47 protein-coding genes and 1 tRNA gene (2 of these 48 only partly in view) are annotated in these 57,671 nt (G+C 41.2%); 27 read left to right on the top strand and 21 right to left on the bottom strand.

What is annotated here, in order from left to right; all coding sequences use genetic code 11:
- The 4 genes from U2718_RS30130 to U2718_RS30115 all read right to left on the bottom strand — a co-directional run.
- Window positions 1-1,508: the 5' portion of a TonB-dependent receptor gene (locus U2718_RS30130; protein WP_342001181.1), read on the bottom strand. 604 nt of this gene lie to the left of the window's left edge; the window shows 1,508 of its 2,112 coding nt (coding positions 1-1,508); it begins with the start codon at window positions 1,506-1,508; the stop codon falls past the left edge of the window.
- A 78-nt stretch (window positions 1,509-1,586) separates the two neighbouring features.
- Entirely contained in the window at window positions 1,587-2,528 is a 942-nt protein-coding gene (locus U2718_RS30125; protein ID WP_342001179.1) for a tetratricopeptide repeat protein, read from the bottom strand.
- 278 nt (window positions 2,529-2,806) lie between these two features.
- The gene (locus U2718_RS30120) at window positions 2,807-3,298 is read right to left on the bottom strand and encodes a GNAT family N-acetyltransferase (protein ID WP_342001177.1); all 492 of its coding nucleotides are present in this window, start codon (window positions 3,296-3,298) and stop codon (window positions 2,807-2,809) included.
- A 120-nt stretch (window positions 3,299-3,418) separates the two neighbouring features.
- Window positions 3,419-4,597 carry an RpoD/SigA family RNA polymerase sigma factor gene (locus U2718_RS30115; RefSeq protein WP_289792455.1) on the bottom strand — a complete coding sequence of 393 codons (1,179 nt, stop codon included), beginning with the start codon at window positions 4,595-4,597 and terminating at the stop codon, window positions 3,419-3,421.
- Between the two features lie 848 nt (window positions 4,598-5,445).
- On the opposite strand from U2718_RS30115, the gene priA reads away from it, so the two are divergent.
- The 10 genes from priA (at window position 5,446) to U2718_RS30065 (ending at window position 21,417) form a co-directional block, all read left to right on the top strand.
- The gene (priA, locus tag U2718_RS30110; protein ID WP_342001174.1) at window positions 5,446-8,055 is read left to right on the top strand and encodes a primosomal protein N'; all 2,610 of its coding nucleotides are present in this window, start codon (window positions 5,446-5,448) and stop codon (window positions 8,053-8,055) included.
- Window positions 8,056-8,096: 41 nt separating this feature from the next.
- Window positions 8,097-9,398: an NAD(P)/FAD-dependent oxidoreductase gene (locus tag U2718_RS30105; RefSeq protein WP_342001172.1), complete on the top strand. Its 1,302-nt coding sequence runs from the start codon at window positions 8,097-8,099 to the stop codon at window positions 9,396-9,398.
- A 1,643-nt stretch (window positions 9,399-11,041) separates the two neighbouring features.
- Entirely contained in the window at window positions 11,042-12,727 is a 1,686-nt protein-coding gene (kdpA, locus tag U2718_RS30100) for a potassium-transporting ATPase subunit KdpA (RefSeq protein ID WP_342001170.1), read from the top strand.
- A 138-nt stretch (window positions 12,728-12,865) separates the two neighbouring features.
- Window positions 12,866-14,974: a potassium-transporting ATPase subunit KdpB gene (gene kdpB / locus U2718_RS30095; protein ID WP_342001168.1), complete on the top strand. Its 2,109-nt coding sequence runs from the start codon at window positions 12,866-12,868 to the stop codon at window positions 14,972-14,974.
- A 297-nt stretch (window positions 14,975-15,271) separates the two neighbouring features.
- Window positions 15,272-15,541: a K(+)-transporting ATPase subunit F gene (gene kdpF, locus U2718_RS30090; RefSeq protein WP_342001166.1), complete on the top strand. Its 270-nt coding sequence runs from the start codon at window positions 15,272-15,274 to the stop codon at window positions 15,539-15,541.
- A 60-nt stretch (window positions 15,542-15,601) separates the two neighbouring features.
- Window positions 15,602-16,204, top strand: coding sequence for a K(+)-transporting ATPase subunit C (gene kdpC / locus U2718_RS30085; protein WP_342001164.1), 603 nt, complete (start codon window positions 15,602-15,604; stop codon window positions 16,202-16,204).
- 49 nt (window positions 16,205-16,253) lie between these two features.
- Entirely contained in the window at window positions 16,254-17,426 is a 1,173-nt protein-coding gene (locus U2718_RS30080) for a universal stress protein (protein WP_342001162.1), read from the top strand.
- A gap of 154 nt (window positions 17,427-17,580) precedes the next feature.
- Window positions 17,581-18,765 (top strand): anhydro-N-acetylmuramic acid kinase, encoded by a 1,185-nt coding sequence (locus U2718_RS30075; protein ID WP_342001160.1) that lies wholly within the window; start codon window positions 17,581-17,583, stop codon window positions 18,763-18,765.
- A 269-nt stretch (window positions 18,766-19,034) separates the two neighbouring features.
- A complete protein-coding gene (locus U2718_RS30070; RefSeq protein WP_342001158.1) occupies window positions 19,035-19,484 on the top strand; it encodes a hypothetical protein in 450 nt (149 codons plus the stop codon).
- A gap of 364 nt (window positions 19,485-19,848) precedes the next feature.
- Window positions 19,849-21,417 carry a serine/threonine-protein kinase gene (locus tag U2718_RS30065; protein WP_342001156.1) on the top strand — a complete coding sequence of 523 codons (1,569 nt, stop codon included), beginning with the start codon at window positions 19,849-19,851 and terminating at the stop codon, window positions 21,415-21,417.
- 462 nt (window positions 21,418-21,879) lie between these two features.
- Here the strand turns inward: U2718_RS30065 and U2718_RS30060 are convergent, their stop codons facing one another.
- The 4 genes from U2718_RS30060 to U2718_RS30045 form a co-directional block, all read right to left on the bottom strand.
- Window positions 21,880-22,080 (bottom strand): NblA/ycf18 family protein, encoded by a 201-nt coding sequence (locus U2718_RS30060; protein WP_289792443.1) that lies wholly within the window; start codon window positions 22,078-22,080, stop codon window positions 21,880-21,882.
- Window positions 22,081-22,671: 591 nt separating this feature from the next.
- Window positions 22,672-23,397, bottom strand: a complete 726-nt coding sequence (locus U2718_RS30055; RefSeq protein WP_342001152.1) for a Stp1/IreP family PP2C-type Ser/Thr phosphatase — start codon at window positions 23,395-23,397, stop codon at window positions 22,672-22,674.
- A gap of 15 nt (window positions 23,398-23,412) precedes the next feature.
- The gene (locus U2718_RS30050; protein WP_342001150.1) at window positions 23,413-25,098 is read right to left on the bottom strand and encodes an AarF/ABC1/UbiB kinase family protein; all 1,686 of its coding nucleotides are present in this window, start codon (window positions 25,096-25,098) and stop codon (window positions 23,413-23,415) included.
- 209 nt (window positions 25,099-25,307) lie between these two features.
- Complete coding sequence (locus U2718_RS30045) at window positions 25,308-25,634, bottom strand: DUF6825 family protein (RefSeq protein ID WP_342001148.1); 327 nt, start codon at window positions 25,632-25,634, stop codon at window positions 25,308-25,310.
- A 352-nt stretch (window positions 25,635-25,986) separates the two neighbouring features.
- Between U2718_RS30045 and U2718_RS30040 the strand changes: the two genes are divergently transcribed.
- The gene (locus U2718_RS30040; RefSeq protein ID WP_289792439.1) at window positions 25,987-26,937 is read left to right on the top strand and encodes a LysR family transcriptional regulator; all 951 of its coding nucleotides are present in this window, start codon (window positions 25,987-25,989) and stop codon (window positions 26,935-26,937) included.
- 228 nt (window positions 26,938-27,165) lie between these two features.
- On the opposite strand, the gene U2718_RS30035 is transcribed toward U2718_RS30040, so the two are convergent.
- Window positions 27,166-29,883 (bottom strand): CBS domain-containing protein, encoded by a 2,718-nt coding sequence (locus tag U2718_RS30035; RefSeq protein WP_342001144.1) that lies wholly within the window; start codon window positions 29,881-29,883, stop codon window positions 27,166-27,168.
- 166 nt (window positions 29,884-30,049) lie between these two features.
- Between U2718_RS30035 and psbZ the strand changes: the two genes are divergently transcribed.
- The 5 genes from psbZ to U2718_RS30010 all read left to right on the top strand — a co-directional run bounded on the left by psbZ (window position 30,050) and on the right by U2718_RS30010 (window position 33,519).
- The gene (gene psbZ / locus U2718_RS30030) at window positions 30,050-30,238 is read left to right on the top strand and encodes a photosystem II reaction center protein PsbZ (RefSeq protein WP_016872715.1); all 189 of its coding nucleotides are present in this window, start codon (window positions 30,050-30,052) and stop codon (window positions 30,236-30,238) included.
- 317 nt (window positions 30,239-30,555) lie between these two features.
- Entirely contained in the window at window positions 30,556-31,134 is a 579-nt protein-coding gene (ribH, locus tag U2718_RS30025) for a 6,7-dimethyl-8-ribityllumazine synthase (protein ID WP_016872714.1), read from the top strand.
- Between the two features lie 200 nt (window positions 31,135-31,334).
- Window positions 31,335-31,406 (top strand) — tRNA-Gly (locus U2718_RS30020).
- A 435-nt stretch (window positions 31,407-31,841) separates the two neighbouring features.
- On the top strand, window positions 31,842-32,249 hold the full coding sequence (locus U2718_RS30015) for a hypothetical protein (protein ID WP_342001140.1): 408 nt from the start codon (window positions 31,842-31,844) through the stop codon (window positions 32,247-32,249).
- A gap of 4 nt (window positions 32,250-32,253) precedes the next feature.
- A complete protein-coding gene (locus tag U2718_RS30010; protein ID WP_342001139.1) occupies window positions 32,254-33,519 on the top strand; it encodes a glutamate-5-semialdehyde dehydrogenase in 1,266 nt (421 codons plus the stop codon).
- Here U2718_RS30010 and U2718_RS30005 read toward each other — a convergent pair whose 3' ends face one another.
- From U2718_RS30005 to U2718_RS29995, 3 genes are all read right to left on the bottom strand, one after another.
- Window positions 33,520-34,599, bottom strand: coding sequence for a fatty acid desaturase (locus tag U2718_RS30005; RefSeq protein ID WP_342001137.1), 1,080 nt, complete (start codon window positions 34,597-34,599; stop codon window positions 33,520-33,522).
- 182 nt (window positions 34,600-34,781) lie between these two features.
- Window positions 34,782-35,855: a fatty acid desaturase gene (locus U2718_RS30000; protein WP_342001136.1), complete on the bottom strand. Its 1,074-nt coding sequence runs from the start codon at window positions 35,853-35,855 to the stop codon at window positions 34,782-34,784.
- 251 nt (window positions 35,856-36,106) lie between these two features.
- Window positions 36,107-36,925 (bottom strand): acyl-CoA desaturase, encoded by an 819-nt coding sequence (locus U2718_RS29995; RefSeq protein ID WP_342001134.1) that lies wholly within the window; start codon window positions 36,923-36,925, stop codon window positions 36,107-36,109.
- A gap of 86 nt (window positions 36,926-37,011) precedes the next feature.
- Between U2718_RS29995 and U2718_RS29990 the strand changes: the two genes are divergently transcribed.
- Both U2718_RS29990 and U2718_RS29985 read left to right on the top strand, forming a co-directional pair.
- Entirely contained in the window at window positions 37,012-38,241 is a 1,230-nt protein-coding gene (locus U2718_RS29990) for a methionine gamma-lyase family protein (protein WP_342001133.1), read from the top strand.
- A gap of 444 nt (window positions 38,242-38,685) precedes the next feature.
- Window positions 38,686-39,564 (top strand): glycosyltransferase family A protein, encoded by an 879-nt coding sequence (locus U2718_RS29985; RefSeq protein WP_342001131.1) that lies wholly within the window; start codon window positions 38,686-38,688, stop codon window positions 39,562-39,564.
- A gap of 7 nt (window positions 39,565-39,571) precedes the next feature.
- On the opposite strand, the gene U2718_RS29980 is transcribed toward U2718_RS29985, so the two are convergent.
- Window positions 39,572-40,771 carry a Coenzyme F420 hydrogenase/dehydrogenase, beta subunit C-terminal domain gene (locus tag U2718_RS29980; RefSeq protein ID WP_342001130.1) on the bottom strand — a complete coding sequence of 400 codons (1,200 nt, stop codon included), beginning with the start codon at window positions 40,769-40,771 and terminating at the stop codon, window positions 39,572-39,574.
- 58 nt (window positions 40,772-40,829) lie between these two features.
- Here U2718_RS29980 and U2718_RS29975 point away from each other — a divergent pair, with 58 nt between their 5' ends.
- The 5 genes from U2718_RS29975 to U2718_RS29955 all read left to right on the top strand — a co-directional run bounded on the left by U2718_RS29975 (window position 40,830) and on the right by U2718_RS29955 (window position 45,979).
- Window positions 40,830-41,009, top strand: coding sequence for a type II toxin-antitoxin system HicB family antitoxin (locus U2718_RS29975; protein ID WP_342001128.1), 180 nt, complete (start codon window positions 40,830-40,832; stop codon window positions 41,007-41,009).
- Window positions 41,006-41,221 carry a hypothetical protein gene (locus U2718_RS29970; protein ID WP_342001127.1) on the top strand — a complete coding sequence of 72 codons (216 nt, stop codon included), beginning with the start codon at window positions 41,006-41,008 and terminating at the stop codon, window positions 41,219-41,221. Before U2718_RS29975 ends, U2718_RS29970 begins: the two co-directional genes overlap by 4 nt.
- Before the next feature lie 772 nt (window positions 41,222-41,993).
- Complete coding sequence (locus U2718_RS29965; RefSeq protein ID WP_342001125.1) at window positions 41,994-43,430, top strand: glycoside hydrolase 100 family protein; 1,437 nt, start codon at window positions 41,994-41,996, stop codon at window positions 43,428-43,430.
- A gap of 244 nt (window positions 43,431-43,674) precedes the next feature.
- Window positions 43,675-45,051 (top strand): Rieske 2Fe-2S domain-containing protein, encoded by a 1,377-nt coding sequence (locus tag U2718_RS29960; protein ID WP_342001124.1) that lies wholly within the window; start codon window positions 43,675-43,677, stop codon window positions 45,049-45,051.
- Between the two features lie 193 nt (window positions 45,052-45,244).
- Window positions 45,245-45,979 carry a phosphoadenylyl-sulfate reductase gene (locus tag U2718_RS29955; protein ID WP_342001122.1) on the top strand — a complete coding sequence of 245 codons (735 nt, stop codon included), beginning with the start codon at window positions 45,245-45,247 and terminating at the stop codon, window positions 45,977-45,979.
- A gap of 240 nt (window positions 45,980-46,219) precedes the next feature.
- On the opposite strand, the gene U2718_RS29950 is transcribed toward U2718_RS29955, so the two are convergent.
- From U2718_RS29950 to U2718_RS29935, 4 genes are all read right to left on the bottom strand, one after another.
- Window positions 46,220-47,506 carry a DNA double-strand break repair nuclease NurA gene (locus U2718_RS29950; RefSeq protein ID WP_342001121.1) on the bottom strand — a complete coding sequence of 429 codons (1,287 nt, stop codon included), beginning with the start codon at window positions 47,504-47,506 and terminating at the stop codon, window positions 46,220-46,222.
- Window positions 47,507-47,680: 174 nt separating this feature from the next.
- On the bottom strand, window positions 47,681-48,499 hold the full coding sequence (locus U2718_RS29945) for an HAD family hydrolase (RefSeq protein WP_342001119.1): 819 nt from the start codon (window positions 48,497-48,499) through the stop codon (window positions 47,681-47,683).
- 215 nt (window positions 48,500-48,714) lie between these two features.
- Window positions 48,715-49,569 carry a metal ABC transporter permease gene (locus U2718_RS29940; RefSeq protein ID WP_342001118.1) on the bottom strand — a complete coding sequence of 285 codons (855 nt, stop codon included), beginning with the start codon at window positions 49,567-49,569 and terminating at the stop codon, window positions 48,715-48,717.
- Window positions 49,570-49,679: 110 nt separating this feature from the next.
- Complete coding sequence (locus U2718_RS29935; RefSeq protein WP_342001305.1) at window positions 49,680-50,447, bottom strand: metal ABC transporter ATP-binding protein; 768 nt, start codon at window positions 50,445-50,447, stop codon at window positions 49,680-49,682.
- Window positions 50,448-50,590: 143 nt separating this feature from the next.
- Here U2718_RS29935 and U2718_RS29930 point away from each other — a divergent pair, with 143 nt between their 5' ends.
- Window positions 50,591-51,601 (top strand): metal ABC transporter substrate-binding protein, encoded by a 1,011-nt coding sequence (locus U2718_RS29930; protein WP_342001117.1) that lies wholly within the window; start codon window positions 50,591-50,593, stop codon window positions 51,599-51,601.
- A gap of 282 nt (window positions 51,602-51,883) precedes the next feature.
- Here the strand turns inward: U2718_RS29930 and U2718_RS29925 are convergent, their stop codons facing one another.
- Window positions 51,884-52,267 (bottom strand): hypothetical protein, encoded by a 384-nt coding sequence (locus U2718_RS29925; protein WP_342001115.1) that lies wholly within the window; start codon window positions 52,265-52,267, stop codon window positions 51,884-51,886.
- 61 nt (window positions 52,268-52,328) lie between these two features.
- Here U2718_RS29925 and U2718_RS29920 point away from each other — a divergent pair, with 61 nt between their 5' ends.
- Entirely contained in the window at window positions 52,329-53,711 is a 1,383-nt protein-coding gene (locus tag U2718_RS29920) for a GTP-binding protein (protein WP_342001113.1), read from the top strand.
- Between the two features lie 26 nt (window positions 53,712-53,737).
- Here U2718_RS29920 and U2718_RS29915 read toward each other — a convergent pair whose 3' ends face one another.
- Window positions 53,738-53,947 carry a hypothetical protein gene (locus U2718_RS29915; protein WP_342001111.1) on the bottom strand — a complete coding sequence of 70 codons (210 nt, stop codon included), beginning with the start codon at window positions 53,945-53,947 and terminating at the stop codon, window positions 53,738-53,740.
- Window positions 53,948-54,617: 670 nt separating this feature from the next.
- Between U2718_RS29915 and U2718_RS29910 the strand changes: the two genes are divergently transcribed.
- On the top strand, window positions 54,618-54,878 hold the full coding sequence (locus U2718_RS29910; protein ID WP_342001303.1) for a Calvin cycle protein CP12: 261 nt from the start codon (window positions 54,618-54,620) through the stop codon (window positions 54,876-54,878).
- Here the strand turns inward: U2718_RS29910 and U2718_RS29905 are convergent.
- Window positions 54,875-55,708, bottom strand: a complete 834-nt coding sequence (locus U2718_RS29905) for a TlyA family RNA methyltransferase (RefSeq protein ID WP_342001109.1) — start codon at window positions 55,706-55,708, stop codon at window positions 54,875-54,877. The two genes, U2718_RS29910 and U2718_RS29905, sit on opposite strands and share 4 nt — an antisense overlap.
- Window positions 55,709-56,118: 410 nt before the next feature.
- The gene (gene apcB / locus U2718_RS29900; protein WP_342001108.1) at window positions 56,119-56,628 is read right to left on the bottom strand and encodes an allophycocyanin subunit beta; all 510 of its coding nucleotides are present in this window, start codon (window positions 56,626-56,628) and stop codon (window positions 56,119-56,121) included.
- Window positions 56,629-57,004: 376 nt separating this feature from the next.
- On the opposite strand from apcB, the gene glnA reads away from it, so the two are divergent.
- On the top strand, window positions 57,005-57,671 hold the beginning of the coding sequence (gene glnA, locus U2718_RS29895) for a type I glutamate--ammonia ligase (RefSeq protein ID WP_342001106.1). Its footprint extends 749 nt past the window's final position; only the first 667 of its 1,416 coding nucleotides appear in the window; the start codon lies at window positions 57,005-57,007; its stop codon lies beyond the right edge, outside the window.

Raw genomic sequence — 57,671 nt, 5'->3', positions numbered from 1 at the left:
TAAACATATAATTGATCTAATCCTGGATTGCGCTGTCCTCCCGTCCAACTTCCGCGCACTGCAAGGCTTGGTGTCACAGCATAACGCAATCCTGCACTGGGATTCAAATAATTTCCAAACTGACTATCGAAGCTTTGCCTCAAGCCAAAATCTAGCTGAAAAGCATTAGTAATATTCCAAGTATTAACAGCAAATAATCCTGTATTGAATACGTTCCTATCTTCTATTTCATTTAAAGCAATGCGATCAGGGCGTGTACTATCAGTCTCACTATTTAAATCAGTATTTTTTAAATCTAATCCCCAGCGCAACTTATTATTCGGGGTGAGTTGCCACTCGTGATCAATCCTTGCTGTCAATTGTTGTGTATCTAAAACACCTGTACGGTAATATTCTATGCCTCGCAAAACTGTGGGGCCATAAGTACTAAAGTAATCTTGATTGTAACCAAGCGTAGTTGTCAGAACAGAATTCTCACCATTGCCGAGCAAAGTTTTCCAAGATAAACCCAGATTTAATCCATCATGATCTAATCTGTCTTTTTGTAGCGGGAAACCAAAATAAACTAAACCCCGGCGACTGCTGAGTTTAGTTACATCTAAACTGAGAGTATTTTTGGCATTTAAATCAAGAATTAAGTTACCAAAGTAGGTACTAGTAGCAGTATCTGCATTGAATAAATAACCATCAGCATCACGATTTGCTGCTCCTTCTGGAACTCGGTAACGGTTATCAGTAAAAAACCTTTCAAAACTGAAATTATATCTAACAGAACCAAAGGCACCAGCATAACTAGCTTGTTGATTATTTAAATTTAAGGAGCCAAATTCAGCAGTAGCATTCAATTTAGGAATACTGCTGCCTTCTTTAGTGATAATATTAACAACTCCACCAAAACTCGATGAACCATATAGAATCGAAGCTGCACCACTATATAGTTCCACTCGTTCTATAGCTTCTGTGGGAATACTATTTAAATCAGTCGCACCATGATAGGTATTAATATTAGTATTAATTGGTCTACCATTAATGAGGAATATAGATTGATTTATTGAAGCTCCCCGGTAGTATGTACCAGTGTGAATATCTGCTCCTGGCCCTACATCATTGATAGCAAAACCTGGCATTCTTTTTAAAATATCAGCAACACTTGTAGAACCTTGCTTTTCAATTTCTTCTTTCTCAATCACGTAAGTGGGAGTAGATAAAGGCAGAGTGTCTTTTTCGCCTGTTACTTCTATTTCTATGTCTCCCTCATTCGTGGAATCTTCGTTGATGGGCGGTTCTGTTTCTGTTGGCGTCGCTGACTCGTCTGATTCAGACTCTTGAGTTAATAATTTAGCTTCAGTAGCAGGTAATTCTATTTCACTTAAATCGGGAATTTGTAAAATATTTTGGGGCAATTTGTGAGTGTGTTGTTGATTTTTTTCAATATCAACAGCTAATGCAGGAGATGCTATCAACAGACTCGGTACAGCAAATGAAAGCAGAAACAGGCAAATTTTCACTTTTAATTGATCACTGCTCGTAAAAATACTCAGTGATATTTTTAGGGTTTATGCAATTTGCTGTCAAAAGACAAGCTGTCATACTTTTACTTTTACGAGAGCAATTTCTACTATCGATGGAATTTGCTGTTGCACAGTCTTAATTAAAGACAAGGTTTTTTCGTAGGCAAGTCTTTGTCCCTGGTATCCAAAGTATTTAGCTGCCTTATGTAAGTCAGCTAGTGCAGATTGTTCATAACCGAGGCGGTGAAAGGCTATTCCTCGGTTAATATAGGCATGACCATCACTAGGATTTAGTTGTATTGCCTCAGTAAAATTACGCACTGCGCTGGCATAATCTTGATTTTTAGCACAAGCACAACCTCGATTGAAAAAAGCTCTATCATCGGCCGCATTCAGACGAATTGCCATGTTGAAGTCATGCATAGCCGCTTGTAGGTTTGTTAACTGCAAGCGCGCTAGTCCTCGATCATTGTAAATATCAGCAACTAAAGGATTAGGTAGCTGGGGGGTTTGACTTAAGGCGAGATTGTAGTCGGCAACTGCTTGCTGGTAATTTTCTAGAGAGGCTTGGGCTACCCCTCGGTTATAATAAGCTCGAAAATCATACGGTTTAAGTGCGATCGCTTTCTCATCATCAGCGATCGCTGCTTGATAATTTCCTTGTCTGTAGTAGGCAAGCCCCCGGTTAAGGTAAGCATCTGCCTTGTTGGGTGCTAAACTTATTGTTTTTGTGCAGTCGGCGATCGCATTGTGATAATCTTCTATTTTCAGGTTCGCAAGACAGCGATTACTATAAGCTGCGACAAAATCTTTTTTCTCCTCAATCGCCTGTTGGAAGTCTTGAATCGCTTCATGATAATTACCATGCAGCATATTCTCTACCCCCAATTGAAAGAAGTCCTTTGCTGCGATTTGGGTAAAAGATGTAGCTAGTGAATGGGCAGGTGGAGCAAGAAAAAAACAGGTAAATGTAAGGGCAATAATTAAATTACCAATTAATCGATAGCAGTAATTCATAAAAATTAATGAGATTGGTATAAATAAGAAAAGTAATTTTTTGTAGTAGGGGGTGGATTTACATAGAAGATATTTAAACTATTTAGAGAGATTAAGGCGTATTTGGTGCAATACCATCCTTAATTTTTAGGTTCACAATCTTTTCTCGTCAAAAGACAAGTTGTCAAAGTTAGTCATTTGTCAGTGGTTAGTGGTTAGTAGGGGCGGGTTTAGAAGAAAATTATCAACAAAACCAGCCCGGCAGTCGCTCCCCCTCTCCCACTCTCCCCCTCTCCCTCTTACCCATTCCCTAACTCAGCAAGCGCCTCTCCTGTGACGCGGCAAATCCGCCACTCATCCAAAATCCCTGCTCCCATGCGGCGATAAAATTTAATAGCTGGCTCGTTCCAATCTAGAACACTCCACTCTAACCTTCCACAATTTCTCTCTACAGCAACTTGAGCAACTTTAGTTAAAAGAGCTTTGCCAACGCCTTGGCGGCGGTACTCTGGAAGAACGAAAATATCTTCCAAATATATTCCTGGTTTCGTCAAAAAAGTTGAATAATTATGAAAAAACAGAGCAAACCCAATCGCTTGCCCTGTATATTCTGCTAATATTGCTTCAACGTATTTTGCTGAACCAAATAAGTGTTCCTTAAGTGCTAAAGGGCTCCCAGTAACAGCATCAGATAACTTTTCGTATTCTGCTAGGGCTTTAATTAATTCAAATAAGGTGTTGCAGTCTTCTGGTTCAGCAAAACGCAATGCTAAATTGCTATGCAATATCATTAATAATTTCATCCTTGGTCAAGAGTCATTAGTTATTAGCCCATAGTTCATGATTCGTAGTCAATATTTCAAGATTTTTAACCCTTGAAAAATAACAAATGACAAATGACAAATGACTAATTACACTAACCAACCCTTCAAGCGTTTGGCTATGTGAGGGCGGCGCAGTTTCCGCATCGCTTTACTTTGAATCTGGCGTACACGCTCGCGAGACAGATTAAACATATTGCCAACCTCTTCCAATGTGCAGGGTTCGCTGGTTGTTAACCCATATCGCAGCGAAATCACGTCTTTCTCCCGTGGGGTTAGTACGTCACCTAATACTTCCCAAATCTCCTGTCGCATCATACTTTCGTTCATTTTTGCTTCTGGAGATTGGTTATCTTCGTCTTCTAGCAAATCCATCAATTCCGTATCTTCTTCTTTACCAACACGGTGGTTGAGGGAAAGTGCTTGACGACGTAGTTGCTGCAATTGGCGTAATTGTTGCGCCGGAATTTCCAATGCTTCAGCCATTTCTGCTTCACTGGGATTCCGCCCTAATCTTTGTTTAAGCTCTCGTTGAGCTTTTTTCAATTTATTAAGTTTTTCAACTATGTGAATCGGCAAGCGAATGGTTCGCGCATCGTTAGCGATCGCCCTCGTGATTGCTTGTCTGATCCACCAATAAGCATACGTAGAAAACTTATATCCTTTATCTGGATCAAATTTTTCAGTAGCACGATTCAAACCCATTGCTCCTTCCTGAATTAAATCCAAAAAAGGCACTCCCCGATTTAAATATCGTTTGGCAATTGATACAACAAGGCGTAAGTTAGAACGAATCATTTTCCGTTTCGCTACTCGCCCTTGATACAAACGATGTTCTAACTGCTTTTCTGTTATCTCTAAATGTGTTGCTATATTTTCCTTGGTAGGCTGCTGTCCCAGTTTTTTTTCTAAGGAAGTATATAGTTCGTTTACTTCTTCTAGAAATCGCACTCGCCGCGCTAGTTCAACTTCTTCATCAGGTTTGAGTAATGGATAACGCGCCATCTCTTTAAAGAAAGCGCCTACAGCGTCGTCGTACTCGGTTTTGTTATATCCCGAAGGACGTGCTGCCGCCATCTCATCCCCAACGCGATCATCTATTTCCAGATTTTCTAAGTTTTCGATAATAGGGGATTCTTCATCTGCCACTGCTTCTAAATTATCAAGAGTTGGTTCTTCATTATCAGCAGCATTTTCTATCATTGTCATTGTTCCCAATTCAGCAATATTCATAGCTTCCTTCAGGGATTGTTGCTTGGTTTGGTACATAAGTTAGTGACAGCTGCTCTAAGATACTTTCTAGTTTTTATATGTGACAAATGCACCTGTCTCTTAGCAAAACTTTTTTCTGCTAATTCAGAATTGATCCCGAACTTAAATTTTCATATATCATGGCTAAAGTTCACCAGAGATGATGAGTTTTCGATACTGCTGGCGACTTTAACAGTTGGTTACACCTGGATACACTTCCTCACAAACACGATACTCTTACTATTCCAACTTTCATGATTTAGTTCGGCAATCCATATATTTTTCATCTTTTTTTTAATTACAAAATATGTCAAACCCCCTCAAATAAAATTGCTTAAACTTAACAAATATAAAACTTTTCCTTAAAATTTGCCAATTTCTTAAATCTTCACATATATTTAACAACTTTATAGTTTCTATGCATTGCAATCCTCGAAACTAATCAGCAAAACGCTGATTAAGTTATACATAACTTAAAAATTTACAATCAATGATATAAACTTGACAGCACAACGTGTAGCAACCTATTGCCTGGTAAAAAGGATCTCATATACTGACAGTAATTAATATCTATCAATAGGGAGAAAAGCTCTATTACCTAGTTAGTATGCAGAGAAAACTTACGCAAAACGGCAGATTGATTAGTTGTATCGAGTCTAAATTTAAAGATGCATTACCTCACATAGATAATCTTGATTCCGGTGTTGGAATTACATAAGAGGAAACTTATCAAGTATTATGTCTGGTGACAGTATTGCGAACTACATTTTTAGTAGGGCAAGACAGGCGGTTATAGTTGAATGAGCAAGGTTAGATTTCAGCAACTAGCAGAGGAAAATATTTATCTATAAATATATTGAGGAACTATGTATATTAATGATGTAAGTTTGACTCCTTTAGCTGTTGCTGAACCAGGTAGCTCCTACAACTCAAGCAGAAATGAAAATCGGTGGGTTCAAGTTCTGGTAGACTGTCCGGGAATTGGAAAAGAAGCCGCAACACAACTAGAGGAAGGACACAAAGAAGAAAAACTATATACCTATCGATTACCAGTAGGTTTAGAAGTAAAACCAGGGGATATTTTAAGTGTGCCATTTAAATGGCAACAGGTAGGAGGGATAGCTGTTCGTTTACTGGCTCAACCTCCTGCTCACCTTATAGCCGCAGAAATTAGAGATGTGGAAGATGTTATCCACCCAAAATTTTTTAGAGAAACGTATTGGCAGTTACTAGAAAGGGTGTCACAGTACTATTACACCCCCCTAATTCAAGTCATACGCACTGCTTTACCACCAGGATTGCTAGGGCGATCGCAGGCTCGTCTTCGCCTCAAACCAGAAAATATTCCCAATGGTGCAAATGAATTTGTCAGTTTGGCAGCCCGTGAAATCCTCAAAATTCTTCAATCCCAAGTTGATGGGGACTATAGCTTCAAATTCCTCAAACGTCAGGTAAAAGGATTTTATCAGGCAAAAAAACAACTACTCCAACGCGGATGGGTAGAAACTTATGTACAAATGCCTAGATACTCTCGACCTCAGACGAAACCAGTAGTCACCTTGACTGTTAGTGTACCGCCTATTGACCTCAACAAGCGTCAAAGAGAAATTTTAGAAGTCTTGAAGCGGCACGGAGGTGAGTTGTGGCTTTCAGAGTTTCTACAAATTTGCAATACAACTACCCCTACTTTGAAGAAGCTAGAGGAGAAGGGCTGTATTGTGATTGCAGAAAGGGAAATATTACGAAGCGAAACCGCTTTTACAGTCACAGCAGATCAACCCAAATCTTTAAATCCTGCTCAGTCTCAGGCATTATCTACCATCAGAGGAGTGGAAGGCTATGGAACTGTACTGCTGCATGGGGTGACTGGCTCCGGAAAGACAGAAGTTTATTTGCAAGCGATCGCTCCTTTATTAACCCAAGGCAAATCCGCCCTTGTTTTAGTACCAGAAATTGGACTCACACCCCAGCTAACTGATCGTTTCCGAGCTAGATTTGGCAACAAAATCAGCGTCTATCACAGCGCCCTCTCCGACGGAGAACGTTACGACACTTGGCGACAAATGCTGACAGGAGAACCCCAAGTAGTTATTGGTACGCGCAGTGCAATTTTCGCTCCTCTGCCCAATTTGGGTTTAATTATCTTAGACGAAGAACACGACAGCAGCTTTAAACAAGACTCCCCCATCCCCACCTACAACGCCCGTAATGTTGCTCAGTGGCGCGCCCAATTAGAAAATTGCCCCTTAGTTTTGGGTTCAGCAACACCCTCATTGGAAAGTTGGATCAGCGTGAGGACTAGTGAAGACGCAAAGACGCGGAGACTGGCAGACGCGGAGAAGCTATCAAAAACATTCCCCCCCTCTCCCCCTACCCCCCTCCCCTTGTCCTCCTACTACCTCTCCCTCCCCGAACGCATCAACTCTCGCCCTTTGCCGCCTGTAGAAGTAGTAGATATGCGGCAAGAATTCCATCAGGGTAATCGCTCCATATTTAGCAAATCCCTACAAGAAGCCTTACAACAACTCAAACAACGGCATCAGCAGGGAATTTTATTTATCCATCGACGTGGACATAGTACATTTGTATCTTGCCGTAGCTGTGGATATGTGCTGGAGTGTCCCCACTGTGATGTCTCTTTGTCATATCATCACACCGAGGAAGGAGCGCCACAAATTTTGCGCTGTCATTACTGTAATTATGGGCGATCGCATCCGCGTCAGTGTCCTGAATGCGGTTCCCCTTACCTTAAATTCTTTGGTAGTGGTACGCAACGAGTCGCCCAGGAATTAGCAAGACAATTTCCCGAACTGCGTTTGATCCGTTTTGATAGCGATACTACCCGCACTAAGGGAGCGCATCGAACGTTACTTACCAGATTTGCTAGTGGTGAAGCAGATTTATTAGTAGGTACGCAAATGCTCACCAAAGGATTGGATCTACCACAGGTAACATTGGTGGGAGTTGTCGCCGCTGATGGACTTTTACATTTATCTGATTATCGTGCCAGTGAACGAGCGTTTCAAACCTTAACTCAGGTAGCTGGGCGTGCTGGCAGAGGTGAAGATTCAGGTAGAGTGATCGTGCAAACTTACACCCCAGAGCATCCGGTGATTGAGGCGGTGCGAAATCATGATTATCCGTCCTTTATTCATGCTGAATTAGAACAACGCCAGGCACTGAATTATCCTCCCTATGGCAGGTTGATACTATTGCGCTTAAGTAGCAATGATCCCACAGAAGTGCAGAACACTGCCCAATTGATAGTAACTGCTTTGCCGCAACAAGAAGGTTTAGACATCATGGGGCCAGCACCAGCTAATATATTACGGGTAGCAAATCGTTATCGTTGGCAAATACTGTTGAAGTTTACCCCTGATGCGCTGCCACAATTGCCAGATTGGGAGGAAGTGCGTAAACTTTGTCCGGCATCTGTAAGTTTAACAATAGATGTTGATCCCTTAAATATGATGTGATAATTCAATTGGCTACCCAAAAGTGCTTGTGGGTGAAAGTTATGGCCAAGAAAGTTATTATTATTGGTGCAGGGCCTAGTGGAGTTCTGCTTGCTCACTACTTGCTACGTCGTGGAGAGAATTACCAAGTAGATATTTATGAACGTCGCAGCGATCCACGAGTTATACCTTTCTCCAAATCTAGAACCTTCCCCATTACTTTGAGCCAAAGAGGTATAAAGGCTTTACGTAAAATAGAAGGGCTAGAGGAAGCAGTAAAAGCCATCAGCCTAGAAGTTACCGGAACAATCATTCATCAAAAAAACGGTAAGACAAGCTTAATAGCCAGACAAAAACCTTTAGTGAGTCTTGATCGCACTAGGTTAGCGATCGCCTTACTAGAAAATTTAACCCAAAAGTATGACGACAGCAGGCTTAACATTCACTTCAATTGTGAATGCACTCAGGTTGATTTCGCTGAAAAACAGGTGAAGTTTCAAAACACAGAAACCAAAGTAGATTTCACCGTTGATTATGACTTGTTAGTCGGTGCCGATGGAGCGCGTTCTGCGGTTCGAGAAAGTTTTTTATCTATAGAAAACTTTGAGTGCCAGCAGAAATACGTTCCCTCTGCCTACAAATCGATTTTTCTTCCTTCTGGCAACAACTCAGAAATAAACTTACAACCCGGTAAAATCCACTCTTGGAGGCTAGATGACACTACATCAGTACTATTGCTTTATCAACCAGATGAAACGATAAGTGGTGTAGTCACCTTTCCTTACAAGCAAAATCAGGTAGTAAGTCTTTCTAATGCCCAAGAGGTACTCAAATTTTTTCATCAAAATTTCCCTGAGGTTGGTTATCTGATGCCAACATCAGAAGCAGAAGCTTTTGTCACCAGAACTGTATCTAGGATTTTAACAATTCGCTGTAACCGTTTTCACCAAGGTGATAGTACGCTGTTGATAGGAGATGCAGCTCACGCAGTATCGCCTTCTCTCGGACAAGGCTGCAATGCTGCCTTGGAAGACGTTGTTATTTTTGACCAAATTTTAGATGAGAATTCTGACAGTTTGGCTGAGGCTGTTGAACAATTTAGTGTACGTAGATTTCCTGATGTTCACGCCTTAGTGGAAATGAGCGATTATGCTTTTCCATTATCTAAAAGATTGTTTATTGAGTTTGTATTGCGGCAGAGGATTGCTAAAGTTTTACACCGCTTGTTTCCAAAACACTTCCTGCCTTCGTTGTTTGAGGTGATTTCTGAAGACACAAATTCCTATTCTCAGGTGTTGAATTACTACAAAGACTGGATAGCGAAAGTGAAAGAATCAAACAAAAAGCTCACAGCTAGCACCTAAGCAATTTTCATTAGCTAATTATCAAAGCTCCTAATAGAGGTGTTTTTAAGTCGTGGGTGAGTGTCGAAACAAAATCTTCCTGCATCTGCGTCAGTTGTTTGTGACAGTATAGCTGTGCTTGCGTATAAACTATAGTTTCTTTCTGGAGGTGATGGCAATTGCTTAACCACTCCGTTACCACTAATACCGATACCGCATTGAACGATTGGCGATCGTAGGCATATTAATCGGTTCTGTTCCAGGTATCAACATCACAAGCTGCTAGTGTCACAGCCAAGACAGCAGTACGATTCAATTGGAAATATGCTAACAAACTTGTGCCAGTGTACAAATAGTCGAGCACATACTCTGGCGATGTTAAGTATTCCAGCGCTATAACTACAGTAAAGAGAAAAGCTATTAATTAGCAAGCGCTTTTTCTTTTATCAAAATTAATTTGTACTGATGTTTGGAAAATTTTTATCTATTTCATCTATGTAGAACTAATTTCATCAATACTATTAAATGAATAATTTGAGGTATTCATAATCTTAGTTTGACTAACATAAGTGATTAGGCAAAATTAAAGTTATGGGTGGAGTCAAGGGAACTCTTAACAGGGAACGGAGAGAACTCTGTAGACGCGTTCGCCGTCAGGCGTTGCGTTAGCTCCACTCTACGAGAAGCCGCTCTGCGTCTACCGGGCGTCTACGCGGAGCGAGGCTCAGAAGTTTGGAGGAACAACAAAAAAATGTGTAATTAATTTTGTTTAGGTACTTATCTACAAATAGATTAGCTAGATGTTTTCTGATATATTTTACTTACAGCTGATGGATTGAATCATATATAGATACAAAAAATAAATAATTTAGATAAATTTATCACTCAAGCTGAATGAAATTAGCAGAGATTTAATGTAAAACATATTGATGGGTTTTTAAAAGTTAATAAGTTTTGATAATCTGCGCATCTATCTAAAAAGTAATGACAATTCCCTTGTTTGATTGACTAACTTACATGATTGGCAAAAAACATAACTTGAATTATTCAAAAAATCTTATAGATGCAATATAATCTTGTCTACACTTCTTTCACTTTTGAGCAGCTACTAATTCCTAATTAAAAGCCTAACTTCTCAACTATCCAAATCTCATAGTTTCGATGAATTTAAAATGTATCTACTGAACAATTTGTATCTTGACTTATGTATAAAGCTATACTTACATTTTAGTGCTTTTGGTAGGATAATCTGTAAGGAGAGATTCTGATACTAGTTAAGTATAAACAATATATAAATTGCAAGTAAAAATTATGATTCTAAAATTCAGGAGAAATGAATGAAAGATAAATAGAATTACATTCGTTAGAAAGTTTTAAGTAGATAGGTTCAAATAGAATAATTGTTATAGTTCAATAGTAATAGCTCCAGCTAGTTTGATATTTATTGATGCACTTTGCTTTTATTTATAACCTACTTACTGACTATAACTATCTGGAATTTATACAAAAAAAATAAAGAGTTCAGATTGAGAAAATGAAGCAAGACGAAATATTGTCAAGTTGCAGAAGATTAACCTACTTAGAAATAGTCTTTTATTTCTAGAGCAGTCAAATTTTAGCAATTAAGCTAAATAAAAGAAAAATCTATAATTCAGCTAAAATTCATGGGACAAGGCTTTTTGCAAATTGGTTTAACGCTTTGTATTTTAATAGCGATCGCTCCGTTTTTCGGTAGATACATAGCGCGTATTTTCTTAGGTGAAAGAACCTTGCTCGATCCAATCATGAATCCGATTGAGCGAATGATCTACGTAGTATCAGGTGTACGTGGCAAGCAAGAAATGACAGGTTGGCAGTATGCGCGAGCTGTTCTTTTCAGCAATCTAATTATGGGCGGTGCTGTCTACTTGATTTTTGAGTTTCAGGGAATTCTGCCTCTCAATCCTAATAACTTTAATGCCCTCAGTTGGGATTTAGCACTACACACAACAATTTCATTTCTCACGAATACTGATCAACAACACTACGTTCCCGAAACAACTCTCAGTTATTTCAGCCAAACAGCAGCTTTAGGTTTTTTGATGTTCACCTCAGCGGCGACAGGCTTGGCAGTAGGTATCGCCTTTCTTCGTGGTTTGACAGGTAGGGCGCTGGGAAACTTTTACGTAGATCTTACCCGTGCCATTACACGAATCTTGCTACCTATCTCTATAATTGGGGCGATCGCCTTAATTATCTTAGGTGTACCACAAACATTTCTAGGTACTGGAGTTGTCACAACAATCGAAGGATATACACAGTATATTCCCAGAGGGCCAGTAGCTTCTTTTGAAATAATTAAGCAATTGGGCGAAAACGGCGGTGGCTTTTTTGCAACTAACTCTGCCCACCCCTTTGAAAATCCCAATGGTGCTTCTAATTTGCTCGAAATGCTCGCCATGATTTCGATTCCAGTGGCATTGATTCACACCTACGGTATTTTTGCCAAAAATACAAAACAAGCATGGCTGTTGTTCTGGATGGTATTTGTAATTTTTGTGGTTTTAGTAGGCATTACAGCAAACGGAGAATATCAAGGCAATCTTCTCATTAATAGTGCTTTAGGTATTGAACAGCCAAATTTAGAGGGTAAAGAAGTCCGCTTTGGCTCTGTACTAACTGCGTTTTGGGCAGTCATGACTACTAGCACTATGACTGGCGCTGTCAACGGTATGCACGATTCCCTGATGCCGACAGGAGGTTTTTCTACCTTATTAAGTATGTTTTTGCAGATCATCTGGGGTGGGCAAGGAACAGGAACCGCATACCTATTAATTTATGTAATTCTGACTGTATTTTTAACTGGTTTGATGGTGGGACGTACTCCAGAGTTTATGGGGCGGAAAATTGAGAAGCGAGAAATAGTTCTCGCCAGTGTTGTGCTATTGATTCATCCAATCGCAGTTTTAATTCCCAGTGCCATTACTCTTTATCTTCCAGAAGCGATCGCTGGAATTACTAATCCTACCTTTCACAGCATTTCTCAAGTAGTTTATGAATATACTTCAGCCAGTGCCAACAATGGCTCTGGCTTTGAGGGTTTAGTAGATAACACCCTCTGGTGGAACTTAAGTACAATCCCCAGCTTACTGCTAGGACGTTACGTTCCCATTATTGCCATCTTGCTATTAGCTGATAGCATGGCTAACAAACAAACAGTTCCAGAAACTCCAGCCACTCTCAAAACTGATACTCTCCTATTTACCAGTATTACAGCTGGAGTCATTCTGATTTTAGGAGTACTAACTTTCTTCCCTGTTTTAGCATTAGGCCCGATCGCCGAAGGTTTTAAAATTGCCACTGGCAGTTAAGGGGATAGGGGATAGGTGACAGGGGACAGGGGATAGGGGACACTCTGACACAGAGAAGGATTCATACTACTGTTCCCCACTCTCCCACTCCCCCACTCCCCCACTCCCCGTTCCCCCAACCCTGTTCCCTTGCATAATATGAATCCAGTTGCAACTACCCCCAAACCACCTAAACCCCAACGTTTTCGCCCATATGATCGCCGTCATGCCCGTAAACAAGCAAAGGTAAATACTAAAGGAATTTATCAAAGAGCTATTAAGGATGCCTTTGTCAAGCTCAACCCTAAAGATGCAGTGAAAAACCCAGTCATGTTTTTAGTCTGGGTTGGTACGCTTGTCACCCTTGCAGCCACAATTGATCCCGAATTATTTGGTTCTGTTCCCGGTAATAACCCACGCTTGATCAACGGCTTGATTACGGTAATTTTATTCTTCACTGTTTGGTTTGCCAATTTTGCCGAAGCAGTAGCAGAAGGACGTGGTAAAGCCCAAGCCGACGCCTTACGCTCAACCAAGTCAGAAACCATTGCGAAAAAACTTTCTCCTGATGGCACGATTACGGAAGTTCCTTCCACCAGTCTGCAACGAGGTGATACCGTCTACGTAGTTGCTGGTGATATTCTTCCCGCCGATGGGGAAGTAATTATGGGTGCCGCTAGCGTTGATGAATCGGCAATTACAGGAGAATCAGCACCAGTATTAAAAGAAACAGGCTCCGATGTTGCTAGCTCCGTGACAGGCGGGACGCGGATTATTTCTGACGAGTTAATTGTTCGCATCACCGCCGATCCCGGCAAAGGCTTTATTGATCGGATGATTGCTCTGGTAGAAGGAGCAGATCGCAGCAAAACACCAAATGAAATTGCTCTGACAGTATTATTGGCGGTTCTCAGCTTAGTGTTTTTATTTGTCGTTGTTACCATACCACCTATTGCCAACACAGTTGGCAGTCCAGTTAGTGTATCAATTTTGGTAGCTCTATTAGTAGCACTGATTCCTACAACTATTGGCGGCTTATTGAGTGCTATTGGTATCGCTGGTATGGATCGGGTTGCCCAATTTAACGTTATTGCTACCTCAGGGCGAGCAGTAGAAGCTTGTGGTGATGTTAACACTTTAGTTCTCGACAAAACCGGTACTATCACTTTGGGTAACCGTTTGGCTGAGGGATTTATTCCAATCAACGGACACTCAATGGAGCAAGTTGCTTATGTCGCTCTGGCAGCGAGTGTGTTTGATGAGACGCCAGAGGGAAAATCGATTGTCCGATTGGCAGAAAAATTAGGAGCAAGGATTAATTTTGACGTTGATAGATCTGAAGGAATCGAGTTCTCAGCTAAAACTCGCATGAGCGGGACAAACTTACCTAATGGGCAACAGGCGCGTAAGGGAGCAGTAGATGCAATTAAGGGATTTGTGCGTTCCCGCAACGGCAACACCTCACCGGAATTAGATAGCGCCTACGAAATGGTTTCCCAACAGGGAGGTACACCTTTAGCAGTCTCCTTTGAGAACGAAATTTACGGCGTGATTTATCTCAAGGATATTGTCAAGCCAGGAATACGCGATCGCTTCGAGCAACTGCGACGCATGGGAGTACGTACCATCATGTTGACTGGTGACAACCGCATCACCGCTTCTGTCATCGCTAAAGAAGCTGGAGTAGACGATTTCATTGCTGAAGCCAATCCAGAAGACAAAATAGCTGTAATTCAAAAAGAACAGCGAGAAGGCAAAATAGTGGCAATGACTGGAGATGGTACTAATGATGCTCCCGCCTTAGCACAGGCGAATGTGGGAGTAGCAATGAATACTGGTACTCAAGCTGCGAAAGAAGCAGCCAACATGGTGGATTTAGACTCAGATCCTACAAAACTAATCGATATCGTTAGTATTGGCAAACAATTACTGATTACTCGCGGAGCATTAACAACATTTTCGATTGCCAATGATATCGCTAAATACTTTGCGATTATTCCAGTCTTATTTGCTTCTGCTAACCTGCAAGGTTTAAATATTATGAGGCTAACCAGCACCAATTCTGCTGTGCTGTCAGCACTCATTTATAATGCTTTGATTATTCCAGCTTTAATTCCCTTAGCACTTAAGGGTGTAAAGTTTAGACCACTGACATCTAATCAACTACTACAACGCAATATTTTAATTTATGGCTTAGGTGGTGTAATAGCACCATTTATTGCAATTAAATTGATTGATTTAATTATTACGGTAGTGGGGTTGGCATAAGAAGGCAGAGGGCAGAGGGCAGTCCCGATGAAAAAATTTCACCGCCAGGTATGAAAATGTTTTTTCCTACACCCCTATACCCTTACACCCCCACACCCACTTTCAAGTCAGAAGGCAGTAGACGCGGTAGACGCGTTCGCCGTAAGGCGTTGCGTTAGCTAGCGGCTTCCGTTCAGCGAAGCTGTTCCCGTTCCCCGAAAGGGGTTCCCGCAGGGTAGGGTAGGTACGGCTTCCGTAGGTAGGCAGAAGGAATAAATAAGCAATTAAGGGTATAAGCACAAGAGAGGGTAAAAAGTTATGAAACAAGTTAATTTAGCGCGCAAATTTTTATTAGCAGATGTTATTGAGGCAATTTCCTTTATTTGGTTGCAATGGCGCAAGCAAAAATTGCCATTGATTCTTTTTATTGCATTATGTCTGAATTTGATTATTGCCCCAGTTGTTTATGCTACTGCTGAAGGTACACTAGAACGTCGTTCTGCTTGGGCGATCGGGATTTTAGGATTGGTAACACTGGCACTGATAATTTACTTATTTTTTGTTGTTTTTCAGCCAGAACGCTTCTAAAGAAATTAATTAAAAAATAAACACCTTTATCGGTAACCCAGGCAACTAAGGACAGTTTTTATGTCTATTATTCAAGAAATAGCCAGAACTATTCGCATTACTATAATTCTTTGGTTAGTCACCGCAATTATTTATCCTGTCATTATCTGGGGAGTAGGTCAAACTGCCTTTAAATTCCACGCGAATGGCAGCATTATGCAAAATATTCAAGGAGAAGCAATTGGTTCGGCTTTGATTGGGCAACAGTTCCGCTCCGATCGCTATTTCCAAGGACGCCCTAGTACTGTTAGATATAGCCAAGGAAAAATAGGCAAACCATACGGAATATCAGGTGCCAGCAACCTTGCTCCCAGTAGTCCAGATTTACTCAATCGAATTGTAGAACGAGCCAACGAATTCACAGACGAGAATATTCAACCCTTTGCCGACCTTATTTATACCTCTGGTTCTGGCTTAGATCCTCATATTACAGTGAGAACAGCCCAGGAGCAGCTAGAGAGAGTTGCTCGTGCGCGTGGTATTAACCGAGAAGAAATATTACCGTTACTAAGACAGTACACAGATGGCAAATTTTTAGGAGTTTTTGGAGAGGCTGGCGTGAATATTTTGAAATTAAATTATGCACTTGATCTTCAAGAAATTAACCGTAGAGAAAATCAGTAATTTGGAATAGATATCAACTCACTTTTAAGATGATATTACCAAAGGTGAAATGTTGGGCAAAGATAACCTCAATTCAGTAAATACTACACCATTAATTACTGCTAATCTCCCTATTCATCCACCACGGCGGGGTAAACATAAAATATTTATCGGTATGGCTCCAGGAGTTGGCAAAACCTACCGAATGCTAGAAGAAGCCCATTTGCTCAAAGAAGAAGGTATTGATGTTGTGATTGGGTTGTTGGAAACCCACGGACGCAAAGAAACAGCAGAAATGGCTGAAGGTTTAGAAATAGTACCTCGTCAAAAAATTCCACGCGGTAATTTGATACTGATGGAAATGGATACGGACGCAATTGTAGCGCGATCGCCTCAGCTAGTCTTAGTCGATGAACTAGCACATACCAATGCCCCCGGTTTACCCCACGAAAAACGCTACCAAGATGTAGAAGTTATTTTGCAAAACGGCATTGATGTCTACTCCACTATGAATATTCAGCATTTGGAGAGTCTTAATGACTTAGTAGCAAGAATTACTGGAGTGGTAGTACGAGAGCGCATACCCGACCGTATTCTCGATGAAGCAGATGAAGTTGTAGTAGTAGATGTTACACCTGAGACACTGCAAGAAAGGTTACTGGAGGGTAAAATCTACGCCCAGCCAAAAATTCACCAAGCACTCAATAACTTTTTCCAGCGCCGTAACTTGATTGCTTTGCGAGAGTTAGCCTTGCGAGAGATAGCAGACAACGTTGAAGAAGACGCAAGAGAACTTAGTGCCAGTCTTCCTAACGGCAACCTCAATGGTGAAGTATGTAATATACACGAACGAGTAATGGTATGTGTTTCCACTTATCCAAATTCCTTACAATTATTGCGTCGAGGAGCGAGGTTGGCTAACTACATGAATGCTCCTCTTTTTGCTTTATTTGTAGCCGATCTAGACCGTTTTCTCACAAAAGAAGAAAGCCTACACATAGATATGTGTGAGAAGCTTTGTCAAGAATTTGAAGGTACTTTTATTCGTGTAACCAACAGTAATATCGCTAAAGCGATCGCCGAGGTTGCTCATCAATACCACATTACCCAGATTATCATCGGTGAAAGTCAGCGATCACGCTGGCAAATACTCCTCAAAGGCTCTTTAACTCAAAAATTAGTGAGGTTGCTCAAAAACGTTGATTTGCATATAATCGCTACCGAGAAACAGAGAGAGGAGTGAGGGACATGGGACATGGAGAGGGGGAGACATGGAGACACGGAGAAGGGGAGTTGTAGCGACTGCCGGGCGGGTTTTGTTGATAATCTTTGGGGTTCAAACTGATAATTTATCTTCTAAACCCGCCCCTACTAACCACTAACCACTAACCAAAAAAATGACTCGTGTGATCGGTTTAATGAGCGGTACATCTGTAGATGGCATAGACGCCGCTTTAGTAGACATTTCCGGTACAGATTTTGATTTAAAAGTGGAATTGATAGCTGGGGCAACCTATCCCTACTCAAAGGAACTCAGAGAACGCATCTTAGCTGTTTGTAGTGGAAAAGCCATCTCTATACAAGAATTTGCAGAATTAGATGATGCGATCGCTCAAGCTTTTGCCCAAGCCGCACAAAAGATTCAAATCGGTAACGAAACTGCTAGTTTGATTGGCTCCCATGGTCAAACAGTTTACCATCGACCGCCAAGTAGGGGACAGGGAACAGGGGACAGGGGACAGGGTGAGACTTTTCCTAATCCCCGATTCCTTGGTTACAGCCTTCAACTTGGCCGTGGTGCTGTAATTGCTAACATAACAGGTATCACGACAGTCAGTAACTTCCGTGTAGCAGATATTGCTGCTGGTGGACACGGTGCGCCCCTTGTACCTCGTGTAGATGCGGCTTTACTTAGTCATCCTCAAGAGGCGCGTTGTATTCAAAATATTGGTGGAATTGGTAATGTTACTTATATACCAGCGCGTCAAGACAACTGGCTAGAAAAGATTCGCGGTTGGGATACCGGGCCGGGCAATAGCCTGTTGGATCTGGCAGTACAATATTTAACAAATAATGCTAAAACTTACGATGAAAACGGTGCTTGGGCAGCAAGTGGTACTCCCTGCCATGCACTGGTAGAACAGTGGCTGGAGCAAGATTATTTTCATCTGCCACCACCCAAATCTACTGGACGGGAATTATTCGGTGTTAGTTATCTGCAACAGTGTATCAAAGACACCGAAACTTACCAACTAAGCCCTGCTGACTTGCTCGCGACTCTTACAGAACTTACAGCAGTTTCGATTGTTCACAGTTACCGCACTTTTTTACCGCAAATGCCACAAGGGGTATTGCTATGTGGTGGTGGCAGTCGTAATCTCTATTTAAAACATCGCCTTCAAGAACTTCTAGCACCTGCACCAGTTTTAACCACAGATGAAGCAGGATTAAGCGCAGATTTTAAAGAAGCGATCGCTTTTGCAGTCTTAGCTTACTGGCGAAAATTAGGTACTCCAGGTAACCTTCCATCAGTCACCGGAGCACATCAAGAAGTACTTTTAGGAGAAGTTCACGAACCATAATTAGTCATTAGCCATTGGTCATTTGTCATTGGTAGGGGCGAGTTTTGTTGATAATCTTTGGGTTCAAACAGATAATTTATCTTCTAAACCCACCCGTACAGTAGTTAGTAGTTAGTGTTTTATTACTCCCTCTCTCCCTCTCTCCCTCTCTCCCTCTCTCCCTCCCGGTGTCCCCGCATCCCCGTGTCACCGTGTCACCTGTCCCCTGTTCCCCTCCCCAGCTAAGGGCTATACTGTTGGCGATACTCGATTAATAGCAGGGTGACAAGGTGGATCATACATTTTTACTGGAACCAGGACGCTGGACGTTGCAAGGAAGTTGGCTAGAACGTAATGGTATTCTAATCAGCGTTAAGGGTATGACCTTGGTGGCTTGGAATCGAGATAATTGGTTTACGATGGCAACAAAATTAATATTTCCAGGCAGTGATCTTGCGGACATTGCTTTGCAATACAAAGGACGTATGGATCGGGGAAATAGACAGTATAATTTCTTACTTCAGCATAATCTTTTAGGACAGATTGAAGGAGAAGGTTGGATTGGTATAGATACTATTGTGCAGCGTTACTGGGTATTAAGCGATCGCGAACGTCGTAGTGGTTTTGAGACTTTGCACCGCATCAATCATGATACTTATTACCTCACTAGTGGCATCATGGTTGGTCACTACTTAAGTAGCACAATGGAAGCCAATATAGAGCGTCAACGCGTTAACTAACTACTTGTACGGGCGGTTTTTGCCAATAATTTCTCTGTCAAACCGACAATTTATCTTTTAATTCCGCACGCCAGTTGCTACAACAAAAGAGCCAGTGCTACTTCACCTGTGCACTAGCTCCCCTACTAATGACAAATGACTAACTACTAACCATTTCCTTTTTGAAAGTTAATTAAACGTGGCAAAAATGGGCAAAATAAATCAGACACAAAGTTAGGAATACTACAAGCTATCAAAGTAAATTAGCCATTCCTATCTATGAGGGGCCAACTTTCCCATTCACACAATTATCACCACCCTATTTCTTGAGGCTGGTGAAATTCGCTCTTTTTAAATATTAAATTAAATTGGAGTCGAAGTTTCTATGTCAGACCCCAATGTTGGTCGCTTACTCAGCAATCGCTATCAGCTTCAAGATTTAATTGGTACAGGAGCAATGGGACGAGTCTATCGTGCCAAGGATCTATTATTGGGAGGCGTACCCGTTGCCGTTAAATTTCTTGCTTTATCTGTCCAAAATAACAAAATGCGATTACAGGAGCGTTTTGAGCGAGAAGCGAAAACCTGTGCGTTATTAGGACAAAAAAGCATTCATGTTGTCCGAGTTATGGATTATGGCGTAGATGAAAATAATACCCCATTCTACGTTATGGAATATTTACAAGGAATTAGTCTCAGTGATGTTATTCGTAAGCAGCACCTATCTTTACCAAGATTCTTGAGTTTTGTACGTCAAATCAGCTTAGGATTACAGGCTGCTCACAATGGCATTATGGTAGAAGGCAAAATCTGTCCGATTATCCATCGCGATATCAAGCCCAGCAATATGCTGGTAATTCAAGATGCCAGTTTTGGAGAATTAGTCAAAGTTTTAGATTTTGGGATCGCTAAATTATTACAAGCAGATAACAATTATACAAACTACTATTTAGGTACGCTGGCTTATTCTTCACCTGAACAAATGGATGGTAAGGAATTAGACAACCGTTCTGATATTTATAGTTTAGGTGTAATGATGTTTGAAATGCTCACGGGAAAAATGCCCTTAGTGGCGCCAACACACTCGTTTGGAGCATGGTATAAAACACATCATCAAAAGTCACCACGTTCTTTTGCAGAAGCTGCCCCGACTCTGCAACTACCAAATGAAGTAAAAAATTTGGTTATGAGTTGTCTTGCGAAAGTACCAGGCGATCGCCCTCAAACTGTTGGTGAAATTCTTAAGGTTCTAACATCCCTAGAGCAAATCGAGGTTGCCCATACTCAACAGCCAGGCATTAGCACATCGGCTTCTGGATCGCTTTTTGTACCCCCAACCATAAAAGCGGACTTTGAGCACAAACCCAAGCTAGATTCTACAATCACGCCATCCAATAGTGAAATTACTCAACAATTCTCCTGGCCTCAAAATAAACCCATCGCTAATATTGTTTTTCCTCATCCCATCCGCATCCAAGCAGAACTAATTCCAGCTTTGTGGATTATGCTTCCCCAAGAAGAAATTCAAAAGCGCTTAGTTTGTATCCGTTACAATCAATTTCTTTTCATCGCTACTCCTCATCCCATGTTGCTATGGATTACTGTTATCTATAACCGCAAACATGGCCCTAAATGGTTGCCTTACTATCTTGATCTCAAAACAAATATCGGCCAAGAAATAGCTCGCCTCTTGGCAGAAAAAGGTTTCTACCGCTTACTTTTTTTTGCTAGAGAAACACCAAATAGATGTAGTAAGGTGCTACTTTCTACTATTGCTCCTGTTCAACGTCAACATTTGCAACAGTGGGTAACGACAAGTAATACATCGGCGTCTCCTTGTGAACCCCAACTTAGCAAAAGTTTACTCAAGGTCGAATACGAAAACTTAAAACCTCAGATTCTAGCAAAGTTAGAAGGACTTGATACTGATTTACCCTTCGACCTTTCTGCCTAATATGCAAAAAACATCACCTTATAGAACGCCAGTACTAAAACTTTATTTAGATATTAAGTATTGTTAAGGGAGTCTATCTAAAGTTACAAAATAAAGTTATAAAAAATATAAATGACTCCTTACAAGAGTATCGAAGGTTGAGTTAAATTCATACTGTACAGATAGGTTTCTGTGCAGTTTTGCATTGTGACAAAACGTGGACAAGCTTGAGTAAGTTTGGCTTCTATGAGGTATTTTGCTATCACAAGCGCAAGATGAATTCTCAACGCCAAAATTTAGATTGAGACTTTGTTTGTTTACCAAACTTGCGAATAGACAAGTTTTTGTAGTCTAGGTCTCGTTTTTGAGAGCGTGATGTCTTTTGAAGAGTAACTCATTAAAGTTGACGCCCCGGCATCCCCAGCTCCTTTCCTCGTTGGAACCGAGCAAGAGAAGGAGGTCGCCCACTGCGACACAAGGCTTCTACGCTGCCCAAGAAGAGCCGGCATCTAATCCCCACTGGTGCTTAAGAAGTTCTTTGTAAGTAGCTTCTCGTACGACCATTTGTTCATAAAGTTTAACCAAGAAGTCTTTAGCTTGGTCGTGACTCATGTTTTGTACTTGAGTAGCGAAAGAGCGGATGCTAAATTGCTGTTCCAAAGTTAGTTCGATTGGCTTGTCCATGATTAACTCCTAAAAAATTAAGTAAATGTGATCTTAGTCACTAAAGCCCCAAAAGACGATTTATTTAGGGGTAGTACTTTGTCATATATTTGTTCCTCCTATTTTAAGAAAGATAACAAAGGTTTGACAAATTTGCCCATAATCTTTTGGAGTGTTTTTTGCTGGGTGACGTTTTGTTTTTTCAGCCTACTGATATAAACCTCAAGTCTACCGTTGCCAATTTCGGTGATTTTAAGGGTTTTTTAAGCCCTTGAGGTTGGGTTTCTTTCTCCCCATAACAGGTAGGTTAGTCTCCTACTTTATCAAAGCAAGTCAGATATTTTTGTGTTGTTGTTATCTGCCGTTTAATTTTACAGATAGCAACAGTCTTGCTGGAACTGGAAAAAGAGGGAGAAGTGTAAGCGTGAATTATATTGCCATACTTTATTAATTGCAAGATGTCAACCTGTCAAATAATGTAAATTCAACCTCCGTAGATGGCTGACTGCGGAGGTTAAATGTATTTTTATCAAGTTGTAAAAGGGAAAAATGCTCAATCTGAACAAAACGATGAGTATATTTACCGCAAAAATAGATAAGACTTATTTGAGATTAATCAGCAGCGACAATGACGACAGTAATATTATCGTGTCCACCATGGTGCTTTGCGGCTTCAACTAAGGAAATAGCGGCTTTTGCTACCGAAGGGCTTTCTTGGAGGTAGCAAGCAATATTTTCATCGACAAGTTCTTCTGTTAAACCATCACTGCACAACAGCAAGCGATCGCCCACTTTGATATCTAGTTGCTGGACTTCAACCTGATTTAGATCTTCACGTCCCAAACAACGAGACAAGACGTGACGAAAAGGATGAATTCGTGCTTCGTCTAGAGAGATATCACCCATCTTCAGAGCACGTGCTACCCAGGTGTGATCTTCGGTAATCTGTTCTAATTGAGAATCTCGAAAACGATACAATCTAGAGTCACCAACATGAGCGCACCAAGGTGGCTCTCCGGGGCGAAAAATTACCACCACAACTGTTGTCCCCATATCAGCACGTTCGGGATGATTGTGCTGATCTTGCAAAATCGCTTCATTTGCCTTAAATAAAGCTTCCTCCAAAAGCTGGGAAGAAGATTTAGAAGCATTCCAATTCTCAGTTAAATATTTGTGAATTTCCTGCGTAGCGATATGGCTTGCCTGCTCACCTCCTGCATGACCACCCATACCATCAGCAACAATGAAAAAGCGTCCTTCTGGATCGGTATAGTAAGCATCTTGATTATTAGAACGAATAAGTCCCGAATCACTAAGACCGGTAAAATGAAGTTTCATATATTCTTGCATCAATTAATACATACGGTCATAACGGTCGAGGCGCATCACCAGCCTAATCAGCAGCCAGGATATAACCGCTGCGATTAAAGCGATAAATATTGCCAGCCATAGATAATGGTTAACGAATAAAATCGTTGCTGAAACTGTAAAAGCACTGACTAACAGGGCATAGGTTGTCCCTAACTGAATATTACTCTGTCTACGCAACAGACGCTCTGTTTCTATAGACCGGAAGCGAACACGTACATCTCCGCGCTCTAATTTTTCTAACGTATCTTCCAGTCTACGTGGTAGTCCCAGCGCTGTGCTACTTACTTGAACAGCTTGCTTGCCTAATTCATTGAAAAAGCTGTTCGTATCAGAACCATTCATATTAGTCATAAGCTGCATTGCATACGGTTTAGCAACTTCCATAAAGTTAAATTCAGGATCTAAGCCTTTGCCCACGCCTTCTAGAGTCGAGAAGGCTCGCATCACGAAAGTGAACGTCGCTGGAAATCTAAAAGGCTGATTATAAGCTATCTCGTACAAATCGTCACTAATAGCAGCTACGGACTGATTTTCAAAAGGCTTATCCATGAAATGATCCAGCATATACTGGACAGAACGTCGCACTGGCCCCATATCTTCTGCTGGTGCTAATGCGCCCAAATCAATTAAGGATTTGACAACGCGATCGCCATCTTTAGAAGCGATACCAAATAGCGTTTCCATTAGCCCTTCGCGGATATTAGATTTAATCCGCCCCATCATGCCGAAATCGTAGAATATTAAAGCACCTTCGGGGTCAACAGCAATATTACCAGGATGGGGATCAGCGTGGAAAAAGCCATCATTTAATAGCTGAAGCAGGTAAGCTTGAGCGCCCTGACGGGCGATTTGTTTACGATCCAAGCCCGCAGCCTCTAAAGCTTCGTATTGGCTAATTTTAATACCAGGAAGATATTCGAGTGTTAGCACTCGTGAGGAGGTGTAGCGCCAATAAATACGTGGCACTTTCACCCAATCGAAAGCACGAAAATTGCGACGAAAAGTATCAGCATTACGTCCTTCGTTAAGATAATCTATCTCTTCCCAAAGAATGCGGCAACACTCTTCATAGATACCAATCCAATCTCGTCCTCGTCCCCATTCGGGATGATTTTGAAAATAGCGGGCAATACCTCTGAGAATTTTTAAATCTATTTCAAATAGCTTTTTTAGCCCAGGGCGTTGCACCTTAACAACAACTGCTTCCCCCGAATGCAGCACTGCTTTGTGTACTTGCCCTAAACTAGCAGCAGCTAAAGGAATCGGTTCAAAACTCTCAAAGAGTTCGGGAATTTTTTTGCCCAGTTCTTGTGCAACGATCGCTTCTACCTGCTCATAGCTAAAAGCAGGTACTTTATCTTGTAGCTTGGCAAGTTCTTCAACATATTCACTGGGGAATATATCGGCACGGGTAGAAAAAAGTTGCCCAACTTTAATGAAAGTTGGCCCCAGGTCTAGTAGAGTATTACGAATCCAGACTGCTTGTGTTTTACGTCTAGCAGTTTGCTTTACTTCGGTAACTCCACTTGGGTAACTCCAAGACTTTTTATAAAGCCAAAGCTTGAACAATAAGGTCAATACAAATGACCAAATGTCCACAAAACGCCGTTTACTGGAATAGTTTTCGCGATTCCAACGGTATGCTTTATCTGTATAACCTTGTTCCATAAGTTTTGCGTACCGCTGGTTTTTAACCGAATCACTGGGGATGGAAGACACTCTTAACCCTAATTGGTTGTTGGTTGTTATTTGTTGTTGTTAGGTGTGGGTTATTTACAACTCATCACTGTACGGGCGGGTTTTAGGGACAACTCTCTAAACTTTATGAAATATTTTCTACATCAACCCGCCTCTAAATCAATATGGGTTTATTTTTATCAGCCTTTACTACTGCGATAACGTTGTAATTCTGTTCGCAGGAGGGCGATTTCTGCTCGCAGTTCATCAATCATTGCTTGCAAATCAATAGGTTCGGAACCAGTTTGCCTAACTACTGTAGTATTAACACCACTAGCAGTTGCATCAGCAGCTCGATTTGCGCGCTCCATGACTTCTTCTGTAAACTGGCGCATTTCTTCTCTGAGTTCAGCATCAAGTTTGCCTAGTTCACTCAAAGCATCGGTAAAGGCATTTTCTAAACGTTCAGAAAGAACTTCAGCTACTGCTCTGCCTACAAAAAATGCTTGTACAAGGGGGTTACTCATAAATTTTTGTTACGCCTATCCGCAAAAAAATTATAACTTGCCCGTCTGCTTTGCTGCTTCTGCTTTTGTGTTGGCAATAGAAATATATAGACTTGCAATTTGGTGATTTTATTGCAGGTCGCTCTATAGCTATATATTCATCCTTATTAATAGCCAACTGCCGACAGTACTAACTTTGAGAGATTGCATAGGAACCAGCATTATGACTTGAGGTATTATACTGTTCGACTTAAACAACATAAATGTTGTTAAACTACTGTATATTAAGATTAAGCAACCCTCATGTTGTTAAACTTCTCTACGCAGAGAGCTAGAAAGCGCTGGTAAGTTATCTATTAGTAAACGTGTTTCCATGAAAAGTTCTTTAGGGGAAATCAGACAAAAGGATATGTTCCTGAAGTCTATTACGCTCGATCAGTTACAGGCTTTTGAAGCAGCAGCAAGGCACAGTAGCTTCACCCGTGCGGCAGAAGAGTTGTTCGTAACTCAGCCTACAGTGTCTATGCAAGTTAAGCATTTAACACAGGCTATTGGCATGCCCCTATTTGAACAAGTAGGTAAGCGTGTCTTCCTTACAGAAGCAGGAAAAGAAGTTTTAAGTACCTGTCAAGAAATATTTCAGTGCTTAGGACGGTTAGAAACAACTATAGATGACTTGAAGGGGATGAAACAGGGGCGACTGCGGCTAGCGGCAGTGACTACGACTAAGTATTTCATTCCTAAATTACTAAAACCATTTTGCGAACTTTATCCTGGTGTTAGTGTTTCTCTGGAGGTTACCAATCATGAAGCACTATTAGCAAGGCTAAATGACAACCTTGACGATTTATATATTCTCAGTTGTCCACCAGAGAGAGACGATATAGAGGCAAAGCAATTTTTAGATAATCCACTAGTTGCGATCGCTCCTGCCAATCATCCTTTAGCAAAGCAGCGTAACTTACCTCTGGAGTGTTTAGCAGAGGAACCCCTTATTGTGCGGGAAGAGGGTTCAGGAACCCGCAAGGTGATACAAAAGTTTTTTGAGCGGCATGGAATCTCACCCCGAATCAACCTAGAACTCGGCAGTAATGAAGCTATTCACCAAGCTGTAATTGACGGTTTAGGTCTTTCAGTTATATCTTTGCACACCTTAAAGTTTACAGAAGTCAAAAATCAACTCGCAATTTTGGATATAGAGGGATTGCCAATTCGTTGCCAATGGCAGGTAATATATCCCAAGAAAAAGCAGCTTTCGATTACTGCTAATACTTTCTTAGAATATTTACTCGCGACAAGTCAGCAATTTTCTGTTGAAAAATAAAATTAACACCATTGGGGAGAACTTAGAATATCCCCAAGGATAAATTTTGAGGGAACAGGGAACAGAATATCTTCCACATAATTTATACTGAGTTATAAGTTATGAGTTCTGAATTATTGAGTAATTCTTGATAGTATTGTTCAGATTCCTCTGGTAAATATGTTGTCATTGTGTAGTACTTTTTTGGTGTTTGTGTTTGCATAAAAATTTCATCTACTTAAATATCAATTACTTAGGATAATGCTGTATCAAAAAATTCTCTGCTTCTGCTCTATTTTTAATCTCTCCATCCAAGGTAGCTGCTAGTAAATCATCCAGCATTTGGCGATATTGTGGCCCCGGTTTATAACCTAATTTCTTCAAGTCATTGCCATTGAGAATTGGCTGAACGTTAGCCCAAACTGTTAAGTAATGCCATATCTGCTGTCTAATGACTCGTGAACTGTGTAGGGCAATTAAAATTAACATCGGTAAGTCATACTGGCGCAGTAACTTCACCACTTGGCTGGGGTGCTGGCAGGTAGGCAAAGATTCCTTTACCTCAGCTTCTGTCTGAGCTAAATTCTCCAAGCATTCGATACTATCTTCTTGCATTTGCAGATTTTTTGCGACTTTGGCACGATATTCTGGTGCTAAATGAGCGACGATCGCTTCTAGACGCATTTGCCAGTGAACAATCAAAGTTTGTTGGGGATCGAATCTTCGCAAACAACGTTCTAACAACCGTAATAACCGTAACAAATCCTCATCTAGCTTTAGGGTGGGATGAATGCACTGTAATGCCCCCAAGTCTCCCAGTAGCTGTAACGCCCTTTTCCAATAAGGCGCTTCTAAAATGTGTTTTAATTCTGCTTTTAGTCGTGTTTGTAGTGCAGGTGCGCGATTATTTTCTCTGGCAGTGCGATCATAAACGCCACTGTTAATGGCATAGCGAATATATTCTTCAGTTTGCGGTTCAATTTTAAATCCGAAGCGTACAGCAAAACGCACACCACGATAAATGCGGGTAGGATCTTCGATAAAGCTGTTAGCGTGTAAAACGCGAATTTGCTTCGCTTGTAAATCCAATAAACCACCAAAGAAATCAAGTAATTTACCAGCATGAGGAGGTGTGAGTCGCAGCGCTAAGGCATTAATCGTAAAATCCCGCCGATACAAATCTTGACGAATCGAACTAGCTTCAACTTCCGGATTAGCAGCGGGGTAAGGATAAAATTCAGTTCTGGCAGTGGCAATATCTACCCATAGAGAATCTAATTCTGGATCTTTGTGCCACAGTAAGGCAGCAGTTTGAAAAGCACCGTGAATTTCTAACCGTGCTGCCGGATAAATTTGTTGAAGTGCTTTTGCTAACTCCACCCCAGCACCAACATCCGCAGCTTTGTGGAAACCATCGACAACTAAATCGATATCTTGAATCATCAAGGTGCCAGAAGCTTCTTTCGCTAGCAGCAAGTCGCGTACTGCTCCGCCCACCAAATATAAATGCCAACCTCGCTGTTTGGCTTGTACAGATGCTTTGGTAAGTAATTCCCAAAGTTTAGGATCGAGGCGATCGCGTAACTCTGCCAAGTTAGGAACCTCAACATCTTCTTTGTCTCTCTCCTTCTCCCGCTCTCCCCCTGTTTTATTCCCCTCTCTTTCTTGATGCAGTTCCCGCAACACATCGGTGCGAGTAACAATCCCTACTAATTGCCTATTATCTAATACGGGTAAGCGCCCGATATCATAAGTCACCATCAATGACTCAATTTCTGGCAGTGTGGTATCTGGAGTAATTGTTTTGGGATTGTTTGTCATGTAACCTTTAACAGGCGCGTGACTAAAACCGTGGTGCAAGGCAATGTCAATATCTCGACGGGAAATAATACCTAATAACTTTCCTTGGGCATCCACTACAGATAAACCTGAATGTCCGTAGCGCAACAAAATTCGCTGTGCTTCTTCAATAGTTGTATCTGGGCGAATGGTACGAACTGGAGAAGACATTAAATCTCGTGCCGTTGGTGGATGGGGAACTTGAGCTTTTAAACCTTCTAGCAGTTGATTTAAAACTTCCTCATAGCTTGCTCCCCTTAAATTTAAAGATGTGGCTTGAGAATGCCCCCCACCACCGAGTGGTTGAAATATTTTGTTGAGATTGACACCGGGAATTTGCGATCGCCCAATGATAGTTAAACGCGAATCACCATCTCCCAAAGGATATTCATCAGCTAGCAATAAGGCATTAATTTCTGTCAGTTCCATCAACTCGGAAGCAAGGCTTGATAGCCCCGGCACAAAAGCACTGGTTTGCAACCTTACCCAAGCTAAGGTATATCCTCTTACGCATAGATACTGTAAATTGTCAAGAGCTTCCGATAATAACCGCTGCAATTGTGGAGATAAACCTGGTTCAACATACTCTGCTACTACCGATAAACTTGCTCCTTGCTGCATTAACCAAGCCAACGCCAGAGCATCTCGTGGTGTGGCGTTGTCATAAGTAAGGGAACCAGTATCAACGTGGATTCCTAAAGCCATCGCCGTTGCTTCTGCTGGAGACAGAGAAATGTGTTGTTTTTGCAATTCCTCGACAATGAGAGTTGTAATTGCTCCTACAGGCGAAATATAGACTTGTGTAGCGGGGATATCGCCATTTTGTTCGAGGTGATGATCGTAAACTACGATTTTCTTCAGGTGGGGTAAATCTATCCATTCAGCAGCTTTACCCAGGCGATCGCGATGTTGCGTATCCACCACAGTCAAAGAACGAATTTTTTTTGAATTCACTGAACGCCGTTCAATCAGCGCATACTCATCTCGATGCAATGCCAAAAAATCTCGCACAGGTGGGTGAGCACCGCCAGTCAGCACAATCTTACTGCCAGGCAGCAACCGTGTTAGTCCTATCGCTGCTCCCAGGGCGTCAAAATCAGCTGTCGTATGGCACAAAATTAAATCCATAGTTATTTAGTCATGAGTCATTAGTCAATTGGTATTCAGACAGAGGACACATGACTAATGACTAAAGTGTTGCAAATTCTGCTAGCTTAACAATAAGGAAAAACTATCTGTTTTGCCCTGTAAATATTCTATCTTTAGTATTTTCGCTGTCTTGGGAGAAGGGAAAATGAGTATCATATTCCAATTTGCTTTGCTCGCTTTAGTCCTCCTATCTTTTGTGATGGTGATTGGCGTTCCCGTTGCCTATGCCACCCCACAAAACTGGAATGACTCTAAAAGATTGCTGTGGCTCGGTTCTGGAGCTTGGATTGCCTTAGTACTTGTAGTCGCGGCATTGAGCTTTTTCGTAGTTTAGATAAAAACTGCAATCTAGAGCAGGTTAATAGCATAGCAGAACGCGCAACTGACGCGGGGACAAACCAGACACGGGGACGTGAGGACGTGGGGACACGGAGACTCTGGGAGTTAGAGACACGGGGAATGCAAATGAAAATTTCTTTCCTCCTCTAGGGCAGGCACAAGGCACTGTCTCTACTCTCACTCTTCCATTCTCTCCCACTTTCTGCGTCACCGCGTCTCTCTTTCTCCGCGTCTATTTATCTTTGCTGCTCCTGTTGTCTTTAAAGAAGAAATGTATATATTTGCAAGAGTATAGTTGATTTAGAGGCGGTCATGGCAGTTTTCGAGGGAACTTTTACGCAGACAGAGCCTTTGCGGTTTGCACTGGTGATAGGTCGTTTCAATGACTTAGTTACCACCAAGTTGTTAGAGGGTTGTCAAGATTGCTTGAAACGCCACGGCGTCGATGTCGATCCTCACGGCTCTCAAGTCGATTACATTTGGGTACCGGGAAGTTTTGAAGTTCCGGTGGTAGCTCGCCAACTTGCACTTTCAGGTCGCTACGATGCCATAATTTGCCTGGGCGCTGTAATTAGAGGACAAACGCCTCATTTTGATTATGTTTCATCTGAGGTAGCAAAAGGTATTGCTGCTGCTTCCTTTCAAACTGGCGTACCCGTGATTTTTGGCATTTTAACTACCGACAGTATGCAGCAAGCCCTAGAACGAGCCGGCATTAAAAGTAATCACGGTTGGGATTATGCCATGAATGCTCTGGAAATGGGCAGCTTGATGCGGAAATTGCGTTCTAACCTTAATCAGCCCTATTCTGGTGATTCACAATCTCTACCACCTTCACTCAAAAGTGCCAGCGTAGGCGATTTCTCGACAGCTGGAGAAGAACTGGCTTAAGGGACTAGGGCAAGGGGCATGGAGCAAAGGGCATAGGAAAAATACAATCTCCCCAATGCCCTATCCCCGCCTCCTCGCGTCTGTTGTCCTCTTGTCCCCCTATCACCTATCCCCAATCCCCTGTCCCTTGTTCCCTCAAAATTTATTACCACCCCTTGACAATCAGCGATGATTCTGACATATTTATATATGTGGCGTTTGCGGGTATAGCTCAGTGGTAGAGCGTCACCTTGCCAAGGTGAATGTCGCGCGTTCGAATCGCGTTACCCGCTTTGAAAATTCAAACTATAATATAGTTAAATTTACTAGTATAGAAGCCTAGTTGTTGCATTTAGAACATCTAAGTTTAGTACTCCTAGTATTGACATATAGTTTTTTTAATTCTCAGGCTAACAGTAAAAATAAAAAAGTCTTTTTTCAAGAAAAAGGCAATTTTGTAAAGTGTTGAGAAAGTAGAAGTATTCCTTAGATGCAACTTAGATGCAACAAACAAGATTTATGTAGGATTAGCTACATGGCTAGATGCTCTAGTGCAGATTCTATTCGATGCTGAATTGAGCCAAAATATATCTGTAATGAACAGACACATAAACTGACTGAAATTGCTATAAAAAGAGTGCATAGGAGAGTAACTAGCCCCAAAAACATTACAAGGGGATAGTGTTGTCCCTGCTTTTGATAAACACGCTCAAGTTATAAGACCGCTTGTGCAATCCCAAAAACCAGAAAAACTTGATTTCAATAGCGATTATCCCTGTCCCTGTCGCCGTCGGGGACGGTTAGTTCCGATTACCCTGACAGAAGCATTTGGATGCGATCGCTGTCAGCAAATATTTGTAGTTGAAGATAATGGTTATGTGCTGGAGCAGCTTTCCACTACCTATCCTTACAAACGCGCTTGGCGTTGGAATGGTTCTAGCTGGCAGGTTGTTCATCCTCGTTTAGGAGAAAGCTATCTACCAGTAGCGCTCGGTATTATTTTCGTGTTAGTGATTATATGGTTGCCACTAGCACTGCGATTGGCAAGTGGATCGAGCATCATAGCTTGGGCAATGGTAGCGGTGCTGCTGGCGATTCTACCCGCACTAATGGTCTGGCTTACCTACAGACGTTAATTCAATGATAGTGGATGTTTTGGATGATAACCTCGAACCTATTGCTAGCGCTAGACGTGCATATGGCGCTTCCCTAAAGCTGGGAATTACTAAAGGCGCAGATCGCAGTCGTGCTGTCTTGGCAATGGCAGAGGCATTAAGGCACTCTTTTGACGATATTCTGGAAGCTAATACCTTAGATTTAGAAGCCAGCAGGGAAATGGCTGTACCAGATTTAATTTTGGATTGGCTGAAGCTGACGCCAAAACGACTGGAAGAGGCTGTCGAAACTTTACAAAGGTTAGGAGAGTTATCAGATCCGCTGCGACGGGTACGGAGTGCTGATTACCAACTCGAAGACTCTCAAACTTATACACAGTTAATGCCTTTGGGAGTGATAGCTTTTATTTACGAAGCCTTCCCAGAATTAGCTGTGATCGCGGCTGGTTTGTGTATCAAAACTGGCAACTCTCTAATTCTCAAAGGCAGCACGGAAGCTAGCCACTCTAACGAAGCGATCGCCAATGCCTTGCAAAATGGGATTATGGATGCAGGGTTGCCTTCTGGTTGTATCGAACTAATCAAAGCAGAACATGGCGCTTCCATCCGTGATTTGGTTACCCAAGATCAGTACCTGAATTTAGTTATTCCCTACGGACGTTCTAGTTTAATTCAGCAGGTAGTACGGCAGTCCACAGCACCAGTATTAAAGTCAGCGATGGGTAATTGTTACCTTTATTGGTCGTTGAGTGGCAGTTTAGAAATGGTGCGCTGGATGATTGTTGATAGCCACTGTAGCGAACCAGATCCTGTCAACGCCATTGAAAAAGTACTAATTCATCGCCAAGCGATGCCATCATCCTTAATCACCTTGTGGAACAGCTTACAGGAAAAAGGCTTTGAAATCAAAGCAGATGCGGAACTTGTAGAAGCTTTTCCGCAACTGCACTTAGCAAAGGATGGAGAATGGGGAAACGCTTATTTAAACAACACAGTAGCTTTCAAACTTGTAGATAGCCTAGAAGCAGCGATCGCCTGGATTAATCATTACAGTAGCGGTCATGCCGACTGTATTGTTACAGAATCTTACCAAGAAAGTCGGCAATTTGCCCTGGGAGTTAACAGTGCTTCCAGCTACATCAATGCTTCCCCGCGCTTTACTCGCAACCCTGCGCGGGGAGATGGGGTATTTCTAGGTATGTCTAATCAAAGAGGTCATCGACGCGGTTTAATTAGCTTAGAAAGTCTAACTACTGTTAAGCACATTGTACAAGGCAATGGTAGGTTTTAATCAGCTCAAATCCACCTGCCTGGGGCTAGTGTAGTAAACTTTTCTGCCAGTATCCGGTACAAAATGACAACTTGTACAGGAACGCCATAAAGCACGCAAAATAGGTTCTTCAGATTTACGAAAGTAATCACCCAAAACAGGTTTAATTGCCTCGGTTGCCTGCTGCAAATTGTAGTGAGGGATATTCAGGAAAATATGGTGGGCAACATGAGTACCAATATTGTGATGGATGTGATTGATAAAACCATAATCCCGGTCAACAGTTGAAAGAGCACCTTTGAGAAAATACCAATCTTTGCCGCGATACCAAGGGATATCAGGCTCAGTATGGTGCAAAAATGTGACTAAATCAAGCCAAATAATAAATACGATATATGGCCCAACGTAGTATTTCAGCAACCACATCCAACCCCATTCGTAGGTGAGAAACCCTAGTAAAGCGATCATCAAAGTCCAAAGCGTAGTGCTGGTAATAACATCCCATTTTTCTGAAGGTTTAAAAAGTGGGCTGCTAGGTAAAAAGTGCGATCCTGACTTGTTAGGAGAACGCTTGAACAAATACACCGGGTAAGCTAACAAAAACAAATAATAACGCCCAAGTTTTTGAATCAAAGGCATTGTTTTGTACTGTGATTCTGTAACGGGATACCAGCTTTCATCATCATCGATGTTACCAGTATTTTTGTGATGAGTTCTATGGCTAATTCGCCAGCCATGATAAGGAACAAGTATTGGCGTGTGAGATAAATGTCCAATTAAATCATTAAGCCATTTATGTTTAGAAAAAGATTGATGTCCGCAGTCATGCCCCACCACGAACAAAGCCCAAAACATCGTTCCTTGCATTACCCAAAAAATCGGCATGAAAAACCAAGAATCCCAAGTTAGAGCGATCACATACAGCAGGCTAATGCACAAAACATCACGAAAGAAATAATATAAAGATTTTCCCGTGTGAGGACGAAAACATTCCGCTGGAATTGCAGTTTTCAAATCGCCAAGAGAAAACGGTAACGTGTTTGCTTCATAGGATGATTCGCAGCTAGAAGGATTGTTTAACTGAGTAACTTTGGATTGCACTGTCTTTTGTTGTTGGATATAAATCGGAATTTTGTGAGGTATTGTCGTCTTAAATCTGCAATACCCAAGAGACTATAAACTGGCAATTCTCCACACATTTGAATAGTGAATTGCCAGCATCGGTTAGATGAACACAACTATCAACGCTTGCTTGGATTTAAACGCAGAGCTTGTGCTTTAGATCAAGCCGAACGAGAAACCGTTGATTGCGCTGCATAATAATCCTTAAAAGATTGATACCCAACATCAGTTGTGTATAGATGGCATTTGTCTGTAATCTTTGTGATTAAAGACCAAGAAAATCGGCATTCAGGATATAGATAATTCCCCCAATTTTCTTTCAGGCTGCGATGAGCTAGCCGCAAATTATAAGAAGGAATAGCTGTAGAAATATGATGAGGAACGTGGACATTAATATCATGGCAAAGAAATTCTACCCAGCGTGGGTAATCACAGTGAACTGTGCCAGACAATTGTGCTAAAGCAGGGTTCCACTTTGTTGATTCCACAAAAGGAATTTCTGGAGCAGTATGGTGAACCAAAGTAAAAGTACTCATCCAGAAATGGAAAACGAGCCAAGGGATAAACCAAAATTTGATAAATCCCCAGACACCTACAGTGGCAAATATTAAAGGGAAAAATATTACTGCGAACAGCACTACTACAGCTACAGAAAGCTTCACGCTGGATTGATCTTTAGCGCGGAATTTAGTCCAATCAAAGTGCAAAGCTGCCCAATGTAAGATTGAGGCTATCCACCATAGGCGCTTACCCATGAGCAGCTGAAAACCCCACTTTGAGAGTTTTCCCCAACTTTCATATTCTTTTGGTCTAATTGGATGCCAAGCGTTGTCTTCTTCCAATTCATTGGTGTGAGCATGGTGATAATTATGCTGAATTCGCCAACTATGGAAAGGATAAATTAACGGCATCATTATTAAATGCCCCACCAAATCGTTTACCCAGCGGCGTTTAGCAAACGAACGATGACCGCAATCATGGCCGATCACAAAAAAACCTGTCAAGGCAGTGCCAGTAAAAATCCAGGCTACAGGCAAGAGAAACCAAGGAGCAATAGTGAGACTCCAATAGCCTAAGCCAACCATTAACACATTAGTCAGAACTCCTATCCAAGCTTTGCGACGATCCTTGACAAAGCATTCCTTAGGCAGGCTTTTGATAATATCTTTGAGCTTGAAGTTGGAAGTCCCAAGGTCGTTAGCTGGCTTTAAGGTGTTTATTGTTGTTGTTGTCATGAATAACTCAAAACAAAAAACCTTACACTCAAGTCACTAAAAAAAGTGGCTTGTCGCAAAGTTCCGTAACATTAGCGATTTGGATTATATCAACCTAACGCCTCTCAATGCACGTATAAACTGCCCTGTTTCTAAAATTTAAGATTAAAAACCCCCGCTTTTTTTGGGGCTGTTGCCCAAAAGCGAGGGTAGCTAAAAATCGCACACAGCGCTACTTCATCACTAAGTGATTAACGACTAAAGTCATCTAACTACTTTTTCTCTGCCAGCTTGACATTTGTAGCCAGCCCAAGTGTCTGTAGCAGTTGAATAGTCATCCAGGTGAGGTCGATTTCCCACCATTCCAAACCATGGCGAGCCGAGTATTGATAAGCATGGTGATTATTGTGCCAACCCTCACCAAACACGAGTAAGGCCACCCACCAGCAGTTAGTTGAGTTATCTCCAGATTCGTGACTGCGATAGCCAAATTTATGGGTGGCACTGTTCACCAACCAAGTGCAATGCCAAACGAAAACAATGCGGGCAAAAATTCCCCAAACAACAAACGACCAACCACCCAAAAGCAACAGTACTACACCCAGCGCAATCTGGATGAAAATCATATTGTTGTCTAAAAACTGATAAACTGGGTCGTCGGCAATGTCTTTAGTAAAGCGAGGAATTTCTGCTTCATCATCGTCTCTTTTGTAAATCAACCAACCCATGTGGCTCCACCAAAAGCCCTTATTGGAATCGTGGGGATCTTTTTCTTGATCTGAGTACAGATGGTGCATACGGTGTGTACCAATCCACTCAATTGGCCCACCCTGACAAGCAAGTGTGCCACAAAATACTAGAAAATATTCCAACCACTTAGGAGCTTGAAAACTGCGGTGGGTAACAAGGCGATGAAATCCCAGGGTAATACCTAAGCCGCCGGTAATCCAGTAAAGAAGTAGCGCCACACCTACTGCTTTCCAGTTCCAATTACTAGGCAGTAGGACAAGCAAAGCTCCGAGATGCACACCAACGAAGAATAGGGTGTTAACCCAGTGAATTTGAGGTTTGGTTGAGGTAGCAATTGTCATGCAGTAACCTGAATAAAATTTGTTCAGCCTGAGAAAAGCGTGATTTTTAAATCCGCAATATTATTATTTTTGCAAATGGGGGACTAATGAACAGCTTGGAACAGCTGCGGCAAGCAGAACAGGCACTGTTACAGATTTTTTCTGGAATTGACGCTCAGGTCAAGCAAAATCTTCAACGAGTGTTACATTCTTTTCGCCATCACAGAGTTGGCGCACACCATTTTGCAGGTGTCACAGGATACGGACACGATGATTTAGGGCGAGAAACCTTAGATCAAGTTTTTGCCGATGTCATGGGAGCGGAAGCTGCGGTAGTACGAGTGCAATTCGTTTCGGGAACTCACGCGATCGCAACTGCCTTATTTGGTGTCCTTCGTCCTGGAGACGAAATGCTAGCGGTGGCAGGCGCACCCTACGACACATTAGAAGAAGTCATTGGTTTAAGAGGTCATAGTCAAGGCTCCCTGATTGAGTTTGGCATTAGCTACCGCCAATTGGATCTTACTCCAGAAGGAACAGTAGATTGGCAAGCTTTAAGCCACGCGATAGGCGATCGCACCCGTTTAGTATTAATTCAGCGCTCTTGTGGCTATTCCTGGCGTGCTAGCTTATCTATTTTTGAGATTGAAAAAATTATTCACATAGTCAAACAACAAAACCCCAACACCATTTGCTTTGTTGACAACTGCTACGGAGAATTCATCGATACCCGTGAGCCCACCCACGTCGGTGCTGATTTGATGGCGGGTTCTTTGATCAAAAATCCAGGTGGAACCATCGCTACTGCTGGTGGTTATGTTGCCGGTCATGCTGAATTGGTAGAAGCAGCTGCTTGTCGTCTCACCGCTCCTGGTATAGGTAGTTACGGCGGTGCTACTTTTGACCAAAATCGTTTGCTTTTCCAAGGCTTATTTCTCGCGCCCCAGATGGTAGGAGAAGCAATGAAAGGGACTCATTTAACTGGTTACGTTTTTGACAAACTTGGTTATCCAGTCAATCCCGCACCCCTTGCTCCTCGTCGTGATGTGATCCAGGCAATTAAACTTGGTTCAAAAGAAAAGCTAATTGCTTTTTGTCGGGCGATACAACAGCATTCTCCAATTGGTTCCTACCTAGATCCCGAACCAGCAGAAATGCCAGGCTATGAGAGCAAAGTAGTCATGGCTGGTGGGACATTTATTGAGGGTAGCACCCTAGAATTTTCAGCCGATGGCCCTTTGCGGGAACCGTATATTGTTTACTGCCAAGGCGGAACCCATTGGACTCATATAGCGATCGCCCTGGAAGCAGCGATAGAAGCAGTGGGAGTTGCCTAATATTCTGACATAGCCTGCTTTGGCAGTCTAGTCAAACTCACATCAGTTCAATAAGAAACAATGTACCAGATGTTTGCTTGCTGTACATCTGTTGCATATTTGTTGCATATCTATTCACAATATTTTTTTGCCTACATTACTATTTCATCAAGTTCTGAATTGATTTTCACCTTTATCAATTAACTATTTAAACAAGACGATTACTGCCTGATATTTTTGCAAATTTCATAATCATATTTTTATCACTAACTAAATTTGTTAGTGAGTAGAAGTGTGTAAATTGATTGCAACTAAATCTGATGCAGTAGTTTAAAAAATTGCCGACAATTTATTAATTTCACTAGTAAACAATCACGGTTTGCTACCAATTTTCCTCATCATAAAATTTTTGTTTGTTCGATATTCGCGCAATTAAGTAGTTTTTATCTAAGGAATTCAACTGGTATGAATTTAAGTGTAATTATAGCCTGTTATAATGCAGGTGATACAATTGTCATGCAATTAGAAGCACTAGCTCAACAAAAATGGTATGAACCTTGGGAAGTTATTTTTGCAGATAATGGTTCTAGCGATGAAACAATTGCAATTATAGAAAAATTTCAGAATAAGATGCCTAATCTGAGATTGGTTGATGCTTCTAAAAAAAGAGGAGCGGCATACGCGCGTAATGTTGGTGTAAGTTTTGCTAAAGGCAAGGCATTAGCATTTTGTGATGCAGACGATATCATTGCTCCTGGCTGGGTAGCAGCAATGGGAGAAGCACTCAAAAAGTATGACTTTGTTGCTGGACAAAAGGATTATAAAAAACTCAACGAACATTGGGTATTTGAATGCTTTGGCATCCAAGAAACTGGACTACACGAAGCCGCAGGATATTTACCATTTGCGGGTGCTAATAATCTTGGAGTTAAACGTTCTATTCATGAAGCGATCAGTGGTTTTGATGAATCAATTCTAGGCATTGAAGATGTAGATTATTGTTGGAGAATACAGCAGTTAGGAACAAAACTACACTATATTCCAGAAGCTTTAATATATTTTAGATTTCGTCACACTTTAAAAGGAATGTATCTGCGCAGCTGGAACATGGGTTGTCAAGAACCATTGTTGTATAGAAAGCATTTACCAAAAGGTATGCCTAGACTAATCACATGGAAAACTTTTGTCAAAGCAGCAGTAATACTTCCGTTACACCTTCTACTCAAAGTGCGTGATAAAAAAAGTTTGGGTAGGTGGCTAATGGATTTTGCTTGGCGTACAGGACAATTTAAGGGTTGCATTCAGTATGGATACAACCCCTTTACACAATTCAAATTTGGATAATTTTGTCTCACTCAGGCAATTTGTACTGCCCAACAATCCCCTTGGCAAATTCTGGCACATGTTCATCTAATTTCTCTGGATGATTCCGCTTCACATATAAGTAGTTGCGGGTGAAATGAGAATCAATCGAGAAACGAGCGTATTCTAAACCTTTAGGGCCGATTTTTTCAATTACTACGCCCATGAGTTTTGCTGCCCACATCGGCAGAGTCACACCTTTGTCGTAAGCTGGTATACTTTGTTGCACAGCAGCTTTGCGATCGCCTTTAGACATCACTGGCTGAGTTTCGATCTGATCTTTTACCAATTCCAGCATTTCTTTGCCGCGTTCATTTCTAACCAAAATCCACTGCCAGCCAAAAGGCGCACCCATATAACCCACAACCAAATCAGCCAAAGAGTTTACATAATCAAAACAACTCATGCACGAAGGGGCAAATACATCCTTAAGCTGGTTCGTCTTCAAGCCAAAGAAAGGCACAGTCTCTGTTGATCCATCCTCGTGCTTAAAGTGAACCCGAAAATCTTGCATAAACTCGTAATATACAACTGTATCGGGAGATTTGCTTGTGGTTTCCAGAAATTTTTGTAGCCCAGCCCGATTCACATTATCTACACAAGGCGTACCCAAAACATAAAGCTTTTCTAAACCCAGTTTTTGTTCCACGGCACGCAACGCCTGAATTTGGCAACCAACACCAATCACCAACAGCCGCTTCATCCCTGATTTTTCCACCTGTTCCAACACCGAAAGATTCGGGGAAAGCGTTGGTTTATTTACCCGTGCTGCCAGTATTTCTTCTGGAGTGCGAGCAATAATAGGCATTGGTTGAAAGCGATCTTCCTTAGTATTTTGGACGCAGACAACACCCTCTACCATGCCGCAATTTAGCATTTCAATCGCGATCGTACTCACAATACCCGTCCACTGAGCACCAGGAATTGGTTCAGTTTTCCGCGCCGCCATCATCTGTTGGTGAACACCAAAATAAAGTTCATCAGGGTTATCCAAATTGCGGGAGCGAGTATGGGTTTGTTCTTCTAGTTCATCTATCTGTTGATTAATAAAAGCGCAGGCTTCCTTGACATAGTGAATATAATATGTATCGCATAGACCGCATTCACTACATAGTTCCTTGGCAGGGCGACGGCTATTAGGTTTGAGGGCTTTGGCTTTTTTGTGTTTGCTAAAATCAACTGAAGTCATATAAATAAATTGATGGTTTTATCAAAACAGAGCTTTTATTACCATACCTTTACAGGATATGAACTTCACGATTGAAATTGAACAAGAACAGGATGGACGCTTTTTAGCAGAAGTGATAAATTTTCCTGGTGTACTAGCTTATGGACAGACGCGGGAAGAAGCTATTGCTAGAGTCAAAGCACTAGCGTTACGGGTATTGGCGGATAAGCTAGAGCATGGAGTCAAGGTAGAAGCTTGAATGGCTTCTCCCCCTTCATTCTTTGCGCTTTTTGTGTTCTTTGTGGTAGCCTGCGGCAAGCCGCTTGCGCGTCTACGTTTTTCAAAATCTTTTCAGCAAAATCAGATAATAGTAATAATGAACTACCCACTCACATCAACCAACTAGGCAAATTTCCCTTTCCCAAACACGATCGCTCTGAATTATTTATATATTGTGCGATCGCCTTTTAAAGAATTATTGCTTTTAAGTAACTATTGATAAGTGTATAGTCATCAAATTATCACAGTACATACTTCAATAAATTACAAAATGTTATATATATACTGATTTTGCATAATTATCATTCTTTTACGTCATTTACTAATTATTTTAATGTTTTAAACATTACTTGATTATTTTATGATTTTGGATAGCATCACTCGTAAACGTTGCTAAGAGCCACTTTAATTCAGTAAATATGCAAAAACGAGCAGTATAAAATACTTTTTCATCAAAAGGAACAAAAGATAATTTTTTAAGTCTAATGTTGCGTAATGTGAAAATTCGTTATAATTTTTTATTATGAGGTTCAGTTCATTTCATCTACAGCCTCAATCATCTATCTAAGATTTAAGTAAATTTACTTAAATGAGCTTGGAATTAATATAAAAACTTCAATCGTAACAAGATACGTTTTTGTGTTGTTAAGCAAACTCATTGACTCTTAAGGATAGAAAGTCACAATCTCTAGATAGATTTGCTCTGACTAAAATCAGCAATTATCTAACTTAATACGGTGGAAGAATACTAATTTTAATTCACCTGTAGAAAGACTAAATACAAGCAATTAAATGTCAATAAGACTGCTGAAATAAGCATTTATTTCAGTTAAATTTGCGCTAATTATTCCCATAATTATCATTCGTAAAGATGAGATTGTTATGATGATAAAAGTGGGATAAATAAAGCATTATGCGTCTACCAAAAAATCTAAATCTAAATTTATAGGGAGCGGTTCTGGCAATGCAACTAGAAGACTTGGTAACAATTAAATCTCTAGAAAATGAAGCATGGGAAGCACTAGAAAAAACAATTATGTACTATCAAGGGCGTCCTGTGGGAACGGTAGCCGCCCTGGATGGAACAGTAGACGCGCTCAATTACGATCAATGCTTTATTAGAGATTTTGTTTCTTCTGGCATATTATTTCTGATCAAAGGCAGAACAGATATTGTTCGTAACTTTCTCGAAGAAACTTTAAAGTTACAGCCCAAAGAGAACCAGTTAGATGCCTACAAACCAGGTCGAGGAATGATTCCAGCCAGCTTCAAAGCAGTTTCTCTAAATGGTGAAGAGTATTTAGAAGCTGACTTTGGTGAACACGCGATCGCGAGAGTCACACCAGTAGATTCTTGTTTGTGGTGGATGATTTTATTGAAAGCTTATGTTGCCGCCACCAAAGATTACTCATTAGCATATCAACCTGATTTTCAATACGGTATCAGGTTAATTATGGAGCTATGCTTGGCGACACGTTTTGATATGTATCCCACTTTGCTAGTTCCAGATGGTGCCTGTATGATTGACCGCCGTCTAGGTATTTATGGGCATCCTTTAGAAATTCAATCTCTATTTTATGCTGCATTACGTGCTGCTCGTGACCTTTTAATTTGTAATGGGAATCAAGATATTGTTAACGCTATTGATAACCGCTTACCAGTTCTGCGCGCTCACATTCGTAAACATTATTGGATAGATTTAGCTCGTCTCAATGCTATTTATCGGTATAAAGGTGAAGAGTATGGCAAGGGAGCAGTAAACCAGTTTAATATTTATGTAGACTCGCTTCCCTATTATGAATTAGATCGGTGGCTGCCAAAAACAGGTGGTTATTTAGCAGGAAATGTTGGGCCATCACAGCTAGATACTCGCTTCTTTGCGCTAGGAAACTTAATGGCAATTATTTCCGATCTTGCAAGCGAAGAGCAATCACAAGCTATTATGAATTTGATTGAAAAACGCTGGCAAGACCTAGTCGGAGATATGCCAATGAAAATCGTTTTCCCAGCATTAGAAAACGAAGAATATAGAATGATTACCGGCTGCGATCCCAAAAATATACCTTGGTCGTATCATAATGGCGGTAATTGGCCTGTCTTGATGTGGATGTTGGCGGCTGCTGCTGTAAAAACTAACAGAATGTGCCTGGCAGAAAAAGCTATTGAAATTGCCCAAGCACGCCTTAGAGATGACGAATGGCCAGAGTATTACGATGGTAAGAAAGGCCGACTCATTGGCAAACAAGCCAGAAAATATCAAACCTGGACAATCGCTGGATTGTTACTGGCAAAAGAACTGATTAATAATCCTTCAATGTTACCTTTAGTTAGTTTTGAGCCATTTACAGCAGAACAGGTTTCTAGAGCTTGTGAATTTGAAATTGACAGCTTTGATGCTTAGAGCCTGAATTAAACAATTACAATAAAATTCTAGGAACCCGGTTCTTCAAAAAACTGGGTTCTTTTACAATATGCGATCGCCTCATACCCAATTGCATTCATACAGGTAAATTTCTCTTTTTCTTCCCTCTGCGCTCTCTACGCCTCAGTGGTTCATTACTTTATCTGTGAACGCGATTTTAGTATTAAGCTAAAAATTAAAATGCACAAAAAGCGTTTTTGACCAACAATTGAGTAATTTTTTTATGGAAACTCAATTTTCATGGACTAAACAGTGGTATCCAATTAGCCCATTAAGCTATCTAGATCCTGATTCTCCAAATTCTGTCACACTTTTGGGCAAAAAACTGGTGATTTGGAGAGATAAAAATCAAAAGTGGGTAGTAATGGATGATTTTTGTCCTCACAAACTAGCACAGCTATCTTTGGGAAGTATTAATGAAGATGGCAACTTAATGTGCAGACATCACGGATGGTGTTTTAACACAGAAGGGGAATGCACCAAAATTCCGATGTTAACTGGTAGTGCAGAAGAAACTGCTTGCCATAGTTTAAAATCCCACGTTACTACCTATCCCACACAAATTGCTCAAGAACTTCTTTGGATATGGGCAGATGATAGTATAACAGCCTTTGAGGATTGTACTTTAAAGCATCCGGCTACCATCCCAGAATGCGAAGTGGACATATCTTCTGGGGCATGGCACATGACAGAAGTTCCCGTTGGCTACACAGTATCTGTTGAAAGCACCTTTGATCCATCTCATGCTCAATTTCTGCACGAGGGAATTGGCTATTTTTCTCCTAAAACAACAGTGCCAATCCAAAATTTTGCAGTTATGGGAGAAATTTCTGCCGAAGAAGGTTTTACCCTCAAGCACTCAGGCTACAATCTCCTCAACAAAGATATGGACGCCACACGGAAGTTTACTCCGCCTTGTGCTAACACGACAATATATCGTTATCCAAATGGGAAAAGTAATCTATTTCAGTTGTACTTTGTTCCAACGAAACCGGGTTACTGTAGGCATATTGGTAAGTTTATTTCTGATGGCGCTGCGGCTCCAAAAAACTTTTTATTGGAGATTCTGCCCAAATATCTCCGCATCGGGTTACAACATTTATCCACATACAAGCTGAGTGACCAAGATTTAACAGTGATGCACTCTCAAGAGAGTATTGAGTCATCATTGCACAAAAAATGGCAAAAGGCATACTTTATGCCTTCCCCTGCTGATATCGGTATTGTTACTTTCAGAAAATGGCTAGATGAATTTGCTGGAGGTAACCCTGGTTGGGCAGTTTCTCTAGAAAGCAGTGCAAAAGACTTGAATAATGAACAGCTATATGACAGATGGCACAGACATACAAAGCTTTGTTCTCATTGCCGTAATTCTGTGCTGTTTATCGAAAAAGTGCGAACATATTGTCAGCTTGGTACTGGATGTTTGACACTGTTAACATTAGTTTTACTCTTACTAGGTATTCCTTTAAAGCTCGTGTTGACAACCACAATTATTGGAGTTTTGAGTTTGTTATCCTCATATATTTTGGACGATTTCAAGCAACTTTTCTTGAGCAGTATCCCAAAAAGAGGCTTACCTTGGGTGAAGCCCTACTAGAGCAATTAAAAACGCGATCGCCATCGACTTCCAAAAAATCCAATTGCTCACAAGCAAATCTTTCTAGAGATATCTAACCCATAACCCACCCTACAAAATTGGTAACGCTCCAGAAGAGCCGCCCAAAGCGCAATCACACGAAAGCATCTTAAATTGGTAAAATTCAGGGTGAGAAAGAGGAGAACATTCAGACATGGTAGTCGCCCAAAATAATTTAAATATTGCCGCCTTAGAAGCAGAATATAATCAGAAAACACCACGAGAAATTCTCAAATTTGCCCTGGAAACCTTTAACAATATCTCGATTTCCTTTAGTGGTGCTGAGGATGTTGTCCTCATTGATATGGCATCGAAAATCACCAATAACTTCCGCGTTTTTACCCTCGATACCGGACGCTTACACTCAGAAACATATCAGTTTTTGGATAAGGTAAGAGAACATTATGGTATTAAATTAGAAGTAATGTTCCCGGATGCAGCAGAAGTACAAGCCCTAGTAGAAGAGAAGGGATTGTTTAGTTTTTATCAAGATGGTCACAAAGAATGCTGTGGTATACGGAAAGTAAAGCCCCTGCGCCGCAAACTTAATACCCTTGATGCCTGGATCACAGGTCAACGCAAAGACCAAAGCCCCAGTACCCGTAATTATATCCCTGTAATTGAAATTGACACCGCCTTCTCTACCGAAGACCATCAATTAATTAAGTTCAATCCTTTAGCAAATTGGTCTTCCGCACAAGTGTGGGAATATATACGTGCTTTAGATGTGCCTTATAATAAATTGCACGAACGCGGTTTTATCAGCATTGGTTGCGAACCCTGTACAAGACCAGTATTACCCAACCAGCACGAGCGCGAAGGGCGCTGGTGGTGGGAAGAATCCACAGCCAAAGAGTGCGGTTTACACATAGGTAACTTACAAAAGTAGTATCAAAGCGTACCCAAAAGTGTAAAAAAGACTGCTAAAAAGCTAATGGCTAACTACCTGAATATAGTTCATTAACTGTAGTAGTCTGTCATGCAAATGATGAGAGATTATAGATCCCCAACTTTCTTTATAAGTCGGGGATCTCAATACCTGAGTCTCATATTTTTGACCTGACCGACATTGTCGCATATGTAACGTAGATGTAGCTTTGCCTTCAACTAGTTGTGGAAGTTTTGAGTTTTATGCAATACTCCCTCGCTTGCGTGCTTCTTTGTAAGAAGTCCCCACATTCCTTAAGCCAGCTTTAATCATTTGTCTTTCCAAAAGAGCAAAGAAACGTGTTCTATCTCCACCACGCACCACTGCTTGATTGTGGGCTTCGGCTATAGCCACTGGATAACCGTATCCTTTCTGCACTTGTGCCAACATCAATCCCAGTGATTCGTCAAATAAAGATTTGTTTTCAGCTACCCAAGCAGGCACTTCGATTCGGGCAATTTCTGCACCAACGTGAACATAACAAAAGTAAACCTGTTCTCCTTGGTATAAGTCGAGAATACGGGCATTACTACGCCACAGAGGGCTGCGTTGCCCCGGTTTAAGTTGTGTTGCCCAAAGGGTAGAATCTCGGAGTGGTTCAAATACCTTGCAAGGAACTTTATCAAGTTGATTTGGACAAAAACTCATGCAGTCGGGTGCGGGATGGGTACAGGCTAAAAGACGTAAAAAGTTTATTCCTTCTATATTGCGAGAGGCACTCAGATAGCCCATGAGGGGAATTTGAGCATCACGCATTTGCCGCCAAGCTTCAAGGATAGGCGGTAAGATGCGATCGCGTGCATCAAAGGGTAATTGTTCTAAAAACCAGTAAATTAACGAACCATCCACCATTGCGAGGGTAGGGATTCGGGATGGAGAAGAAGACGCGGAGACAACCAGACGCGGTAACGCAGTGTTATCAGATGCGGAGAAACTATCAAAAACATTCCCCGTGTCTCCACCTCCTCGTGTCCCCGTGTTCTCTGCTACGCTACAGGCTAGTTCTGCCAATACCATTGCTTCACTAGCAGTACGGCGATAACTCATCCACTCTTCAGTTCTGATTCCCCATTGACGAGAAACGTATAAATCCTCTGGACGATAAAATACCTCTGGCAAACTATCTAGAAGCGGGTGTTTATTTTGTCCATAGTGTAAGACGACTCTGCCAATGTTGAGGAGGTAGCAATAGGCGATTTCGTGGTGGTTGGGAGCAATTTGAGAACCGTCGGTAGCGATGACAGTATGAACTTTAGGAGGAACGGGAATATCAATGCAGGTATTAAGTGGTTCGAGGGGGGTGGCATTGGCAAAGAGAATGCGATCGCGCCATTTTTCCTGTTGCTGTACTAATTCTGATTGAGAATCATAAGCTTTGCAAAGATATTGCTGGGCTAATTCTAAACGTTGGCGACTAGCAGCAGCTTCTAGGGTAAGATGTTGGCTCAAACCCTGCATTTGGCGGGCGAGTTTGTTAAGGTCAAGCATAGAATTTAGTTATTAGTCATTAGTCATTTGTAGGGGCGGATTTATTTAGATATTTCGTTATCCTAGAGAGATTGTTGTTAAAACCCGCCCTACAGTAGTTAGTAGAGACGCGATTAATCGCGTCTGTATAATTGAGTAGTCAGTAGGTAGTAGGTAGTAATAGGTAATTGCTAATTAAGAGTTTATTTTTACTTGTTCACCACTAACCACTATCCATTCTGAAAAATCTTTGGCAAACTCAAAAACAGATAGTAGCCGGATGCGCGGATCGTTTTGGGCTGTTACCTTTTCTGATGGAGTATTGTAACCCCAATCTGCAAGGAATAGTTTCACCTCTTGCAAGTCTATTTGCTTGTCTACTACTTGCAATGTTTTTAGTCTGTCTTCTACAAACCATACTGCATCTGCTGTGATATTATGCAACTTAATTAATTCTCGTAGAATTTCATACTTAGGACGCTTCACTTCTTTGCCAAAAATTACTTCTGGTGTTAGATAAACATCTTCTTGTTGCAACAGCTTTTGTACAAAACGCCCTTCTTTGGTAGTAATAATATATAGCTTAGTTGAACTAGCAGCAGTTGCTTTAATTTTATCAATCACACCTGGATAAAATCTATGCAGGCTCAACCATCCATCTAAATCTGTAGCTATCCACTCATCCCGCACATGATCTAATTTTGTACCAATTTCTTTGGCATTCAGATTTTCTTTCTGCAATATTTCTTTAACAATAGTTCCCCATTCCTGGAGAATTTTTTCTTCTGCAATTCCTCCTAACAAAACTCTAATTAAAACAGGCATTTCCCAACCTGTTTCAATTACGGGTCTAAGCCGATAAAATTTAGAAGCTAAATCATCTGGTGGTGTCTGATTATTAGTCAACCACACTTGGCAATATGTACGCCATGCTACTTCAAAATACTCAATGAGTCCGTCGCAAATTACACCATCAAAATCCAGGGCGAGAATTTTAGGACTATTTGCGTTCATTGTTTTGATTATGAAACTGCTATTTCAGATTACTTTATCAAGTTATAGTAATCCAATTTGATTCCTGAATCACTCATAAGGGCAGGGAACTCTTACCAGGGAATAGGTAAGAAAGAATAAAACTGTACTGAATTTGTTTCAAAAATCAAGAATGAGTCTTGTCTATACAGAAATGATTGTTAGTATTTAACTTTATACCCAATCACAAATACCCTTTACTCCTTTATTTCCTGTAGCTGCCTAATTCTTAAAACACCATGTTGAGGACTAAAGAGTAATGCCAATACAAATAGCCCTGATACTACTAACACAATTGCTGGCCCAGAGGGTAAATTATAAAAATAGCTGATATACATACCGCTAATACTAGAAATTACTCCTATTAAAGCTCCCAAAATCATCACTTGATGCAGACGTTTAACTAATAAGTAGGCAGTTGCCCCTGGTGTAATTAACAGTGATAATACCAAGATGACGCCAACGGCTTTCATGCTAGCGACAATTGTTAGCGCAATCAACAACATGAGTCCAAGGTTGAGCCGATTGACTGGTAAACCTGCTGCTTGCGCACCTAAAGGATCAAAAGTATAAAATAATAATTCTTTATATAAGAAAAAAACTACTATTAAGACTATGGCAGCAATGATGGCAGTGTCGCGCACATCTTGTACAGTGACGCCAAGAATGTTACCAAATAAGAAGTGATTGAGGTCGATTTTATTTTCTTTTTGAATTGTGGTAATTAGAGTGATACCAAGGGCAAAGAATGCCGAAAAAACTATTCCCATCGCGGCGTCTTCTTTGATGGGCGATCGCGTTCTGATTAAAGCAATGCACATAGTACTCACCACACCCGCGATAAACGCCCCAATAAAGATATTAGCCCCCAACAGAAAAGCGATCGCTAGTCCCGGTAAAACCGAGTGACTGATAGCATCACCCAACAAAGCTAGCCGCTGCACCATCAAGTAGCTACCAACAACCGCACACAATAAGCCTACTAGAATGGCAATGACGAGCGATCGCTGCATAAAGCCGTATTGTAAAGGCTCAATCAACGCTTCTAACATAGTTTATTTTTGTCCTTTGTCATTTGTCCTTTATCATTTATTCAGCAGTCATCCGTCCTCTGTAATCATGACCAATGACTAATGACCATTGACTAATGACTAATAACTACCTACGCTGCCTCTTTCCAAAACATTACATTACCACCGTAAGCAGTGGACAAATTATCTTCGGTTAAGACTTGCTGTCGGGAACCTGTAGCGATTAACTCGTTATTTAATAAAATCAACTCATCAAAATGAGAAATAGATTCACCTAAGTCGTGGTTGACAACAAGGACTATTTTCCCAGCAGCAGTGAGTTCACCGAAGACTTCAAAAATTACTGATTGAGTTTTCTGATCTATTCCTACAAATGGTTCATCAAAGCAAAAAATGTCTGCTTCCTGTGCTAAGGCACGCGCTAAAAATACGCGTTGTTGTTGTCCCCCCGAAAGTTGCCCAATTGGGCGGTTACGGTACTCGCTCATGCCTACTCTTTCTAGTGCAGCTTTGGCTACTTGGCGGCTAACTGCACTAAAATTACGCAACCATCCTGTTTTCTTTACCCTTCCCATCATCACTACATCCCAAACAGTGGCAGGGTAAGTCCAATCTATTTGGCTGCGCTGCGGTACATAGGCTACTTTTTCAAGTTGCTGCATCAAAGGTTTTCCTTGATACAGTACCGTACCGCGACTAGGAACTAATCCTAGCATCGCTTTCATAAGTGTACTTTTCCCAGCACCATTGGGGCCAAAAATGCCTGTTAGTTTCCCTGGTTTAATAATGCAGTTAACATCTCGCAGCGCTTCTACTTCTCGATAATGCACTCCTAAATGGGCAATGTAAATTGCTTCCGTTGCATTTGTATCAGTAAGCCTACTTACGGGAACTGGCATTTCAATCTTTTTCTGGAATGGAATTGAGTTTGGCTGAAAAAATAAGGTTTTCACAATAATGTTTTCATACTAATTGGCTTCAGTTTACTATAAAAATGAAAGAAAAATGAAAACATCTATAGCCAGGAGAATCTTCTTCATAAATGAAACTAATACCAAAGGGAGAGACTACTATTGCCAATCAGCAGAAGTCAAAAGTCTTTTTTTCTCTTGCTTTTGACAAGCTATTTGTGGGAGTACTTTTGGGGTTTGCTTTATTTGGCTGTTCGGGATCAAACTCTTCTAGAGCAACTATGGATGGCAAACCACAAGTTGTAGCAACTAGTACCATTATTACCAATCTCACCGAAGAAGTTGGAGGAGACGAAATTCAGTTGACAGGAATTCTCCAACCAGGTACCGATCCGCATGTTTATGAACCCACACCAAAAGACAGCAGGTTTTTGGAAGAAGCAGACTTGATTTTGTATAACGGCTACAACTTGGAACCTGGATTAATTAGGTTAATGAATGCATCGGGTACAAAGGCACGGAAGGTAGCAGTAGGAGAAGCCGCCAAATCTTTACAACTGGATAAGGGCAAAGGTGAAGTAGTTCCAGATCCACACGTTTGGGGTGATGTGAAGAATGCGATCGCTATGGTGAACACTATTCGGGATGCTTTGATTGAGTTATCACCGGAAGATAAAGAAGAATTTACCCAGAGAGCGCAGCAACTAACCACAGAATTAAAGCAATTGAATAGCTGGGTTGCTCAACAAATCCAAACGATTCCACCTGAAAGACGCAAACTTGTGACAACCCACGATGCTTTTCAATATTATGGACGCGCTTATGGAATACCAATTGCAGGTACGCTAATTGGCATTAGTACCGAAGAACAACCAAGTGCCCAAACTGTGCAGAGATTGGTAGAGTCTATTAAAAAAATTGGTGTTCCGGCAATTTTTGCAGAAACAACTATTAACCCAGCTTTAATTAAGACAGTTGCCCAAGAAGCAGGTGTGCAATTAGCACCACGTCAACTTTACTCTGATTCGATTGGTGCGCCTGGAAGTGAGGCTGATTCTTATATCAAAATGATTGAGTCTAATACACGGACAATTGTTGAAGCACTAGGAGGAAAGTACACGCCATTTCAGACTAGTAAATAAACTAAACTGTCAATTTTTGTAGCGAAAGACAAAAGAAAACTTTGAACTATTGGCATACTCTAATTCTATAGGGTTCTACTAAAAATAGCTTTCCTTTGTAATGCTTCATGCTATTGTAAACACCTAATACGTTAATTACAACCACAGATAAACACAGATGGACACAGATTTTATCTGTATCCATCGGTGGTCGATTTTATTGAAAATAGAATAAGTGCAAGAGTTTTAACGCACAGTTTATCCTTGCCACGCCAGTATATTTTCATAAATCAAACCGGATTTCTATACAAGCCAATCCAAACCGAAGCGATCGCGCCAAGGAGTAACTTTCACAAATTGGCGATCGCCTTTGAAATCAAATGTCAATTGCTGTTGATTGTGAATATTGTCAAAATTACCTAGCTTTTGCAATAAATACTTGCTAGTTGCTTGAATCAGGCAATCAGAACTGTCAACCGCAGCCAATCGTTTTGTCTTACCATTATCAATTACATAAGGTTTTTGGGAACTGGAATTTGCAACCAATAACCCATTGCGCTCAATAATAAAAACACTACCATTTTGACTAACGTGAATTTGGTGAAGAAAATCACTGATACTCGAAAACAGCTCCCCGACTTCTTTAAAAGTCGGGGAGATGACAGGGCTTTCACGTTTAGTTGTCATAAGACACAGATAGCTTCAAAATTCGACACAATATAAATAACTAACTGTTTGCGTTCTAACCTTGACTCAACTCAACGAAGTGCCAAAGAACCTGCAAGAAACTCACCTCAACCGTGCTCGTGCCAGTCTCAGACAAGCGCTCTCTTGGTATGGTAATCTCCGCAAACCCGGACAAACATCATCAAATCCACAGTTAGCAGGTTTAGTTAAACCAGACTTAGAAGTCTTAAATGCTACACTTAATAAACTAGACTATAATGTGATTCGGATTGCTGCCTTTGGTTTGGTTAGTCGTGGTAAGTCAGCAGTTTTGAATGCTTTAATCGGACAAAAACTTCTGCAAACAGGCCCCCTTCATGGCGTAACTCAGTATCCTCGTTCTATCAGTTGGAATCCTGGTGGCAAGGTACAAGTTGAGCTAATTGATACACCTGGATTAGATGAAATTGCGGGAGAAGCGCGATCACAAATGGCAAAAGAAGTAGCACGTCAGGCAGATTTAATTTTGTTTGTCGTTGCTGGTGATATCACTCGCACTGAATATCAAGCTTTGTGTGAATTGCGCTACAGCCAAAAGCCGCTGATTCTGGTGTTTAACAAAATAGACTTATATCCAGATACAGATCGAGCAAAAATTTACCAAAATCTCCAACAGCTTGGTGCAGGTAATCTGCAAGCAAAACCCCTACAGCCAGATGAAATTGTTATGGTAGCGGCGGAACCTGCACCCCTGGAAGTGCGGGTTGAGTATCCCGATGGTAAGGTAGCTTATGAATGGGAAGCACCATCACCACAAATAGACGAACTCAAACAAACAATCCTAAAAATTCTCAATCGCGAAGGGCGATCGCTTTTGGCTTTAAATGCACTCGTACAAGCAAGAGAAGCCCAAGAGGCGATCGCATCCAAAACTGTCGATATCCGTAATCGAGAAGCGGAAGACTTGATTTGGCAATTCACCAAGTACAAAGCTCTAGCAGTAGGATTAAATCCCATCGCTTTCTTAGATGTATTAGGCGGAACTGTAGCTGACTTGGCATTAATTCGCTCTCTTGCCCGGTTGTATGGTTTACCGATGACTGGCTATGAAGCGAGCAAACTTCTAAGAACAATCTTATTAAGTTCTGGTGGTTTGCTGCTCACAGAGTTAGGCAGCAGTTTTATTCTCGGTTTAGGTAAAACCACAGCTGCTGTTGCCTCTGGTGACAACCCTAGCAATATCACCGCTTTTGCTGGCAGCGCGATCGCACAAGCTGGCATTGCTGGGTATGGAGCATACAGCGTTGGTAAAGCTGCCCAAGTTTATCTCGAAAAAGGTTGTAGCTGGGGACAATTGGGCGCTAGCACTGTAATCGCAGAAATTCTTTCCGAAGTGGAACCCAATACAATTCTGTACCGTCTGCGACAGGAATTGGGACAAAACTTGGGAATAATAGATGACTAACTTAACTTAAATAATTCGCTTTAGGGCTAATTTTCTTTGAGTATTGAAGTAAAACGCTTGTGGTTTCCTAGCCACTCTCTGCAAACGTCTTCGGCAAGTCTTATCTCTTCGTCGGTTAAAAACTGTTCTGACATCTCAGATACTAAAATCTTAGCGACTTTAGCAGCTCTTTGGTAATCGACGCCATACCTGACTAGTTCTGTGTGAAAAAATTTCTCTTTTTCGTTAGAAAACATTTTTAAATCAGTGACTAGGTTTATTAAGGGTATTAAGTTATGTGTACATTTTCTACAAATTATAAAGCGAGTGCTTCTAGCTGTGGGCAGATCGGTCAATAACTTAATCTTTTCTTTATTCCTTTTGGCGATCGCTTTATAACAGCCTCTCTCGTTTGAATGAGATCGAAAATAATATCTTAGATCATACTCAAACTATTTATTGCTCGTCAAATCTTAAATTTTTGTTTGTATTTTTCGCTCTAAAAACTAACACCAAAAAGTAGTCTGGTTAAGGTAATAAAAAATTAAATTTTTTAATTAATCATAGGTTACATATATACAGTTCATTGAAAAACTAAATAGTTAATTATTACTATTTACTTAATTTATAGATAACAGTTATCTCATAAGTTAATTAGACTTAATCACCTAAGTAATTTTTGTTGAACTGCATACAGAAGAGGACAAGGAGAAACGGGGAGGTGGGGGACACGGGGAAATCTGTAATGACGTTCTTGTCCCTTGTCTCCTTGTTCTGACTTCTGCCCTCTGCCTTCTACTTAATTCACAAATGATTATTTTGACTACTACTTTTTTTAAAAAAAGCCTATATAAACTAGAAGTGTAAGCTCATGAATTAATCGAGCTTATAGCCAACTTCTATTGCATTATGCAAAACATAAAAACGATGGCAAAAAGTTTAGATGTAATCCAAACTTCTGTACCTTTTGATATTGAGCAAGCTATTGCCCAAGCCGTTGCCCAAGCGCATACAACCTGTGAAGCAAAAGGAAATTACTCTAGTGACTGCGCTGTAGCTTGGGAAATTGTTGAGGAACTACAAGCCGAGAAATTCCATCAATTGATGACAGCAAAAAAGAAAACTGCACTAGAAATTTACTGCGAAACTCACCCAGATGCAGCTGAGTGTCGGATTTATGATGTTTAATTTTCTCTAATCTCAAGTACTGCCGATTTCGTAATTACTTGAATAGTTTCTAAATTAGGTGATGGTGTTTCACTTTCCATTCCTAGCCACAAAAGATACTCAATATTTCCAGCTGGCCCGGTAATAGGTGAATAAGTTAAACCTTTAAATTTCCACCCTAATTCTAGAGCACTTTGCAACACCTGAAAAATCGCATCAGCATGATCTTTCGGATCGCGCACAACGCCTTTTTTACCCACACGATTTTTGCCAACTTCAAACTGTGGCTTAACTAATAAAACCGCTTCACGGGGAGGTTGCAGCAGAAACCACAGTGCAGGCAAAACTTTAGTTAAAGAAATAAACGACACATCTACCACCCCAAACTCAGCGTAAACTCCCCCTGTTTCTTCAGGGGGTACACCGTATAACTCTTCAGGCGTAAGATGCCTTAAATTCGTGCGTTCTCGTAAAATTACTCGTGGCTCGTTACGTAACTTCCAATCCACTTGCCCGTAACCAACATCAACGCCATAAACTTGTTTTGCCCCAGCTTGCAAAAGGCAATCAGTAAAACCCCCTGTAGAAATACCGCCATCTAGGCAAATACGTCCTTTTGGGGAAATAGCAAAAGTTTCTAAAGCCTTAGCAAGCTTTTCGCCACCTCTCGAAACAAAACGCGATCGCTCTTTCACTTGAATTTGAGCCGAAGTCTCAACCTCTGTTCCTGGCTTATCCAGCACCTGCTGATTCACAGTTACCTCACCCGCCTGAATTAACCGTTGTGCTTGCTGACGGGAAGTACACAACCCCAAATCTACCAATAAAGTATCTAATCGCTGCTTAACCAATTTTCTGTTCTACGAGTGTTTTTGCTTACTGTCTCATTTATTTTCTAATTATCACTTGTAGAAGGCAGAAGGCAGTATTGTGTAGGGTGCGTTAAGAGAACTCTGTCCTAACGCACCGAAGTATTTGGAGCGTGTGTTAATCTTCGATAGCACACCCTACCACATATTTCAAAAATAAAATCAAATACAAAATACAAGTCCTGTAGGAATAAAGTAATTAATTTTTGATATTAAAAAGTAAACGCACCTTGTCAATCAAGCCAAAGTGCGATATGTAGATTTTCTGATCTTTGGAATTGACTAGTGCAACGTGCAGAAATAACTAGACAGTAAAAACTAGACAAAAAGCAGATTGTATAAGCATGAAAATTTCCATTCTCTTGCCTTCTGCCTCCTGCCTCCTGCCCTCACTAAATATCCTTCTCGCTCAATTCCCTAGTCATATAGTCAAATGGCTCGTCTACAAAGCTAGTATCGACAATACCAGCCGCTTGTACTTGCTCCTTCGCAATATCCTTCATAATTTGAATACCGCGAACTGTAGGGCCAATGGGAACCCCCAGAGAATTGTAGGTTTCCCGCAAACCTTGCAAAACTCGCTCATCTAGCACATCCATACTGCCAGCCACGATCGCATAGGTAGCATAGCGCAAGTAGTAGTCCATATCGCGCAAACAAGCTGCATACCGACGAGTTGTGTAAGCATTGCCGCCAGGACGAATCAACTCTGGCTGTTCTTCAAATAATTGAGAACCAGCCTGCTTGACAATTGCCGCCGCATTAGCATTGATAGCTCCTGCTGCTTGCACGCGCTTCGTGCCACTTTCAAAATAAGATTTGAGGCTGTCGATCGCATTCCGATCAAAATAGCGCCCAGCAACGTCATAATTCTTAATTAAGCTTGTGACTGCGTCCCGCATTCCTTTTTCTCCCAATCTTTCCTATCTATGGTTTGATATTTATTTGACTGCTTTTAGTAAGCTGCTAATTTTTGTGCCAATAAATATTTATTTAAAGAAACCCAGGCACAAAAACAATGTATGCGCTAATTAAGGATTCTAAGCCAAAGTTGTCCCTATGAGATGAACTGTCAAGTTTTGTAGAGTTGGTTAGCAAAGGTTAATATAAGCTGTAAACTTCAAAATCGTAACAAATAATACAAAATGCACCTATTTTATCTCCTTAGGATATTGCAGGGTGTCTCTAGATTTGGGTTTATCCGAATAGGGTCAGCGTGCATTAACATTGTGGTTTACTGTACTAAAACGGTAATAAAACGGTAGAGAAGGAGTAGCCATGACAACCCCACAAGAAGTCCTGAAACAAATTCGGGACAAAAATATTCAGATGATTGATCTGAAATTCATCGATATGCCAGGTATTTGGCAGCACCTGACAGTGTTCCACAACCAAATCGATGAAAGTAGTTTTACAGATGGTGTGCCTTTTGACGGTTCCAGCATTCGGGGTTGGAAAGCCATCAACGAATCAGACATGGCAATGGTTCTCGATCCAAACACTGCCTGGATCGATCCTTTCATGCAGGAACCGACTCTCAGCATTATTTGCAGCATCAAAGAACCCCGCACGGGTGAGTGGTACAACCGTTGTCCCCGCGTCATTGCCCAGAAAGCGATAGACTATCTGGTTTCCACAGGTGTTGGTGACACAGCGTTTTTTGGCCCAGAAGCAGAATTTTTCATCTTCGACGATGTCCGCTTTGACCAAAACTCTCACGAAGGCTACTACCATGTAGACTCAGTAGAAGGTCGTTGGAATTCCGGTAAAGCAGAAGGCCCTAACTTGGGTTACAAACCACGTTACAAAGAGGGTTACTTCCCAGTTGCCCCAACTGACACTCTGCAAGATATGCGGACAGAAATGCTGCTAACTATGGCAAACTGCGGAGTACCAATTGAAAAGCACCACCACGAAGTGGCAACTGGTGGCCAGTGTGAATTGG

This window comes from Chlorogloeopsis sp. ULAP02 (genome assembly GCF_038404745.2).
Lineage (GTDB): Bacteria > Cyanobacteriota > Cyanobacteriia > Cyanobacteriales > Nostocaceae > Chlorogloeopsis.
This window is presented reverse-complemented; position numbering and strand designations above follow the sequence as displayed.

Coding starts and splice junctions, on each gene's coding strand:
- priA (WP_342001174.1), top strand. CDS start 5,446: ATGTATATTAATGATGTAAGTTTGACTCCTTTAGCTGTTGCTGAACCA.
- U2718_RS29940 (WP_342001118.1), bottom strand. CDS start 49,569: ATGTTAGAAGCGTTGATTGAGCCTTTACAATACGGCTTTATGCAGCGA.
- U2718_RS29975 (WP_342001128.1), top strand. CDS start 40,830: ATGAACTTCACGATTGAAATTGAACAAGAACAGGATGGACGCTTTTTA.
- U2718_RS30050 (WP_342001150.1), bottom strand. CDS start 25,098: ATGGAACAAGGTTATACAGATAAAGCATACCGTTGGAATCGCGAAAAC.
- U2718_RS30115 (WP_289792455.1), bottom strand. CDS start 4,597: ATGTACCAAACCAAGCAACAATCCCTGAAGGAAGCTATGAATATTGCT.
- U2718_RS30075 (WP_342001160.1), top strand. CDS start 17,581: ATGACTCGTGTGATCGGTTTAATGAGCGGTACATCTGTAGATGGCATA.
- U2718_RS30065 (WP_342001156.1), top strand. CDS start 19,849: ATGTCAGACCCCAATGTTGGTCGCTTACTCAGCAATCGCTATCAGCTT.
- U2718_RS30055 (WP_342001152.1), bottom strand. CDS start 23,397: ATGAAACTTCATTTTACCGGTCTTAGTGATTCGGGACTTATTCGTTCT.
- U2718_RS29935 (WP_342001305.1), bottom strand. CDS start 50,447: ATGCCAGTTCCCGTAAGTAGGCTTACTGATACAAATGCAACGGAAGCA.
- U2718_RS29915 (WP_342001111.1), bottom strand. CDS start 53,947: ATGTTTTCTAACGAAAAAGAGAAATTTTTTCACACAGAACTAGTCAGG.
- U2718_RS29960 (WP_342001124.1), top strand. CDS start 43,675: ATGGAAACTCAATTTTCATGGACTAAACAGTGGTATCCAATTAGCCCA.
- U2718_RS29945 (WP_342001119.1), bottom strand. CDS start 48,499: ATGAACGCAAATAGTCCTAAAATTCTCGCCCTGGATTTTGATGGTGTA.
- U2718_RS29965 (WP_342001125.1), top strand. CDS start 41,994: ATGCAACTAGAAGACTTGGTAACAATTAAATCTCTAGAAAATGAAGCA.
- U2718_RS29930 (WP_342001117.1), top strand. CDS start 50,591: ATGAAACTAATACCAAAGGGAGAGACTACTATTGCCAATCAGCAGAAG.
- U2718_RS29990 (WP_342001133.1), top strand. CDS start 37,012: ATGAACAGCTTGGAACAGCTGCGGCAAGCAGAACAGGCACTGTTACAG.
- U2718_RS29985 (WP_342001131.1), top strand. CDS start 38,686: ATGAATTTAAGTGTAATTATAGCCTGTTATAATGCAGGTGATACAATT.
- psbZ (WP_016872715.1), top strand. CDS start 30,050: ATGAGTATCATATTCCAATTTGCTTTGCTCGCTTTAGTCCTCCTATCT.
- kdpC (WP_342001164.1), top strand. CDS start 15,602: ATGTCTATTATTCAAGAAATAGCCAGAACTATTCGCATTACTATAATT.
- kdpB (WP_342001168.1), top strand. CDS start 12,866: ATGAATCCAGTTGCAACTACCCCCAAACCACCTAAACCCCAACGTTTT.
- U2718_RS30040 (WP_289792439.1), top strand. CDS start 25,987: ATGAAAAGTTCTTTAGGGGAAATCAGACAAAAGGATATGTTCCTGAAG.
- U2718_RS30080 (WP_342001162.1), top strand. CDS start 16,254: ATGTTGGGCAAAGATAACCTCAATTCAGTAAATACTACACCATTAATT.
- U2718_RS30010 (WP_342001139.1), top strand. CDS start 32,254: ATGATAGTGGATGTTTTGGATGATAACCTCGAACCTATTGCTAGCGCT.
- U2718_RS30120 (WP_342001177.1), bottom strand. CDS start 3,298: ATGATATTGCATAGCAATTTAGCATTGCGTTTTGCTGAACCAGAAGAC.
- U2718_RS30105 (WP_342001172.1), top strand. CDS start 8,097: ATGGCCAAGAAAGTTATTATTATTGGTGCAGGGCCTAGTGGAGTTCTG.
- U2718_RS30060 (WP_289792443.1), bottom strand. CDS start 22,080: ATGGACAAGCCAATCGAACTAACTTTGGAACAGCAATTTAGCATCCGC.
- ribH (WP_016872714.1), top strand. CDS start 30,556: ATGGCAGTTTTCGAGGGAACTTTTACGCAGACAGAGCCTTTGCGGTTT.
- apcB (WP_342001108.1), bottom strand. CDS start 56,628: ATGCGGGACGCAGTCACAAGCTTAATTAAGAATTATGACGTTGCTGGG.
- U2718_RS29950 (WP_342001121.1), bottom strand. CDS start 47,506: ATGCTTGACCTTAACAAACTCGCCCGCCAAATGCAGGGTTTGAGCCAA.
- U2718_RS29980 (WP_342001130.1), bottom strand. CDS start 40,771: ATGACTTCAGTTGATTTTAGCAAACACAAAAAAGCCAAAGCCCTCAAA.
- U2718_RS29955 (WP_342001122.1), top strand. CDS start 45,245: ATGGTAGTCGCCCAAAATAATTTAAATATTGCCGCCTTAGAAGCAGAA.
- kdpF (WP_342001166.1), top strand. CDS start 15,272: ATGAAACAAGTTAATTTAGCGCGCAAATTTTTATTAGCAGATGTTATT.
- U2718_RS30000 (WP_342001136.1), bottom strand. CDS start 35,855: ATGACAACAACAACAATAAACACCTTAAAGCCAGCTAACGACCTTGGG.
- U2718_RS30125 (WP_342001179.1), bottom strand. CDS start 2,528: ATGAATTACTGCTATCGATTAATTGGTAATTTAATTATTGCCCTTACA.
- U2718_RS29995 (WP_342001134.1), bottom strand. CDS start 36,925: ATGACAATTGCTACCTCAACCAAACCTCAAATTCACTGGGTTAACACC.
- kdpA (WP_342001170.1), top strand. CDS start 11,042: ATGGGACAAGGCTTTTTGCAAATTGGTTTAACGCTTTGTATTTTAATA.
- U2718_RS29910 (WP_342001303.1), top strand. CDS start 54,618: ATGGCAAAAAGTTTAGATGTAATCCAAACTTCTGTACCTTTTGATATT.
- U2718_RS30035 (WP_342001144.1), bottom strand. CDS start 29,883: ATGGATTTAATTTTGTGCCATACGACAGCTGATTTTGACGCCCTGGGA.
- U2718_RS30045 (WP_342001148.1), bottom strand. CDS start 25,634: ATGAGTAACCCCCTTGTACAAGCATTTTTTGTAGGCAGAGCAGTAGCT.
- U2718_RS29925 (WP_342001115.1), bottom strand. CDS start 52,267: ATGACAACTAAACGTGAAAGCCCTGTCATCTCCCCGACTTTTAAAGAA.